Source organism: Pseudomonas edaphica (assembly GCF_965277385.1).
Lineage (GTDB): Bacteria > Pseudomonadota > Gammaproteobacteria > Pseudomonadales > Pseudomonadaceae > Aquipseudomonas > Aquipseudomonas edaphica.
Genome location: NZ_OZ255725.1, coordinates 4069440 through 4125100, shown reverse-complemented (window position 1 = coordinate 4125100; position 55661 = coordinate 4069440). Strand labels below are relative to the sequence as shown.

53 protein-coding genes (2 of these 53 cut by a window edge) are annotated in these 55661 nt (G+C 60.3%); 23 read left to right on the top strand and 30 right to left on the bottom strand.

The features are described from left to right. From ACQY47_RS18760 to ACQY47_RS18745, 4 genes are all read left to right on the top strand, one after another. Nucleotides 1-1004 carry the 3' portion of a DUF4105 domain-containing protein gene (locus tag ACQY47_RS18760; RefSeq protein ID WP_428550920.1) on the top strand. Its footprint begins 850 nt before the window's first position, so the window shows 1004 of its 1854 coding nt (coding positions 851-1854); its start codon lies beyond the left edge, outside the window; its stop codon occupies nucleotides 1002-1004. 288 nt (nucleotides 1005-1292) lie between these two features. Next, nucleotides 1293-1598 (top strand): chorismate mutase, encoded by a 306-nt coding sequence (locus ACQY47_RS18755; protein WP_017139296.1) that lies wholly within the window; start codon nucleotides 1293-1295, stop codon nucleotides 1596-1598. A gap of 248 nt (nucleotides 1599-1846) precedes the next feature. Further along, entirely contained in the window at nucleotides 1847-2200 is a 354-nt protein-coding gene (locus ACQY47_RS18750; RefSeq protein WP_428550917.1) for a hypothetical protein, read from the top strand. Between the two features lie 112 nt (nucleotides 2201-2312). Beyond that, nucleotides 2313-2801: a GreA/GreB family elongation factor gene (locus ACQY47_RS18745; RefSeq protein ID WP_017139298.1), complete on the top strand. Its 489-nt coding sequence runs from the start codon at nucleotides 2313-2315 to the stop codon at nucleotides 2799-2801. On the opposite strand, the gene gdhA is transcribed toward ACQY47_RS18745, so the two are convergent. Together gdhA and ettA are read right to left on the bottom strand one after the other, a co-directional pair. Then, nucleotides 2798-4135, bottom strand: a complete 1338-nt coding sequence (gene gdhA, locus ACQY47_RS18740; protein ID WP_428550913.1) for an NADP-specific glutamate dehydrogenase — start codon at nucleotides 4133-4135, stop codon at nucleotides 2798-2800. The genes ACQY47_RS18745 and gdhA overlap by 4 nt on opposite strands. Before the next feature lie 348 nt (nucleotides 4136-4483). Beyond that, nucleotides 4484-6148 (bottom strand): energy-dependent translational throttle protein EttA, encoded by a 1665-nt coding sequence (ettA, locus tag ACQY47_RS18735; RefSeq protein WP_056858231.1) that lies wholly within the window; start codon nucleotides 6146-6148, stop codon nucleotides 4484-4486. A 284-nt stretch (nucleotides 6149-6432) separates the two neighbouring features. On the opposite strand from ettA, the gene ACQY47_RS18730 reads away from it, so the two are divergent. Further along, the gene (locus ACQY47_RS18730) at nucleotides 6433-10284 is read left to right on the top strand and encodes a sensor domain-containing protein (RefSeq protein WP_428550909.1); all 3852 of its coding nucleotides are present in this window, start codon (nucleotides 6433-6435) and stop codon (nucleotides 10282-10284) included. 230 nt (nucleotides 10285-10514) lie between these two features. Further along, a complete protein-coding gene (gene glyA, locus ACQY47_RS18725; RefSeq protein WP_053137906.1) occupies nucleotides 10515-11768 on the top strand; it encodes a serine hydroxymethyltransferase in 1254 nt (417 codons plus the stop codon). A 185-nt stretch (nucleotides 11769-11953) separates the two neighbouring features. Here the strand turns inward: glyA and yjiA are convergent, their stop codons facing one another. From yjiA to ACQY47_RS18710, 3 genes are all read right to left on the bottom strand, one after another. Continuing rightward, on the bottom strand, nucleotides 11954-12961 hold the full coding sequence (gene yjiA, locus ACQY47_RS18720) for a GTPase (protein WP_017139302.1): 1008 nt from the start codon (nucleotides 12959-12961) through the stop codon (nucleotides 11954-11956). Between the two features lie 131 nt (nucleotides 12962-13092). Continuing rightward, complete coding sequence (locus ACQY47_RS18715; RefSeq protein ID WP_003194308.1) at nucleotides 13093-13290, bottom strand: YbdD/YjiX family protein; 198 nt, start codon at nucleotides 13288-13290, stop codon at nucleotides 13093-13095. 15 nt (nucleotides 13291-13305) lie between these two features. Then, on the bottom strand, nucleotides 13306-15372 hold the full coding sequence (locus ACQY47_RS18710) for a carbon starvation CstA family protein (protein ID WP_017139303.1): 2067 nt from the start codon (nucleotides 15370-15372) through the stop codon (nucleotides 13306-13308). A 173-nt stretch (nucleotides 15373-15545) separates the two neighbouring features. Between ACQY47_RS18710 and ACQY47_RS18705 the strand changes: the two genes are divergently transcribed. Further along, nucleotides 15546-15914, top strand: coding sequence for a PilZ domain-containing protein (locus ACQY47_RS18705; RefSeq protein WP_428550902.1), 369 nt, complete (start codon nucleotides 15546-15548; stop codon nucleotides 15912-15914). 126 nt (nucleotides 15915-16040) lie between these two features. Here the strand turns inward: ACQY47_RS18705 and radA are convergent, their stop codons facing one another. The 3 genes from radA to ACQY47_RS18690 are packed head-to-tail and all read right to left on the bottom strand — an operon-like array spanning nucleotide 16041 to nucleotide 19581. Next, nucleotides 16041-17408, bottom strand: a complete 1368-nt coding sequence (gene radA, locus ACQY47_RS18700) for a DNA repair protein RadA (protein WP_138451911.1) — start codon at nucleotides 17406-17408, stop codon at nucleotides 16041-16043. 35 nt (nucleotides 17409-17443) lie between these two features. Beyond that, nucleotides 17444-17983 (bottom strand): ankyrin repeat domain-containing protein, encoded by a 540-nt coding sequence (locus ACQY47_RS18695; protein ID WP_017139309.1) that lies wholly within the window; start codon nucleotides 17981-17983, stop codon nucleotides 17444-17446. Nucleotides 17984-18039: 56 nt separating this feature from the next. Further along, entirely contained in the window at nucleotides 18040-19581 is a 1542-nt protein-coding gene (locus tag ACQY47_RS18690; protein WP_428550897.1) for a catalase, read from the bottom strand. A 287-nt stretch (nucleotides 19582-19868) separates the two neighbouring features. Between ACQY47_RS18690 and mscL the strand changes: the two genes are divergently transcribed. Beyond that, entirely contained in the window at nucleotides 19869-20285 is a 417-nt protein-coding gene (gene mscL, locus ACQY47_RS18685; protein ID WP_017139311.1) for a large-conductance mechanosensitive channel protein MscL, read from the top strand. A gap of 45 nt (nucleotides 20286-20330) precedes the next feature. Here mscL and ACQY47_RS18680 read toward each other — a convergent pair whose 3' ends face one another. Next, entirely contained in the window at nucleotides 20331-21107 is a 777-nt protein-coding gene (locus ACQY47_RS18680; RefSeq protein ID WP_428550894.1) for a ferredoxin--NADP reductase, read from the bottom strand. Nucleotides 21108-21539: 432 nt separating this feature from the next. Between ACQY47_RS18680 and ACQY47_RS18675 the strand changes: the two genes are divergently transcribed. Both ACQY47_RS18675 and ACQY47_RS18670 read left to right on the top strand, forming a co-directional pair. Beyond that, entirely contained in the window at nucleotides 21540-22250 is a 711-nt protein-coding gene (locus tag ACQY47_RS18675) for a helix-turn-helix transcriptional regulator (protein ID WP_017139313.1), read from the top strand. 166 nt (nucleotides 22251-22416) lie between these two features. Further along, nucleotides 22417-23541 carry a methyltransferase gene (locus ACQY47_RS18670; protein ID WP_017139314.1) on the top strand — a complete coding sequence of 375 codons (1125 nt, stop codon included), beginning with the start codon at nucleotides 22417-22419 and terminating at the stop codon, nucleotides 23539-23541. Nucleotides 23542-23596: 55 nt separating this feature from the next. Here ACQY47_RS18670 and ACQY47_RS18665 read toward each other — a convergent pair whose 3' ends face one another. Genes ACQY47_RS18665 through ACQY47_RS18655 form a run of 3 tightly spaced genes read right to left on the bottom strand, consistent with a single transcriptional unit; the run spans nucleotide 23597 to nucleotide 26225 of the window. Further along, nucleotides 23597-23764: a DUF2474 domain-containing protein gene (locus ACQY47_RS18665; RefSeq protein ID WP_010206690.1), complete on the bottom strand. Its 168-nt coding sequence runs from the start codon at nucleotides 23762-23764 to the stop codon at nucleotides 23597-23599. 12 nt (nucleotides 23765-23776) lie between these two features. Further along, nucleotides 23777-24784 carry a cytochrome d ubiquinol oxidase subunit II gene (cydB, locus tag ACQY47_RS18660; protein ID WP_138453261.1) on the bottom strand — a complete coding sequence of 336 codons (1008 nt, stop codon included), beginning with the start codon at nucleotides 24782-24784 and terminating at the stop codon, nucleotides 23777-23779. Between the two features lies 1 nt (nucleotide 24785). Next, nucleotides 24786-26225 (bottom strand): cytochrome ubiquinol oxidase subunit I, encoded by a 1440-nt coding sequence (locus ACQY47_RS18655; protein ID WP_017139317.1) that lies wholly within the window; start codon nucleotides 26223-26225, stop codon nucleotides 24786-24788. 317 nt (nucleotides 26226-26542) lie between these two features. On the opposite strand from ACQY47_RS18655, the gene ACQY47_RS18650 reads away from it, so the two are divergent. Beyond that, a complete protein-coding gene (locus ACQY47_RS18650) occupies nucleotides 26543-27781 on the top strand; it encodes an MFS transporter (protein WP_017139318.1) in 1239 nt (412 codons plus the stop codon). A gap of 138 nt (nucleotides 27782-27919) precedes the next feature. Here the strand turns inward: ACQY47_RS18650 and ACQY47_RS18645 are convergent, their stop codons facing one another. The 4 genes from ACQY47_RS18645 to ACQY47_RS18630 form a co-directional block, all read right to left on the bottom strand. Next, nucleotides 27920-30103 carry a xanthine dehydrogenase family protein molybdopterin-binding subunit gene (locus tag ACQY47_RS18645; RefSeq protein WP_428550885.1) on the bottom strand — a complete coding sequence of 728 codons (2184 nt, stop codon included), beginning with the start codon at nucleotides 30101-30103 and terminating at the stop codon, nucleotides 27920-27922. Further along, entirely contained in the window at nucleotides 30100-31089 is a 990-nt protein-coding gene (locus ACQY47_RS18640; RefSeq protein ID WP_428550882.1) for an FAD binding domain-containing protein, read from the bottom strand. The genes ACQY47_RS18645 and ACQY47_RS18640 overlap by 4 nt, the downstream gene beginning before the upstream one ends. Continuing rightward, nucleotides 31086-31595 (bottom strand): (2Fe-2S)-binding protein, encoded by a 510-nt coding sequence (locus ACQY47_RS18635; RefSeq protein WP_017139321.1) that lies wholly within the window; start codon nucleotides 31593-31595, stop codon nucleotides 31086-31088. The genes ACQY47_RS18640 and ACQY47_RS18635 overlap by 4 nt, the downstream gene beginning before the upstream one ends. Before the next feature lie 96 nt (nucleotides 31596-31691). Further along, nucleotides 31692-32135, bottom strand: a complete 444-nt coding sequence (locus ACQY47_RS18630; RefSeq protein ID WP_017139322.1) for a DUF4879 domain-containing protein — start codon at nucleotides 32133-32135, stop codon at nucleotides 31692-31694. Between the two features lie 209 nt (nucleotides 32136-32344). On the opposite strand from ACQY47_RS18630, the gene ACQY47_RS18625 reads away from it, so the two are divergent. After that, the gene (locus tag ACQY47_RS18625; protein ID WP_017139323.1) at nucleotides 32345-33640 is read left to right on the top strand and encodes an NCS2 family permease; all 1296 of its coding nucleotides are present in this window, start codon (nucleotides 32345-32347) and stop codon (nucleotides 33638-33640) included. Beyond that, nucleotides 33637-34716, top strand: a complete 1080-nt coding sequence (gene trmA, locus ACQY47_RS18620) for a tRNA (uridine(54)-C5)-methyltransferase TrmA (protein WP_428550877.1) — start codon at nucleotides 33637-33639, stop codon at nucleotides 34714-34716. The genes ACQY47_RS18625 and trmA overlap by 4 nt, the downstream gene beginning before the upstream one ends. A 99-nt stretch (nucleotides 34717-34815) precedes the next feature. Here the strand turns inward: trmA and ACQY47_RS18615 are convergent, their stop codons facing one another. Next, nucleotides 34816-35280, bottom strand: coding sequence for a DUF2442 domain-containing protein (locus ACQY47_RS18615; RefSeq protein WP_428550874.1), 465 nt, complete (start codon nucleotides 35278-35280; stop codon nucleotides 34816-34818). After that, nucleotides 35277-35705: a DUF4160 domain-containing protein gene (locus ACQY47_RS18610; RefSeq protein ID WP_099547610.1), complete on the bottom strand. Its 429-nt coding sequence runs from the start codon at nucleotides 35703-35705 to the stop codon at nucleotides 35277-35279. Before ACQY47_RS18610 ends, ACQY47_RS18615 begins: the two co-directional genes overlap by 4 nt. A 418-nt stretch (nucleotides 35706-36123) precedes the next feature. Between ACQY47_RS18610 and aroQ the strand changes: the two genes are divergently transcribed. Beyond that, nucleotides 36124-36573 carry a type II 3-dehydroquinate dehydratase gene (gene aroQ, locus ACQY47_RS18605; protein ID WP_428550870.1) on the top strand — a complete coding sequence of 150 codons (450 nt, stop codon included), beginning with the start codon at nucleotides 36124-36126 and terminating at the stop codon, nucleotides 36571-36573. Continuing rightward, the gene (locus ACQY47_RS18600; protein ID WP_428550867.1) at nucleotides 36570-37418 is read left to right on the top strand and encodes a shikimate dehydrogenase; all 849 of its coding nucleotides are present in this window, start codon (nucleotides 36570-36572) and stop codon (nucleotides 37416-37418) included. The genes aroQ and ACQY47_RS18600 overlap by 4 nt, the downstream gene beginning before the upstream one ends. 183 nt (nucleotides 37419-37601) lie before the next feature. Here ACQY47_RS18600 and ACQY47_RS18595 read toward each other — a convergent pair whose 3' ends face one another. After that, nucleotides 37602-38267 carry a TetR/AcrR family transcriptional regulator gene (locus tag ACQY47_RS18595; protein WP_026013861.1) on the bottom strand — a complete coding sequence of 222 codons (666 nt, stop codon included), beginning with the start codon at nucleotides 38265-38267 and terminating at the stop codon, nucleotides 37602-37604. An 81-nt stretch (nucleotides 38268-38348) separates the two neighbouring features. Further along, nucleotides 38349-40250 carry a 3-dehydroshikimate dehydratase QuiC gene (gene quiC / locus ACQY47_RS18590; RefSeq protein ID WP_428550864.1) on the bottom strand — a complete coding sequence of 634 codons (1902 nt, stop codon included), beginning with the start codon at nucleotides 40248-40250 and terminating at the stop codon, nucleotides 38349-38351. A 210-nt stretch (nucleotides 40251-40460) separates the two neighbouring features. Here quiC and ACQY47_RS18585 point away from each other — a divergent pair, with 210 nt between their 5' ends. Beyond that, nucleotides 40461-41795, top strand: a complete 1335-nt coding sequence (locus tag ACQY47_RS18585; RefSeq protein ID WP_056862008.1) for an MFS transporter — start codon at nucleotides 40461-40463, stop codon at nucleotides 41793-41795. Between the two features lies 1 nt (nucleotide 41796). On the opposite strand, the gene ACQY47_RS18580 is transcribed toward ACQY47_RS18585, so the two are convergent. Then, entirely contained in the window at nucleotides 41797-42675 is an 879-nt protein-coding gene (locus ACQY47_RS18580; RefSeq protein WP_017139333.1) for a DMT family transporter, read from the bottom strand. Between the two features lie 185 nt (nucleotides 42676-42860). Here ACQY47_RS18580 and ACQY47_RS18575 point away from each other — a divergent pair, with 185 nt between their 5' ends. From ACQY47_RS18575 to ACQY47_RS18565, 3 genes are all read left to right on the top strand, one after another. Beyond that, nucleotides 42861-43277 (top strand): membrane lipoprotein lipid attachment site-containing protein, encoded by a 417-nt coding sequence (locus ACQY47_RS18575; RefSeq protein ID WP_056862006.1) that lies wholly within the window; start codon nucleotides 42861-42863, stop codon nucleotides 43275-43277. 171 nt (nucleotides 43278-43448) lie between these two features. Continuing rightward, the gene (ypfJ, locus tag ACQY47_RS18570) at nucleotides 43449-44336 is read left to right on the top strand and encodes a KPN_02809 family neutral zinc metallopeptidase (protein WP_236369548.1); all 888 of its coding nucleotides are present in this window, start codon (nucleotides 43449-43451) and stop codon (nucleotides 44334-44336) included. After that, on the top strand, nucleotides 44337-45323 hold the full coding sequence (locus tag ACQY47_RS18565; protein WP_186617095.1) for an alpha/beta fold hydrolase: 987 nt from the start codon (nucleotides 44337-44339) through the stop codon (nucleotides 45321-45323). Nucleotides 45324-45475: 152 nt separating this feature from the next. Here the strand turns inward: ACQY47_RS18565 and ACQY47_RS18560 are convergent, their stop codons facing one another. The 3 genes from ACQY47_RS18560 to ACQY47_RS18550 are packed head-to-tail and all read right to left on the bottom strand — an operon-like array spanning nucleotide 45476 to nucleotide 47537. Then, nucleotides 45476-46063, bottom strand: coding sequence for an HAD family hydrolase (locus tag ACQY47_RS18560; protein WP_017139337.1), 588 nt, complete (start codon nucleotides 46061-46063; stop codon nucleotides 45476-45478). Then, nucleotides 46060-46929, bottom strand: coding sequence for an acyl-CoA thioesterase II (tesB, locus tag ACQY47_RS18555; protein ID WP_017139338.1), 870 nt, complete (start codon nucleotides 46927-46929; stop codon nucleotides 46060-46062). The genes ACQY47_RS18560 and tesB overlap by 4 nt, the downstream gene beginning before the upstream one ends. Nucleotides 46930-46967: 38 nt before the next feature. After that, nucleotides 46968-47537 (bottom strand): GNAT family N-acetyltransferase, encoded by a 570-nt coding sequence (locus ACQY47_RS18550; protein WP_428550856.1) that lies wholly within the window; start codon nucleotides 47535-47537, stop codon nucleotides 46968-46970. 76 nt (nucleotides 47538-47613) lie between these two features. Between ACQY47_RS18550 and ACQY47_RS18545 the strand changes: the two genes are divergently transcribed. Continuing rightward, nucleotides 47614-48534: a histone deacetylase family protein gene (locus ACQY47_RS18545; RefSeq protein ID WP_428550853.1), complete on the top strand. Its 921-nt coding sequence runs from the start codon at nucleotides 47614-47616 to the stop codon at nucleotides 48532-48534. 171 nt (nucleotides 48535-48705) lie between these two features. Continuing rightward, nucleotides 48706-49932 (top strand): TIGR03862 family flavoprotein, encoded by a 1227-nt coding sequence (locus ACQY47_RS18540; protein WP_428550850.1) that lies wholly within the window; start codon nucleotides 48706-48708, stop codon nucleotides 49930-49932. Between the two features lie 100 nt (nucleotides 49933-50032). Here the strand turns inward: ACQY47_RS18540 and ACQY47_RS18535 are convergent, their stop codons facing one another. Both ACQY47_RS18535 and yedA read right to left on the bottom strand, forming a co-directional pair. Next, nucleotides 50033-51370 (bottom strand): DEAD/DEAH box helicase, encoded by a 1338-nt coding sequence (locus ACQY47_RS18535; protein ID WP_169987354.1) that lies wholly within the window; start codon nucleotides 51368-51370, stop codon nucleotides 50033-50035. Nucleotides 51371-51433: 63 nt separating this feature from the next. Beyond that, a complete protein-coding gene (yedA, locus tag ACQY47_RS18530; protein WP_236460096.1) occupies nucleotides 51434-52330 on the bottom strand; it encodes a drug/metabolite exporter YedA in 897 nt (298 codons plus the stop codon). A 160-nt stretch (nucleotides 52331-52490) separates the two neighbouring features. Here yedA and ACQY47_RS18525 point away from each other — a divergent pair, with 160 nt between their 5' ends. Further along, a complete protein-coding gene (locus ACQY47_RS18525) occupies nucleotides 52491-52952 on the top strand; it encodes an Lrp/AsnC family transcriptional regulator (protein WP_099487125.1) in 462 nt (153 codons plus the stop codon). A 104-nt stretch (nucleotides 52953-53056) separates the two neighbouring features. On the opposite strand, the gene ACQY47_RS18520 is transcribed toward ACQY47_RS18525, so the two are convergent. After that, complete coding sequence (locus ACQY47_RS18520) at nucleotides 53057-53305, bottom strand: hypothetical protein (protein WP_056861999.1); 249 nt, start codon at nucleotides 53303-53305, stop codon at nucleotides 53057-53059. Between the two features lie 496 nt (nucleotides 53306-53801). Between ACQY47_RS18520 and ACQY47_RS18515 the strand changes: the two genes are divergently transcribed. Further along, on the top strand, nucleotides 53802-54098 hold the full coding sequence (locus ACQY47_RS18515; RefSeq protein ID WP_058420174.1) for a DUF3077 domain-containing protein: 297 nt from the start codon (nucleotides 53802-53804) through the stop codon (nucleotides 54096-54098). A gap of 122 nt (nucleotides 54099-54220) precedes the next feature. On the opposite strand, the gene ACQY47_RS18510 is transcribed toward ACQY47_RS18515, so the two are convergent. The 3 genes from ACQY47_RS18510 to ACQY47_RS18500 form a co-directional block, all read right to left on the bottom strand. Further along, a complete protein-coding gene (locus ACQY47_RS18510; RefSeq protein ID WP_099547600.1) occupies nucleotides 54221-54832 on the bottom strand; it encodes a 3'-5' exonuclease in 612 nt (203 codons plus the stop codon). 42 nt (nucleotides 54833-54874) lie between these two features. Continuing rightward, nucleotides 54875-55351, bottom strand: a complete 477-nt coding sequence (locus ACQY47_RS18505; protein WP_017139349.1) for an NYN domain-containing protein — start codon at nucleotides 55349-55351, stop codon at nucleotides 54875-54877. Between the two features lie 118 nt (nucleotides 55352-55469). Beyond that, nucleotides 55470-55661, bottom strand: the final stretch of a protein-coding gene (locus ACQY47_RS18500) for a DUF2076 domain-containing protein (protein WP_169987358.1). Its footprint extends 579 nt past the window's final position; only the last 192 of its 771 coding nucleotides appear in the window; its start codon lies beyond the right edge, outside the window — the gene reads right to left on this strand; it ends in the stop codon at nucleotides 55470-55472.

Sequence of the window (55661 nt, the reverse complement as noted above, 5' to 3'; positions counted from 1 at the left end):
ACACCGTTAAAGCGGTAAAAGAAGCGGGTTTGGTGGAGAAAATCGACTACCGCCCGTCCCGCGAACGTGAACTGCTCGAACGCGCCAAACCGTTGGATGGCGACGAGCAGCAATGGGTGCTGAAAATCAGCGACGACCAGAAGCAGTTGCAGGAACCGGCCTTCAAGGCCCTGCCCCGCGAGCGTCAGGCGTTGATTATCGACGCCGCCTATCGCCTCGGCCGCTACCGCGCCAATGGCCTGGAGCGCGACACCGAACGCTCGCAACGCAGCTTCGAACTGCTGCGCGCGATCAACCAGAACCCGGCGCCCGACCTTAAAATCGAACGCCCCGGCCAGCCCGAAGACGGCCACGAGTCGCGGACCTGGCAAGCCGGCATCGGCACCCGCGGCAGCAAAACCTTCGGCGAATACGGCCTGCGCATGGCCTACCACGACCTCAACGACAACGCCGAAGGCTTCCCGCTGGGCGCGCAGATTGAAATTTTGCAGATGAAACTGCGCCAATACGAAGGCAACCACTGGCAACTGCAACAGCTGGACCTGGCCACCATCCGCTCCCTGACCCCGCGTAATGCGCTGTTGCAGCCGTGGTCATGGCAAGTGACCGGCGGCCTGGAGCGCGTGCCGGGCAAGCACGACGACGAAACCCTCGTCGCCCACGTCAACGGCGGCGCCGGCGGTACCTGGCAACTCACCGACGACATGCTGGGTTTTGCCCTCGGCACCGTGCGTGTGGAACATAACAACGACTTCAGCGAAGCCATCTCACCGGCTGCCGGGTTCAACACCGGCGTGCTGTGGAAAAACCCGCTGGGGAATCTGAGCCTTGAGGCCAAGGGTGATTTCTTCACCAATGGCGAAGTACGGCGCAGCATCAGCCTGAACCAGCAGTGGGAATTGTCGCGCAACCTGGGCCTGCGGTTGAGTGCCCAGCGTGAGTACAGCCATTTATCGACGCCAGTGAATGAAGTGATGCTTGAAGTGAAGTGGTATCACTACTAACCACCCCGGATCGCTCCCACGCAGAGCGTGGGAACGATCAATGGCGGAGTGTCAGTTGTTGATTTTTAGCTGACATACCGCCATCGCAGGCAAGCCAGCTCCCACACTTTTTTGCGCCTGACTTGAGCTCTGCGCCGTTCACAGTTCAAAGGTGGGAGCCGGGCTTGCCCGCGATGGCGGTCGTCCAGGTAATGATGCATTGACTGACCCACCGCTTTCGCGAGCAAGCCCGCTCCCACATTTGGTCCGTGCATATCCCGACACATCGCAATCAGGAGTTCCATCAACATGGCTGTTAACTGCACCTCCCTTGAACAAGTCCGCGAAAACATCGACCGCCTCGACCAACAAATCGTCACCCTGCTGGCCGAGCGCGGCCACTACGTTTCCCAGGCTGCGCGCTTTAAGAAAGACGCCGATGGCGTCAAGGCGCCACAACGGGTTGAACAGGTGATCGCCAAAGTGCGGGGTTTATCCGAGGCGGTGGGCGCCAACCCTGAGGTTACTGAGCAGGTGTATCGCGCAATGATTGCGGCGTTTATTCAGCAAGAGCTGGCTGAACATGCCGCACTGACGACCGACCAGACGACATAACCCCCTTTGTGGCGAGCAGGCTTGCCCTGCGTTGGGCTGCGCAGCAGCCCCGATCTTTTGGGGCCGCTCCGCGCCCCAGCGGGAGCAAGCTCCCTCGCCACAGGACAGCGCCTGTCTTTAGATCGTTCCCGCGCAGAGCGTGGCCTGGCCCTTTAACTCAACACTTTTCTCACCGCCCTTTCACGCCTCCCCGACAAATCCCTGACTAGACTTCCCCTATCAGCCGTAAAGCGGCCAGGGAGTACGCCATGTGGCGGTCTGCGGTAATGCTGTGTGCGCTAGTGTGGTTGTCGGGTTGCCAGTCCACCCATCAGGATTTGATCGCCAAGGGTTATCCTCCGGCCTTTGCCGATGGCTTTGACGACGGTTGCAGCAGTGGTCGCCAGGCCGCTGGGGTCATCAGTGGGGAGTTTCGCAAGAATGTGCCGCGCTATATCAAAGACCGTGAATACGCCGAAGGCTGGGAAGATGGCTTTCGCCAGTGCAAGGCCATGCGCGAGAACGAGGAGTTGCGCGACTACAAGGACAACCACTGGGATGACCGTGAACGCGCCTGGCAACAGGAGAAGGATCGCGACGCTGCCCGCGCCTATCGCCAGTAGTAGGTGGTTTTTCTGAAAAGCGGACGCAGAGCGTCCAGGGCTGCATGCCCACGCAGAGCGTGGGAACGATCACGCGGCGACCATGGCCCAACCTTCATAGAAGGAGAACGTCATGAGCCGAGCTTTTGTAAATGAGGACAACGCCGCTGCCCAGGCCGACCAGCCGGTGGAGCGCCTGGTGAGTGAACAGCCCAATCGTCTCACCGCGCAAGGGTTAGCGCAGTTGCAGGCCAAGGTTGCGCAGTTGCAGCAGGAATACAGCCTCGAATCCGCCCGGGACAATAAGCAGCGGCTGGCGGACCTTGAGCGCGATTTGCGCTACTTCAACCAGCGTGTGCAAAGCGCCCAGGTGATGCCACCAGCGACGTCTACCGACAAGGTGCAAATCGGCAGCTGGGTCACCTTCGCCAACGAGCAGGACGAGCAGCAGCGCATTCAACTGGTCGGCGAAGACCAGGCCGACGCCCACGCCCATCTGATCAACTGGGGCTCACCGCTGGGCCGCGCATTGCTGGGCGCCCAGGTCGGCGACGAAGTACTGTGGAAGCGCCCCGTCGGCGATCAGTTGATCGAAGTGCTGCGGGTCGAACCCGAGGCCTAGACGATGCCTTGGGCCAGCATCGCATCAGCGACTTTCACAAAGCCCGCGATGTTCGCGCCCTTCACGTAATTGACCCGGCCGTTTTCTTCGCCGTAATGCACGCAGGCATGGTGGATCGACTGCATGATGTTGTGCAATTTGCTGTCGACTTCGCCCGCGGTCCACAGCAGGCGCATGGCGTTCTGCGACATTTCCAGGCCACTCACGGCCACGCCACCAGCGTTGGAGGCTTTGCCCGGTGCGAACAGAATGCCCGCCTCGATAAAGATATCCACAGCCTCCAAGGTGGTCGGCATGTTGGCGCCTTCGGCCACGCAGAGACAGCCGTTGCGCAGCAGCGTGCGGGCGGCGTCGGCGTCGAGTTCGTTCTGGGTCGCGCAGGGCAGCGCGATGTCGCAGGCCAACTCCCAAGGCGTTTTGCCTTGGCGGAACTCCAGGCCGAAACGCCCGGCCAGTTCGCTGATGCGGCCGCGCTGCACGTTTTTCAGCTCCAGCAGCGCCGACCATTGCTCCTCGGTCAAACCGCTTTCGGCGTACAAGGTGCCTTCGGAATCAGACAGGGAAACCACCTTGCCGCCCAGGTCCATGACTTTGCGCGCTGCGTATTGCGCGACGTTGCCGGAACCGGAGACGGCCACGCGCTTGCCCTCAACCCGCAGGCCGTTGCGCTTGAGCATTTCTTCAGCGAAGTACACGCAACCAAAGCCGGTGGCTTCAGGGCGGATCAGGCTGCCACCGTAGGCCATGCCTTTGCCGGTCAGCACTGAGGTGAACTGGTTGCTCAGGCGTTTGTACTGGCCAAACAGGAAGCCGATTTCACGCGCGCCCACGCCAATATCGCCGGCCGGCACGTCCACGTCGGCGCCGATGTGGCGGTACAGTTCACTCATGAATGCCTGGCAGAAGCGCATCACTTCGGCGTCGCTCTTGCCCTTGGGATCGAAGTCCGAGCCGCCTTTGCCGCCGCCCATGGGCAGCGAGGTCAGGGAGTTTTTGAAGGTCTGTTCGAAGGCGAGGAATTTCAGCACGCCCAGGTTCACCGACGGGTGAAAGCGCAGGCCGCCTTTGTAGGGGCCGATGGCGCTGTTCATCTGGATGCGAAACCCGCGATTGACCTGCACCTTGCCGTGATCATCCACCCACGATACCCGGAAGGTAATCGCGCGTTCCGGCTCGCAGATGCGCTCCAGAATGCCCGAGGTCAGGTAGTGGGGGTTGGCTTCAAGAAACGGCCACAGGCTGCGCAGGACTTCTTCTACGGCCTGGTGAAATTCCGGCTGGTCGGGGTCGCGTTTCTTGAGGCGGGAAAGGAAGGATTCGACAGATTCGATCATGGAGAAGTCTCGGCAAATTGATTGTTTTTAAATGAGATTGAGCCGGACCTTAGCAATTCATGTTGCACCTGAAAAGCGCAAAATGTCGCCTTTGTGAATTTAAATGGTGCTTTATATATAAATTACTGTGATTTTTTGCACCATTACGGGGATTTAAAATCAGCAAATGCACCAACAGGTAAACCGCTATCGCAGGCAAGCCAGCTCCCACATTTGATCGGGTTGCCAATGTGAAATGCGGCCGAAGGTGGGAGCTGGCTTGCCTGCGATAAATCCACCGCGGTCCTCCTGAATCACACGCAAAAAAAAGCGGAGCCCGAAGGCTCCGCTTTTTCAAACCAACCCAACTCAGGCCAGTTTTTTGTGCCGTACACGGTGCGGCTGGGCAGCTGCATCGCCCAAACGCTTCTTACGGTCCGCTTCGTACTCGGTGTAGTTACCTTCGAAGAACACCGCTTGGGAGTCATCTTCGTACGCCAGGATGTGCGTCGCGACGCGGTCCAGGAACCACCGATCGTGAGAGATCACAATGGCGGCGCCCGGGAAGTCCAGCAGGGCCTCTTCCAGGGAACGCAGGGTTTCAACGTCGAGGTCGTTGGACGGTTCGTCGAGCAGCAACACATTGCCGCCTTCTTTCAGGGTCAGTGCCAGGTGCAAGCGACCGCGCTCACCACCGGACAGGTCCTTGACGAACTTCTGTTGATCGCCGCCCTTGAAGTTGAAACGGCCGACGTAAGTGCGCGACGGAATCTCATAGTTGCCGATGCGGATCTGGTCGGAACCTTCGGAGACTTGCTGGAATACCGTTTTGCTGCCGTCCAGGTCTTCGCGGCTTTGATCCACGCAGGCCAGTTGCACGGTTTCACCGATTTCGATGCTGCCCGAATCCGGGGTTTCCTTGCCCATCAGCATGCGGAACAGTGTGGATTTACCCGCACCGTTACCACCGATAACGCCGACGATCGCGCCTTTTGGCATGGAGAACGACAGGTTGTCGATCAACACGCGGTCGCCATAGCCTTTGCAGACGTTCTTGAATTCGATGACCTTGTCACCCAGGCGCGGGCCGGCCGGGATGTAGATCTCGTTGGTTTCGCTGCGTTTCTGGAATTCCTGCGACTGCATTTCTTCAAAGCGTTGCAGACGTGCCTTGGATTTGGACTGGCGGGCCTTGGCGCCTTTGCGCACCCACTCCAGTTCTTCCTTCATGGCTTTTTCGTGGGCCGATTGCTGCTTGGATTCGGCGGCCAGACGGTCGGACTTGGCTTCCAGCCAACCGGAGTAGTTGCCCTCGTAAGGGATACCGGCGCCACGGTCGAGCTCGAGGATCCAGCCGGCGACGTTGTCCAGGAAGTAGCGGTCGTGCGTGATCGCTACCACGGTGCCCGGGAAGTCGTGCAGGAAGTGCTCCAGCCAGGCGACGGAATCGGCGTCCAAGTGGTTGGTCGGTTCGTCGAGCAGCAGCATGTCGGGAGCCGACAGCAGCAGGCGGCACAGGGCCACACGGCGTTTTTCACCGCCGGAGAGGAATTCGACCTTGGCATCCCACGCTGGCAAACGCAGCGCGTCGGCGGCGACTTCCAGCTGGCGCTCCAGGTTGTGGCCGTCGCCAGCCTGCAGGATGGCTTCGAGCTTGGCCTGTTCAGCGGCCAGCTTGTCGAAGTCGGCATCTTCTTCGGCGTAGGCGGCGTAGACCTCGTCCAGGCGGGCCTGGGCGTTCTTGATCACGGCAACCGCTTCCTCGACCACTTCACGCACGGTCTTGGTCGGGTCCAGGATCGGCTCTTGCGGCAGGTAGCCGATGTTCAGTTCGGGCATCGGGCGCGCTTCGCCTTCGAACTCGGTGTCGACGCCGGCCATGATTTTCAGCAGCGTGGACTTACCCGAACCGTTGAGGCCGAGCACGCCGATCTTGGCGCCGGGGAAGAAGGACAGCGAAATGTTTTTCAGGATTTCCCGCTTCGGCGGAACAACTTTTCCCAGCCGATGCATGGTGAAGACGTATTGAGCCATGGTGAACCTAGCGTCAGTGACTGATGAATTAAGCGGGCGAAGCCCGTGCAGGCCATGCGCCGCGCGGGCCGTTGACTATCATCAATGCCTGCGAGCGGAAAAAGCCTGAATGTCTGGGGCTGGAACGCCCCCGCGTAACCGGCAAAGCTACCTGAATGCGCTTGGGCAGTCCAGCCAAGCGGGGCTGGCACTTTGCCACAAGGCAAGGCATGCTAGCCGCCCTCCGGGCGTCCGGCTTATAGTGCACGTCGCGCGCCAGTCCAGCCAAACCGCAGGATCACAGCTTGTCCAAAGTCACGCCGCCCACGCCCTTGCGCGCCGCTCATATAGCGCCGGGCGCGCCCCTGCACGGCACTTTAAAAGGCGCACTGGCGATGCTGGTGCTGGTGCTGCTGGCGTTATTGTTCTGGCAGCTGTTGGACCAACTGCAGCAAAACCAGAAAAACCAACAGCAATACACCATCGATTACAGCGCCGACCTGGCTGAACAGATCAGCCTGAACATGGCCCTGAGCGCGAAAATCGCCTTGAACCTGCTGCCGATGGTCGAGCCGCCGCGCAACGACGAGCAACAACAGGCGCTGATGCGCACCTTGCAACGCTCGTTGCCGGAGCTGCGCAGTTTCGCCCTGCTCGCCCCCAGCGGCGCGCTGATCAGCGACAGCGCCAAAGGCAGCCAGGACCGCGCCTGGCTTGAAGAGCTGGTGCAGCGCAGCCACTCACAACCTTATTACTTGAGCAACAGCCCCGACGGCACCCTGATCTATCTGTTGCTTCAGCAGCCCAGCGGCGGCTCGAAAATGTACTGGGCCTTGCGCCTGGCGCCCAGCTACCTGAGCAACCTCACCCGCCAGGACGGCCAGGGCCAGCGCCCGATGTGGGCCATCGAGAACCGCCTGAACCACCGCGTGGTCAGCCGCGACAGTGGCATGCCTGCGCAATGGGCCGCGGCGCTGACGCCGGATGAATTGAACAAAAGCGTGCTGGTTACGCCCCTGAGTAAAAGCGATTGGCAATTGCGCGGCCTGTTTGACCGCAGCGCGGTGCTGGAGCAACTGCTGCCGGCGTTTATCGGCAAATGCCTGCTGGGCCTGGCGTTCTCGCTGATCCCGCTGATCGTGCTGCTGAACATGCGCCGCCGCCAGCGCCAGGTGCATGAAGGCCGCCGGCGTTATCAGGATATTTTCGAAGGCACCGGCGTGGCCCTGTGCGTGTTGGATCTGTCGGGGCTCAAGGCGTTTTTTGACAAGACCCACGTGCAGACCCGTGAGCAATTGCAGGTCTGGTTGCTCAACAACACCGCCGGGCGCCAGCAACTGCTCAAGGAACTGCGCATTACCGAGGTCAACCAGGTGGCCGTGCGCCTGCTGAATGTCGGCTCATGCGAGCAAGCCTGGGAACGCCTGATCGATGATTGCCCAAGCAATGCCACCGCCATCGGCTATCAAGTGCTCGAAGCCGTTCTGACCCAGCAAAAACAGCTGGAGCTGGAAATCCAGCTCAATGACGAGGCCGGCAATGACCAATATCTGTGGCTGGTGATGCGCCTGCCGGAGCAGCAGGACGACTTCAAGGCCGTGATTCTCAGCATCAGCGATATCACCAGCCGCAAGCTGATCGAACTGTCGCTGGTGGAGCGTGAGAGTTTCTGGTCGGACGTGGTGCGCACCGTGCCTGATCACCTGTATGTGCAGGACGTGATCAGCCAGCGCATGATTTTCAGCAACCACCATTTGGGCCATACCCTCGGCTACAACAAGGCCGAACTGCAGCAAATGGGCGAGTACTTCTGGGAAATCCTGCTGCACCCCGAGGATGCCGAGTATTACCACGACTTGCGCCTGCAACAGCGCGAGGTCGGCTACACCACCCAACTGCAATGCCAACTGCGCTTTCGCCATCGCAATAACCAGTGGCGGCGCTTTGATATCCGTGAGCAAGCGCTGGCGCGGGATAAAACCGCGGTGGTCACGCGGATCATCGGCGTGGCCAAGGACATCACCGACCAGATCGAAGCCAGTGAATCCCTGCGTGACAGCGAGCAGCGCTACCGCATGCTGGCCGAAAGCATCAGCGACGTGATCTGCTCCACCGACAGCCAGCTTGCCCTCAATTACATCAGCCCATCAGTCAACGCCGTGCTGGGTTATGACGTGGACTGGGTGTTCAAGAACGGCTGGCAGTCGATCATCGCCAACCCGCAGCAACTGACCGGCATCTACAGTTTGGTGGAACAGGTCAGCCGTGCGCTCGGCGACCCCGAGGCGCTGAACAGACTGCGTGATGATATCCACACCCAACTGTTCCTGTTCGACTGCCTGCGCGCCGACGGCCGCAAGGTGCCGATCGAGTTGCGCCTGGTGCTGGTTTGGGACGAACACGGCGCGTTTGAAGGCATCCTGGGTGTGGGCCGCGATATCAGCCAGCAACGCCGCGCCGAAAAAGACCTGCGCATGGCGGCCACGGTATTCGAGCACTCAACCTCGGCGATCCTGATCACCGACCCGGCCGGTTATATCGTGCAGGCCAACGAGGCGTTCAGCCGGGTCAGCGGCTATGCAGTAGCAGATGTGCTGGATCAATTGCCGAACATGCTCACGGTGGATGAACAGCAGGAGGCGCACCTGCGTTACGTGCTCAAGCAGCTGCATCAGCACAGCACCTGGGAAGGTGAAGTGTGGCTCAAGCGGCGCAATGGCGAGCATTACCCGGCCTGGGTCGGCATTACTGCCGTGTTCGACGATGAAGGCGACCTGGCCAGCTACGTGTGTTTCTTCAGTGATATCAGCGAGCGCAAGGCCAGCGAACAGCGCATCCACCGCCTGGCGTATTACGACGCCTTGACTCACCTGCCCAACCGCACGCTGTTCCAGGACCGCCTGCACACCGCGTTGCAGTCGGCCGAACGGCAAAAGTCGTGGGTGGTACTGATGTTCCTCGACCTCGACCGTTTCAAACCGATCAACGACTCCCTGGGCCACGCCGCCGGCGACCGCATGCTCAAGGAAATGGCCACCCGCCTGCTGGGCTGCGTGGCCGAAGACGACACCGTGGCACGTATGGGCGGCGACGAGTTCACCTTGCTGCTGCAACCGCGGGTCAGCCGCGAGATGGCGCTGAACCGCGCAATTACCGTGGCCGAGCAGATCCTGGCGAGCCTGGTGAAGCCATTTGTACTGGAGGGCCGCGAGTTCTTTGTGACCGCCAGTATCGGCATCGCCTTAAGCCCGCAGGACGGCAACGAACTGAGCCAACTGATGAAAAACGCCGACACGGCGATGTACCACGCCAAAGAGCGCGGCAAGAACAACTTCCAGTTCTACCAGGCGGACATGAATGCCAGCGCCCTGGAGCGCCTGGAGCTGGAGAGCGACCTGCGCCACGCCTTGGACCAGAACGAATTCGTGCTGTATTACCAACCGCAGTTCAGCGGCGACGGCAAGCGCCTGACCGGCGCCGAAGCCCTGCTGCGCTGGCGTCACCCACGCCGAGGGCTGGTGCCGCCGGGGGATTTCATCCCGGTACTGGAGGAATTGGGGCTGGTGGTAGACGTGGGCGACTGGGTGATCGCGGAAGCCTGCCGCCAGCTCAAGACCTGGCACCAGAACAAGGTGCGCGTGCCGAAAGTCTCGGTGAACATCTCGGCGCGTCAATTCTCCGATGGGCAGTTGGGCGAACGCATCGCCACTATTCTCAAGGACACCGGCCTGCCGCCGGCGTGCCTGGAGCTGGAGCTGACCGAAAGTATCCTGATGCGCGAAGTCAACGAGGCCATGCAGATCCTCGCCAGCCTGAAAAACCTGGGCCTGAGCATTGCGGTGGACGACTTCGGCACCGGTTATTCGTCGCTCAACTACCTCAAGCAATTCCCCATCGATGTGTTGAAGATCGACCGAACTTTCGTCGACGGCCTGCCGTCCGGCGAGCAGGACGCGCAAATTGCCCGCGCGATTATCGCCATGGCCCACAGCCTCAACCTGGCGGTGATCGCCGAGGGCGTGGAAACCCATGAGCAGCTGGATTTCCTGCGTGAACATGGCTGTGATGAGGTGCAGGGTTATCTGTTTGGGCGGCCAATGCCGGCAAATCGGTTTGAGGCGCAGTTCAGCAATGATGCGCTGTTCATGTTCGACTGAAGCCTTGTGGTGGGGCTGATGGCCCTATCGCAGGCAAGCCAGCTCCCACATTTTGAATTGTGAATACCTTCAGGTGTGGGAGCTGGCTTGCCTGCGATAGGGCCAGTACAGGCACCGCCCATCCCTGGATGAGCCCCACTTGTCCGCGACATGATGTCCTTTCATATGCCATCTAAAACCCATTGGGTTAGAATGCCTTCCTTTTCTGCCCCCGATCCTTGAGGACCGCCATGTTCAGCCGTGATTTGACTATTGCCAAGTACGACGCCGATCTCTTCGCCGCCATGGAGCAAGAAGCCGTGCGCCAGGAAGAGCACATTGAGCTGATCGCTTCGGAAAACTACACCAGCCCTGCGGTGATGGAGGCTCAAGGTTCGGTTCTGACCAACAAATACGCCGAAGGCTACCCAGGCAAGCGCTACTACGGTGGTTGCGAGTACGTCGACGTGGTTGAGCAACTGGCAATCGACCGTGCCAAGGAACTGTTCGGCGCCGATTACGCCAACGTTCAGCCACACGCCGGTTCCCAAGCCAACAGCGCCGTGTACCTGGCCCTGCTGCAAGGCGGCGACACCATCCTGGGCATGAGCCTGGCCCACGGCGGTCACCTGACCCACGGCGCCAGCGTTTCCTCCTCCGGCAAGCTGTACAACGCCGTTCAATACGGTATCGATGCCAACGGCCTGATCGACTACGACGAAGTCGAGCGCCTGGCCGTTGAGCACAAGCCAAAAATGATCGTGGCCGGTTTCTCTGCCTACTCGCAGATCCTGGATTTCCCACGTTTCCGCGCTATCGCTGACAAAGTCGGCGCATATCTCTTCGTTGATATGGCTCACGTAGCCGGTCTGGTCGCCGCTGGCGTCTACCCGAACCCGGTGCCTTTCGCTGACGTCGTGACCACCACCACGCACAAGACCCTGCGCGGTCCACGTGGCGGCCTGATCCTGGCTCGCGCCAACGCCGAGATCGAGAAGAAGCTGAACTCTGCCGTATTCCCAGGCGCCCAAGGTGGCCCGCTGGAGCACGTGATCGCCGCTAAAGCGATCTGCTTCAAAGAAGCCCTGCAGCCTGAGTTCAAGACTTACCAGCAGCAAGTGGTGAAGAACGCCCAGACCATGGCCAGCGTGTTTATCGAGCGCGGCTTTGACGTGGTGTCCGGCGGTACTGAAAACCACCTGTTCCTGCTGTCGCTGATCAAGCAGGACATCTCCGGTAAAGATGCTGACGCCGCACTGGGCAAAGCCTTCATCACCGTGAACAAAAACTCCGTGCCGAACGACCCACGTTCGCCATTCGTCACCTCCGGCCTGCGCTTCGGCACCCCGGCTGTGACCACTCGTGGCTTTAAAGAAGCAGAGTGCAAGGAACTGGCCGGCTGGATCTGCGACATCCTGGCTGACCTGAACAACGAAGCCGTGATTGACGCGGTCCGTGAGAAGGTCAAGGCCATCTGCAAAAAACTGCCGGTGTACGGCGCTTGATTGCAGTTGCTTGAATAAAAAGCCCGGCTCTTGAGCCGGGCTTTTTTATGGCCGTTCTCAAATTGAAATACGGTTCAATGTGGGAGCTGGCTTGCCTGCGATAGCGGCCTGTCAGTTGGCACATCATTAGCTGACCCACCGCCATCGCAGGCAAGCCAGCTCCCACATTTTGAATGCATTTCGAGTCAGGGTTGGTAGACCCGGGCAAAGCCCTCGCGAATCTTGGCTTCCGGCAACTCATCAGCAATAAACACAATCACACTTTCGCGCGCCTCACCCTCGGCCCATTCGGTGTCCCAATCGAAACCGTAAAGCTTGAGCACGCCCTGGAACACCATGCGCCGGTCTTCCCCGGCAATATTCAGTACGCCTTTGTAGCGCAGCAGTTGTTTGCCATGGTCCTCCAGCAGTTCGTTCATAAACTCGCTGAGCCGGTCGATATCCAGCGGCTGGTCGGTGCGCAGCACCAGGCTGGAAATACGGTCGATGGACGGCGCGGCACTGACCGGGCGCAGGGTCATGCCCGCGTTGAGATTAAAGCCGCGCACGTCGAGCAGTTCGGCCAGGTCGATTTTGCCGTGGTCGACCACCCGAATCGGCGCACGGCGGTTGATGCGGGTCAAGCGCTGGCTGAGGGCGTCGAAGGATGCCTCATCCACCAGGTCGCGCTTGCTCACCAGCAGGCGGTCGGCAAAACCGATCTGAGCCTGGGCGATGGTCTGGGTCAGGTGGTGCTCAGCATGGGCCGCGTCCACCAAGGTGATGATGCCGTCGAGGATGTAGCGCTCGCGCAGCTCCTCGTCGATGAAAAAGGTCTGGGCCACAGGCGCAGGGTCGGCCAGGCCGGTGCACTCGATCACCAGGCGGTCGAAGGCGATCTCGCCGCTGTCCAGGCGCTCGAGCAGCAGGTACAGGGCTTTGGTCAGGTCGGTGTGGATAGTGCAGCACACGCAACCGTTGGACAGGGTCATGACTTGCACCGGTTCGGCGCCCAACAGTTGGGTGTCGATACCGGCATCACTGAATTCGTTTTCGATCACGGCGATTTTGAGGCCGTGCTCAGCCTTGAGCAGGTGGCGCAGCAAGGTGGTTTTGCCGGCGCCGAGGAAGCCGCTGAGGATGGTGACGGGGATGGGAGAGGACAAAAAATTCTCCTTGAAGGAACACAGAAACAAATGTGGGAGCAGACCCATGTGGGAGCTGGCTTGCCTGCGATGCAAGCAACTCGGTCTATCAGGCAGACCGAGGTGATGCTATCGCAGGCAAGCCAGCTCCCACATAAAGCCTTGCTCCCACAGGGAGAAGCGCTAACCCGAATACCGGGTCAGCAGCACTTAGGCCCACCCTTGCCACCGTAACGGGCTTCCTGGCGTTCGCGGAAGAACGCCTTGTAGTCCATCACCGGTTTGTCCGGGTGCTTGGTTTGCATATGCTCGACGTAGGTGTCGTAGTCCGGCATGCCGACCATCAGGCGCGCGGCCTGACCGAGGTATTTACCGAGGCGACTGATGTCATTGAACATGGTTGCAATCCTCGTTTACGCGTCCGGTACAGCCTGGAACGGGGCTTCTTTATCCGTGCGCTCTTTGTTGCCCCAGGCGGCGACGCCGACCTTGAGCGCATAGAACAGGATGCTGAAGACCACGAACAGGAACAGCGCCGTCAGCGTTGCGTTGGTGTAAGCGTTCCAGATCACGTGCTGCATCTGGTCGATGTTCTTGGCCGGTGCGAGGATCTGGCCGTTGGCCAGGGCATCGCTGTACTTCTTGGCCAGCGACAGGAAGCCAATCGCCGGGTTAGCGTCGAACAGCTTGATGAAGCCTGCGGTGGTGGTGCAGATCAGCAGCCAGACTGCCGGCAGCATGGTCACCCAAATGTAGCGCTGGCGCTTCATTTTGATCAGCACAACGGTGGCGAGCATCAGCGCGATACCGGCGAGCATCTGGTTGGAGATACCGAACAGCGGCCACAAGGTATTGATGCCGCCCAGCGGGTCGATCACGCCTTGGTACAGCAGGTAACCCCACATCGCCACGCAACCTGCCGTAGCAATCAAGTTAGCGGTCCAGGACTCGGTACGCTTGAGCGACGGTACGAAGGAGCCGAGCAAATCCTGGAGCATGAAGCGCCCCGCACGGGTGCCGGCGTCGACTGCGGTCAGGATGAACAATGCTTCGAACAGGATCGCAAAGTGGTACCAGAACGCCATGGTGTTTTCACCCGGCAGCACACTGTGCAGGATCTGCGCGATACCGACCGCCAGGGTCGGCGCACCGCCGGCACGCGCCAGGATGGTGGTTTCGCCGATGTCATGGGCCACGGCCGTCAAGGCTTCCGGGGTAATTGCAAAGCCCCAGCTGCTGACGGTTTGCGCCACAGTCACCACATCACCACCGACCACGGCGGCCGGGCTGTTCATGGCGAAATACACGCCGGGCTCGATCACCGAGGCGGCAACCATGGCCATGATGGCCACGAACGACTCCATCAGCATCGCGCCGTAACCGATGTAGCGCGAGTTGACTTCGTTATCCAGCAGCTTGGGCGTGGTGCCCGAGGAAATCAGTGCGTGGAAACCCGAGACCGCGCCACAGGCAATGGTAATAAACAGGAACGGGAACAGGCCGCCCTTCCAAACCGGACCGGTGCCATCGATGAATTGGGTGAGGGCCGGCATTTTCAGCTCTGGCATGGTGACCAGAATGCCGATCGCCAGGGCGATGATGGTGCCGATTTTGAGGAAGGTGGAGAGGTAGTCACGCGGTGCCAAAATCAGCCACACCGGCAATACCGCCGCCACGAAACCGTAGCCGATCAGCATCCAGGTGATCTGGATACCGGTGAACGAGAAAGCCTTGGCCCACACCGGGTCAGCGGCAATCTGCCCGCCCAGCCAGATCGAACCCAGCAGCAACAGCACGCCGATGACCGAAATTTCGCCAATGCGGCCCGGACGGATGTAGCGCATGTACACGCCCATGAACATCGCGATCGGGATGGTCGCCATCACCGTGAAGATGCCCCACGGGCTCTCGGCCAGGGCCTTGACCACGATCAGCGCCAGCACCGCGAGGATGATGATCATGATCAGGAAGCAGCCGAACAACGCGATGGTCCCCGGAATGCGGCCCATCTCTTCGCGAACCATGTCCCCCAGGGAACGGCCGTTGCGACGAGTGGACAGGAACAGCACCATGAAGTCCTGCACCGCACCGGCCAGCACCACACCGGCAATCAGCCAAAGCGTGCCGGGCAGGTAGCCCATTTGCGCCGCCAATACTGGGCCGACCAGCGGACCTGCGCCGGCAATCGCCGCAAAGTGGTGCCCAAAGAGGATGTGTTTGTTGGTCGGCACATAGTCCAGGCCGTCATTGTTGAGCACTGCGGGGGTGGCCCGCCGTGGATCGAGCTGCATCACATTGTTAGCGATGAACAGACTGTAGTAACGGTACGCAACCAGGTAGATGGCGACAGCAGCAACCACAATCCACAAGGCGTTGATCGCCTCGCCGCGGCGCAAGGCCACTACGCCCAGGGCGCACGCTCCTACGATTGCCAGCACCAGCCAGGGTAGGTGGCGTAGCAGGCTATTATTATTTTTCATTTTTATATTCCAGCCAGGGTGGACAGAAAGACAGCCAGCCCGAGTTTAGCGCTGTTGGCCTTAAAGGCCACCCCCCTACGTTGGTCTAGAGCCTTGCAACCGTAAAAAAAGCAGAAATAAAGGCCCGATGATGGCGCAGGGCTACAATCCCCTTATCTCCAGAGGGTTTGACCATGAGCGAGCAACCGTCAGATCGGCGCCGTTTTCGGCGTATTGCCTTTGATGCCCGAACGACCATTGCGCAAGACCGCTGGAATTGGCCGGTGCGATTGGTGGATTTGTCGCTCAAAGGTTTGTTGGTGCTGCGCCCTGATGATTGGCAGGGCAATCGCGCACAGCCGTTTGATGTGGATATCCGTCTGGATCCGCAAGCGCATATAAAGATGCAGGTAAGGCTGGCCCACGATGATCATGGGCAGTTGGGGTTTGTGTGTGAGCACATAGACCTGGAGTCGATCAGCCATTTGCGGCGGTTGATTGAGCTGAACCTCGGGGATGAGGAAGAGCTGCACCGTGAGTTAGCGGCGCTGCTGGAAATCTAACAGCCAACACTGACGAAATGTGGGAGCTGGCTTGCCTGCGATAGATTCACCTCGGTCTTCCTGAAAGACCGCGGTGCCTGCATCGCAGGCAAGCCAGCTCCCACATTGGTTTTGCAGTGGTACTGATTACTCGAACAAGGCATCCAGCGCCTGTTCAAGGCGCGTGACGCCAATGACCTTCAACCCTGCCGGCATTTCCTTCGGCGCATTGCCCTTGGGCACGATCGCGCGTTTGAAACCGTGCTTGGCCGCTTCTTTCAGGCGCTCCTGGCCACTCGGCACCGGGCGTACCTCGCCCGACAGGCCGACTTCGCCGAATACCAGCAAGTCATGGGGCAGCGGGCGATTGCGCAGGCTCGACATCACCGCCGCCATCAACGCCAGGTCGGAGGCGGTTTCCAGCACCTTGACCCCGCCGACCACGTTGAGGAATACGTCCTGGTCATGGGTGGGAATACCGCCGTGACGGTGCAGCACAGCGAGCAACATCGCCAGGCGGTTCTGATCCAGGCCGAGGGTGACCCGGCGCGGGTTGGCCAAGTGGCTGTCATCCACCAGCGCCTGCACTTCCACCAACATTGGCCGGGTACCTTCCCACGTCGCCATCACCACACTGCCAGGCACTTCTTCCTGGGCACGGGTAAGAAAAATTGCCGAGGGGTTGGAGACTTCTTTCAAGCCTCGGTCAGTCATGGCGAACACGCCCAATTCGTTGACCGCGCCGAAACGGTTCTTCACCGCCCGCAGCAAACGCAGGCGGCCATCGGATTCGCCTTCGAAATACAGCACGGTGTCGACCATATGCTCAAGCACTCGCGGCCCGGCCAAGGCGCCCTCTTTGGTCACGTGGCCCACCAGAAAAATCGCCGTACCGCTCTGCTTGGCATACCGCACCAGCAGCGCCGCACTTTCGCGCACCTGGGACACGCCGCCGGGTGCCGATTGCAGCTGCTCGGTGAAAATCGTCTGGATCGAGTCGATCACCATGACCTTGGGTTTTTCGATACGGGCCGTGGCGATGATGCTTTCGATGCAGGTTTCGGTCATGACCCGCAGTTGATCCTGGGGCAAGCCCAGGCGACGGGCGCGCATGGCCACTTGCTGCTGGGACTCCTCACCCGTGACGTACAGCGCCGGCATGCGGCTGGCAATGCTGCACAGGGTTTGCAGCAGGATGGTCGATTTGCCGATGCCGGGGTCGCCGCCGATCAGCACCACCGAACCGTCCACCAGCCCGCCGCCGAGCACGCGGTCCAGCTCGCCGGACGCCGTGGAGAAACGTGGGATTTCCTCGACGCTGACTTCAGCCAACGTCTTGATCTGCGCCTGTTGCCCGGTCCAGCCGGCACGGCCGGTGGGGGCTGCGGCGCCGCCGCTTTCGATCATGGTTTCCGTCAGGGTGTTCCATGCACCGCACTCGGTGCACTGGCCGGCCCACTTGGGAAAGGTCGCGCCGCACTCGGTGCAGCCGTACATGCGCTTGGCCTTTGCCATTTGAGAACCTCCAACCGAAAAACCGCGATGATAGCTCAGCGCGGCGCCGGGGTCCGGATTTCACCACTGGCCAAACGTGAAGCGCTGTTGCCGATCGGGTCTTCGGCGTTAAGGTCGGCGCCTTTGGCCTTTAACTCATCCAGTAACTCAACACGCTTGAACAGCCCGGCGTACATGGCGGCGGTCTGCCCGGCGCCGTTGCGCTGGTCGGGGTTGCAGTCGGTGGCGAGCAGTCGCTGGGCGATTTTCAGCTCGCCTTTGAAGATCGCACCCATTAATGCGGTGTTACCGCGCTTGTCCTGCACACAGGCGTCGGCGCCGGCGTTGAGCAGGCGTTCCACGAATGGAGCCTGGCCGTGGTAGGCGGCAAGGATCAGCGCGGTGTAACCCTTGTCGTCCTGGGTGTTGAGGCTGTAGCCGGACTCTATGAACGTGTTGAGCATCTCGATATCACCACGACGGGCAGCATCGAAATAGTAGTCCTGCAACTGAGCCTTGAGCGCGACCGGGTCGGGTGACTCGGCATGGGCGACAAAGGCCAGCATGGCCATCAGTAAACCGATAGAAATTCGCATGGGTTTTCTCCAGCTTGGGGTCGACGCCCATCAGCGGGCGCCGACCGTAACCAACGTCAGTCAGTCAGTTTTTCTGCCAGCGCCTTGACGCGCGCCAGGTCGCCTTTGGCAACCCTGGTCACGCCAGTGCCGTACTCAGGGTCAGCCTTATAGAGGAACGACAGGATGATGTGCTTGCTCTCGTCATCGGTGGTGGCCAGGGAGCCGCCGAAGTTTTCGATCAAGTCCTGACGCTCTTTCTGGCTATAGGAGCGGTACAAGTCACCGGCCTGCTTGAAGTTCTGCTCGCGCTGGATCTTCGCCTGCTGGGTGCTGCCCGACAGCGCCGACTGGCTGTAACGCGCGGCTTGCGGTTCTTCTCGTGGCAGCAGGCGGCTTGGCTGGTAGTTCACGCCCGTGGTGGTCTTGCCGGCGTTCATTGCGCCATCCTGGTTACCGTTGTTGACGGTGACACGCGGTGCGTTGATTGGCAGTTGCAGGGCGTTCGGCCCCAGGCGGTACATCTGCGTGTCGGCGTAGGAGAACACCCGGCCTTGCAGCAGGCGGTCTTCCGACGGCTCGATGCCCGGCACCAGGTTGGCCGGGGCCATGGCCACTTGCTCGGTTTCCTGGAAGACGTTGGCTGGGTTGCGGTTCAGCACCATTTGCCCGACTTTGCGTTCCGGTACATTCGGCCAGATCTTGGTGGCGTCCAGCGGGTCGAAATCAAACTTGGCCAAATCCTCAGGTTTCAGCACTTGCACGTAAAGGTCCCACTTGGGGAAATCGCCCTTGTTGATGTGAGTGACCAAGTCGTTAGTCATATGACTGTAGTCACGCCCCTGCACGTCGGTAACTTGCTTGGGGTCAAGGTTCTTGATGCCCTGCAGGCTCTTCCAGTGGAACTTGACGTAATGCACTTCGCCCTTGGCGTTGATCAACTTGTAGGCATGTACGCCGTTACCGTCCATTTCGCGATAACTGGCTGGCGTGCCGGAGTCGGAATACAACTCGGTGAGCGTGCGGGTGGACTCTGGAACATGGGAGAAGAAGTCAAAACGACGCGAGTCGTCGTCAAGGTTAGTACGCGGGTCAGGTTTGAACGCATGGACCATGTCCGGAAACTTGATGGCGTCGCGGATAAAGAACGTCGGGAAGTTATTGCCCACCAGGTCCCAGTTACCTTCGCTGGTGTAGAACTTGGTGGCGAAACCGCGTGGGTCACGCAGGGTTTCCGGGGAATGGTTGCCGTGCACCACGGCAGAGAAACGCACGAATACAGGGGTGGCTTCACCGGCTGCGAAGACTTTGGCTTTGGTCAGGTCGCTGAGGTTATCGGTGACGGTAAAGGTGCCATGAGCGCCGGTGCCACGGGCGTGAACCACGCGCTCCGGGATGCGTTCACGGTCAAAGCGCTGCAGTTTTTGAATGAGCTGCACGTCTTGCAGCAGCACCGGGCCATTGGCCCCGGCGGTTTGTGAATTCTGATTGTCCCCCACGGCGGCGCCGTTATCGCGGGTCAGGTTGGCGGCTTGTACGGAAAGGGACAGCAGACTGGCAGTGACCAATCCCAGCGCATATCGCGCGGAAACAGGCCTGCGGCTCATTGACGTGTTCATCGGGGTTTCCTCTGGCTTTTTTAGTGCACATTCAGTTGTGCTTGCCAGAGGCTAGTGACCTGCGAGTCAGAAGATAAATAGAAAAACACCACCGGGCTGATTAAGAAAAAAGTGTGGCAAGCCCCTGAAGTAGCGCGTATTTCGCGCGCGATTGGTGGCACTTTGCAAACTATTTGCGATTTAATGGGTCGATAAAAATTGACAGTGTTAACGGTTGTGTCGAGCAAGCGGGCTACGACTGACTTACACTGACCTCCACCCTCCTCAACTGTAACAAGGAATAACCTATGGGCGTGATCAGTGAGTTCAAGGCCTTCGCGGTCAAAGGTAATGTGGTCGATATGGCCGTCGGTATCATCATCGGCGCCGCCTTCGGTAAAATCGTTTCCTCGTTTGTAGGCGACGTGGTGATGCCACCTATTGGTCTGTTGATCGGTGGTGTGGACTTCGCTGACCTGGCGATAACCCTCAAGGCCGCGCAGGGTGATGTGCCCGCTGTGGTCCTGGCCTATGGCAAGTTCATCCAGAGCATCATCGACTTCGTGATCGTCGCCTTCGCCATCTTTATGGGCGTGAAAGCCATCAACCGCCTGAAGCGCGAAGAAGCTGTGGCCCCAAGCCTGCCGCCGACGCCGACCAAGGAAGAGCTGCTGCTGGGTGAGATCCGTGATCTGCTCAAAGCACAAAACGACAAACCGCTTTAACCCGAGTTTGCCTGGAAAAGGCGCCTGTTTCAGGCGCCTTTTTTATTACCAGTAATTTTCCACCGCCACTTGCCCTGGGCGCCGGCTCAGGCTCAGTTGCAGGTCGCGCTGCTTGAGCAATTGGCGCGTGTCATCGACCATCTGCGGGTTGCCGCAAATCAGCACGCGGGAGTGCTCCGGGGTCAGTTCTACACCAGCAGCGCGCTCCAACTCGCCATTCTCGATCAGCGTGGTGATGCGCCCGTTCAGTGCCCCAGGGTGCTGCTCACGGGTGACGATGGGAATGTAGGTGAGTTTATGCGCGTACTCGGCCAGGTACTCACGCTCGCCGAGCGTGTTAATCAGCGACTGATACGCCAGCTCCTTGGCCTCTCGGGCGCTGTACACCAGTACGATGCGCTCGAATTTTTCCCAGACCTCGAAGTCCTGCAGGATCGACAGAAACGGTGCCACCCCCGTGCCGGTGCCCAGCAGCCACAGATCACGCCCGTCCACAAAACGATTCAAGGTCAGATAGCCTGTGGCCTGACGCTCAACCATCAAGGTATCGCCCACCTGCAGACGGCTTAATTCACTGGTGAACTCGCCCCCCGGAACGACGATAGAGAAGAAGTCCAAGTGTTCATCAAATGGCGAGGACACAATGGAATAGGCGCGCCACACCGTGCTGCCGTCCGCCTTGGTCACGCCCAAGCGCACAAACTGGCCGGCGGTAAACCGAAAGCCCGAGTCACGGCTGGTGCGCAGGGTAAACAGGCTGGGCGTCAGCGATTGCACTTCGAGCAGGGTCTGGCGGGTAAATTTCTCAGCGCTGGCCGTCATGGGGGGCTCCGTTGAACAGGTGCCCTAGTGTCTCTCAAAGTCGCGCAGGGAAACACCAGTGGTTTGTACTGGCATTGCCAGTGCGAGCAACAGCTATGCTGTTACAGCGCAAGCGCTCGGATCGGAGCTATCCAGTCCCAACTAATTATTTAGCTATTTCTCCCCTTCTAACAGGCCATTAGATGTCGCAGTGCAACTAAACAAATGCCAATTTAATATCACCACCAACCCATTGAACTTATAGGAATAACCCGAACATAAAGCACTATATGTACAAACGACCACTCATTGTATAAGTAATAAACAAACAAAATACGGGCATTCAGTAAAATTTTTTCACATTACGATGTGTAGGCTTTGTCCTACACTGATTTCCGTACCTCGCTGGGATCCGGGACGTGCCCAGGCAACAACACCCATGGAGAGTTACAAATGGTCAACTGGCGCAATACACGACTCCCCAAACTGGAAGGTGAGAACAAGATCACCACTATTTATGAGATGGTCGTCAATCACACCTATGAGCTAGGATTCGAATACTGCTCATTTACGATGAGTTCGCAACAACAAGCTACCCAAACCAAACCGATTCACTTTAATAACTACCCCAATGAATGGAATGCCGTTTACAAACAAGCGCATTTTTTTGACATCGATCCGGTAGTCGCCCACTGCAAACGTAGCGTGCTGCCTATCGTGTGGGATGAAAAAACCTTCAGCGCCGCACCCCACCTCTGGTCGTTGGCCCAATCGTTTGGTGTGCATTTTGGATGGACCCAAGCCGTGCACGATTTCCAGGGCGTGTTCAGCATGCTGACCCTGGGCAGAAGCAACGGCGAAGTCAGCCCACAGGAGCTTTACGAGAAAGCCGGCCAGGTGCTCTGGCTTTGTCATGTGATGCATGCTGCGGTGGCACAAAATTATGCCGAAAAGCCGAGCGTCACAGCGCCTTGCAAATTGACCCCACGAGAAACGGAAATCCTCAGGTGGTCGGCCCTGGGCAAGACGGCTTCGGACATTGCCACGATCCTGTGCCTGTCGGAGCGCACCGTGGGCTTTCATATCAGCAGTTGCTTGAGAAAACTGGGGGTCAATAACAAGATTGCCGCCGTACTGTGTGCTTCCAAAGCAGGGTTGTTTTAACCGCTGAAGAAACACCGCATGTAATCCCATCGAAAAAAAAGTAACATTTACGGCCAATTCTGAGTGTTGATACGGCGCATTGATGCCGCTTCGTTGTTCACTCAGATGGTTGCGCCGGTTGCCCATGCCCGCTGCCGCCCCATCGATGACCCAGAGCTTCCCCGCCATGCCCCTGCTTGACAGCCCCTTCGCCCAGCTCGACCTGATTCGCCAGCCTGAGCAACACAATGACCCGTTGCAGGCCTTTGATGCTGCCGATGAGTACCTGCTCAGCTATCTGGCCGAGCAGCAGCCCGGCGCTGCTACCCGCGTGCTGGTGCTCAACGACAGCTTCGGCGCTTTGGCGGCCAGCCTCGAAGGCCGAGTGCACGTGACGTCCAGCGGTGACTCGTTTCTGGCAGCCCAGGGTCTGGAGAAAAACCTGGTGCGCAATGGCAAAGCTTTTGATGCCGTAGCATTCGTCCCCGCCAGCCAGGTCCCGACCGGGCCGTTCGACCGCGTGCTGATCCGCGTGCCAAAGACCCTGGCCCTTTTGGAGGAGCAGTTGATCCGCCTGCAAGGGCAACTGGCGCCAGGCGCCCAGGTGATTGCCGGCGCGATGGTCAAGCACCTGCCACGGGCGGCGGGCGAGTTGCTGGAGCGCTATATCGGCCCGATGCACGCGTCCCTTGCCCTGAAAAAAGCCCGTTTGCTGATCGCCACGGTGGACGCCCGCCCGGCCGCTGTCTCGCCCTACCCTACCCGCTACACCCTGGACGCACCGGCCATCGAGCTGTTGAACCACGCCAACGTGTTCTGCCGCGAAGGCCTGGACATCGGCACCCGTGCCTTCCTCCCGCACCTGCCAAACAATCTCGGCAGCGCCCGCGTGGCGGACCTGGGCTGCGGAAACGGCGTGTTGGCAATCGCCAGTGCCCTGCAAAACCCCGACGCGCAGTACACCCTGGTGGATGAGTCCTACATGGCCGTGCAGTCGGCGGCCGAAAACTGGCAGGCTGCCTTCGGTACGCGCGATGTAAGCGTACGCGCCGCCGATGGCCTCGCCGGCCAGGAAGCCCAGTCACTGGACGTGGTGCTGTGCAACCCGCCGTTCCACCAGCAACAGGTGGTCGGCGACTTCCTGGCCTGGCGCATGTTCCAGCAGGCGCGCGAAGCCCTGGTAGTGGGCGGTGCCCTTTATATCGTCGGCAACCGCCACCTGGGTTATCACAGCAAATTGGCGCGTTTGTTCCGTGGCGTTGAACAAGTAGCCGCCACGCCGAAGTTCGTCATTCTCAAAGCCCGCAAATAAAAAAGCCCTCGTAGCGAGGGCTGTAAAACCGGGCCGCAAAGCCCGGATCGGGATATCAGTGAGTGGTCAGGCCGGCCGCATTCATGAACATGCGCATCAGGCTGGCCACGACGAACAGGGCCAGCACGCTGCCGGTCCAGATCATCGCCAGCCACCCCAGGCGCCGCCATAACGGCTGTTTCTCGGCCTGTTCAATCTCGTGTAACGAAGGTTTGCCGGACATACAACGACCCTCCTAGTGGTAGCCGTCTTCGTGGGTGACCTTGCCGCGGAACACGTAGTAGCTCCAGAAGGTGTAGCCCAGGATAAACGGGATGATGAACAACGTGCCCACCAGCATGAAGCCCTGGCTCTGCGGTGGAGCAGCGGCGTCCCAGATCGACACGGAAGGCGGAATGATGTTCGGCCACAGGCTGATGCCCAAGCCGCTGTAGCCGAGGAAGATCAGCACCAGCGTCAGCAGGAACGGCGTGTAGTGCGCATTACGTGCCACCGCGCGGATCAAGCCGTACATGGTCACCAGCACCAGAATCGGCACCGGCAGGAACCAGAACAGGTTCGGCAGGGTGAACCAGCGTGAAGCGATTTCCGGATGCGCCAGCGGCGTCCACACACTGACGATACCGATCACTGCCAGCACCACAAACGCCAATGGCCGCGCCAGGTTGTGCATCTGCTCCTGCAACTTGCCTTCGGTTTTCATGATCAGCCAGGTGCAGCCGAGCAAGGCATAGGCGACCACCAGTGCAACGCCACAGAACAGGGTGAATGGCGTAAGCCAATCCAGCGAGCCGCCGGCAAACTGGCGATTCACCACCGGAATGCCATCGATAAACGCCCCCAGTGCCACCCCCTGGAAGAACGTCGCGGCGATGGAGCCACCGATAAACGCCTTGTCCCAGAGGTGACGCTTGTCGTCCTTGGCCTTGAAGCGGAACTCGAAGGCCACGCCCCGGAAGATCAGCCCGATCAGCATCAGGATCAGCGGCAGGTACAACGCCGACAACACCACCGAATAGGCCAGCGGGAACGCGCCGAACAGCGCCGCGCCGCCGAGTACCAGCCAGGTTTCGTTGCCGTCCCATACCGGCGCGACGGTGTTCATCATCACATCGCGGTCGACTTTGCCGGGGATAAACGGAAAGAGGATGCCGATGCCCAGGTCGAAACCGTCCATCACCACGTACATCATGATGCCGAAGATGATGATCACGGCCCAGATCAGCGGAAGATCAATACCCATCTCAATTCCCCTTGTGCTGGATGTGGGTGTGGTCGTCGTCGCTGCCATCATCGGCGGCGGACAACGGACGGGCCGGTGTACGTTTCTGGCCAGGGCCACCATGGGTTGGCTCGCTGCCCTCGTGGGTCTGCGGGCCTTTGCGCACCAGGCGCATCATGTAGCCCAACCCGGCGCCGAACAGCGCGAAGTACACCACCACAAACAGCACCAGCGTAATGGTCATCTGCGCCAGGCTATGCCCGGAGGAAGCATCCGCCGTGCGCATCAACCCGTAGACCACCCACGGCTGGCGGCCGATTTCGGTGGTGAACCAACCGGCAAGAATCGCGATCAGGCCGGACGGGCCCATCCACAACGCCAGGTACAGGAACGGCTTGGACGTGTACATCTTGTCCCCCCGGCGCAGCCACAGGCTGAACAGACCGGTGAAGATCATCAGGAAGCCCAGGCCGACCATGACCCGGAACGACCAGAACACAATGGTCGAATTGGGGCGATCCTCAGGCGGGAACTCCTTGAGCGCCGGCACCTGCTTGTCCAGGGAGTGGGTCAGGATCAGGCTGCCGAGGTACGGAATTTCGACCGCGTATTTGGTTTTCTCGGCCTTCATGTCGGGCCAGCCGAACAGGATCAGCGGCGTCGGCTCATTGCCGATATTTTCCCAGTGGCCTTCAATCGCGGCAATTTTCGCCGGTTGGTGCTTCAAGGTGTTGAGGCCATGGAAGTCACCGATCACCGCCTGGATAGGCGCCACGATCAGGGCCATCCACATCGCCATCGACAGCATGGTGCGGATCGCCGGGTTGTCCTTGCCGCGCAACAAGTGCCAGGCCGCCGAAGAGCCGACGAAGAACGCCGTGGCCACAAAGGCTGCCGTGGCCATGTGCATCAGGCGATAGGGGAACGACGGGTTGAAGATCACCGCCAGCCAGTCGGTAGGAATCACCCGGCCATCGATAATTTCAAAGCCTTGCGGCGTCTGCATCCAGCTGTTGGAAGCCAGAATCCAGAAGGTCGAAATCAGCGTACCGACGGCCACCATCACCGTGGCAAAGAAGTGCAGCTTGCGCCCCACCTTGTTCCAGCCGAACAGCATCACCCCGAGGAAACCCGCCTCCAGGAAGAAGGCCGTGAGCACTTCGTAGGTAAGTAGCGGTCCGGTAACGGCGCCGGCAAAGTCCGAGAAACGGCTCCAGTTGGTACCGAACTGGTAAGCCATGACCAAGCCCGAAACCACCCCCATGCCGAAGTTGACGGCAAAGATCTTCGACCAGAAATGGTAGAGGTCACGGTAGGTGTCGTTGTGAGTCTTGAGCCACAAGCCTTCCAGCACCGCAAGATAACTGGCCAGGCCGATGGTGATCGCCGGGAACAGGATGTGAAACGAGATGGTGAACGCGAATTGAATTCGGGCGAGATCTAGCGCCTCCAAACCGAACATAAGTCTTCCTCTGTCAGGTAATACCGGCTGCTGGCGGGAGCCTGCACCCACTGCCCCCACGGATATGGAGTGTGGCGAATTTCAATTCGTTTCTTTTTTTACCCATCACGTAGGGATCCTGGCCTTGCGGCCGCCAGATCAATCCCGGGGCCGGTTTTGATCTGGATCAAGCATTGCTCAAAGAGTAGTCCCATTTTCGGACGAAAGCCGTGTGGTTCATTGACGCGTGACAGGTTGTCTCAGCTCAGTTCTTGCAACTATTTGTTACAGCTTGATGCTAATCTGCCTGCACCCTCTGCTCCAGACCTGACTTCCCGATGCCCAGTGAACCCGCATTGCTGTTGCGCCACCACCGCCCTTTCATCGCGTTCTGGCTGGCCCGGATCTTTACCGCCAGCGGTTTCCAGATGCTTACCGTGGCCATCGGCTGGAACCTCTATCAACTGACTGGCAATGTGCTGGACCTGGGCCTGGTAGGCCTGGTGGAGTTCATTCCGCGCGTTCTGTTCATGTTGCACACAGGCCACGTGGCCGATCGCTATGAGCGGCGCAAAGTCGCCGCCATCTGCCAGACCGTGCAGGCATTGATTGCCTTGTCCCTGGCCATCGGCGGCCTGACCGGCAACGTGACCCGCGAGATGATCTTTATCCTCGCGTTCCTGCTCGGCGCCGCACGCTCGTTTGAGATGCCCACCACCCAGGCGCTGCTGCCGAGCATCGTGCCGAGCGCGCTGTTCCCGCGTGCCGTGGCCTCGTCGCAATCGGCGCAGCAACTGGCCACCATCGTCGCGCCAGCGTTGGGCGGCTTGCTCTATGCGTTTGGCAGCGTGTGGGTGTATGGCCCAACCGTGGTGCTGTACCTGATCGCCTGCGGGCTGACCCTCAACCTGCCCGCGCGCCAGACACCGCTCAATAAAGCCAAGGCCACGATGGATTCGCTGCTGGCCGGGATCCGCTTTATTCGCAGCCGCCCGGACATTCTCGGCGCCATTTCGCTGGACCTGTTTGCCGTATTGCTGGGCGGCGCCACAGCGTTGCTGCCGGTGTTCGCCAAGGACATCCTGCTGACCGGCGCCTGGGGCCTGGGTCTGTTGCGTTCGGCGCCAGCGGTGGGCGCGTTGTTGATGTCGCTGTGGCTGGCGAGGTTCTCGGTAGACCGGCATGTCGGGCGCGTGATGTTTACCGCCGTCGGTGTGTTTGGCGTGGCAACCATTGCGTTCGGCCTGTCGACGTCGTTCTGGTTCTCCTTGGCGGTGCTGGTGGTGCTGGGCGCGGCGGACATGATCAGCATGGTGATCCGCGCGTCGTTCGTGCAGTTGGAGACCCCGGATGAAATGCGCGGGCGGGTCAGTGCGGTCAACGGTCTGTTTATTGGCGCATCCAATCAACTGGGCGAATTTGAATCGGGGATTACCGCCCATTGGTTCGGCACCGTGCCCGCCGTGGTCATGGGCGGGATTGGTACGCTGTTGGTGACGGGGGTGTGGATAAAGCTGTTTCCGACCCTGGCCAACCGCGATCGGATGCATGTGCCGGTGGAGGAAGCCAAGCTATAAGCCGGTTGAAAAACAGGCAATGTGGGAGCTGGCTTGCCTGCGATGGCGGAGTGTCAGTCACTGATTTTTAGCTGACATACCGCAATCGCAGGCAAGCCAGCTCCCACAATTGGATCTGCGGAGGTTTGAAGACCTGCGCTACAGCACCTTATCCAGCGTGACAGGAAACTCCCGCACCCGCTTGCCGGTGGCATGGTAGATCGCATTCGCCACCGCCGCCGCCACCCCGACAATACCGATTTCGCCCACACCCTTGGAGCCCAGGGCGTTGACGATTTCGTCGTGTTCTTCGACAAATACCACGTCAATCTCGCCGATGTCGGCATTCACCGGGATGTGGTACTCGGCCAGGCTGTGGTTCATGTAGCGCCCCAGTTGATGGTCGACCTGGGTTTCTTCATGCAGGGCCATACCGATGCCCCAGACCACGCCGCCGAGGATCTGGCTGCGGGCCATCTTCGGGTTGACCACGCGCCCGGCGGCAATGGCGCTGACCACTCGACGCACCTTGATCGTGCCCAGGTCTTCATCGACCTGAACTTCGACAAACACCGCCGAATGGGTCGCCGTCGAATAGCCTTCGCGCTTTTTGTCCGGTTGGCTGTCAACCTGAACGGCCAACACCTCTTCGCCACTGTCCTTGACCAGTTGTGCCAAGGACACACTCACGTCCCCCGTGTGCAATTGGCCTTCTTCAAAGCGCACCGCTTCTGCCGCTTTGAACACCGGGTAAGTCTGCCGGGCAACCGCCAACAGCTTGGCGTTCAGCGCTTCGCAGGCCTGCTGCACGGCAGTGCCGACAGACGACACGGTAAACGAGCCGCCCTGCAACGGCGCCGTGGGTAACGACGAATCGCCGAGCAGAAAACGCACATCGGCCATCGCCACACCGCTGGTTTGCGCGGCAATCTGCGTCATTACCGTATACGTGCCCGTGCCGATATCGGTGGTGGCGCTGCTGACGGTCAATTGGCCTAGGGCATCCAACTGCGCCTTGGCGCTGGCCTTCATCTGCAGGGCCTCCCATACACCACCGGCCATACCCCAGCCGATCAACTGGTTGCCATCACGCATGCTGCGCGGCTCGGGGTTGCGCTGGCTCCAGCCGAAGCGCTCGGCACCTTCGCGGTAACACTCGCGCAGGGCTTTGCTCGACCAGGGTTTGTCTTCGTTCTGGTTGCGCTCGGCGTAGTTGATCAGGCGCAGTTGCACAGGGTCCATCCCCAGGGCGCAGGCCAGTTCATCCATCGCACATTCCAGGCCTATCACGCCCAACGCGGCGCCCGGCGCGCGCATGTCCATCGGCGTGGACACGTCCAGGGGCACCAGTTTGTAGGTCAGTTGCACGTTGTCGCAGTGGTAGAGCATCCCGCTCCACTCCACCACATGTTCGCTGAAGTCTTCGAAGCGCGAAGTCTGGCCAATCGCAGTATGGCCCAACGCCAACAGGCGACCATTGGCAGCAGCGCCCAGTTGCAAACGCTGCAGGGTGCGCGGGCGGTAGCCGAACGTGAACATCTGTTGCCGGGTCAGGGTGACGCGCACCGAACGCTTGAGCGCCAGCGCTGCCATCACCGACAGAGGCAGTTGATACTGCGGGCGCAGGCCCGAGCCAAAGGCACCGCCGACGAACGCAGCGAAGATCCTTACCTGGCTTTTATCCAGGCCGAAGACTTTTTGCACATACGCCTGGCAGTTCTGCGGGCCTTGGGTCTTGTCGTGGATATGCAGGGTGCCGTCCGGCTGATACAGCACGGTGCTGGCGTGGGGTTCCATCGGGTTGTGGTGCTCGATGGGCGTGCTGTAGTGCATATCCAGGCTGACAGCGGCAGCAGCCCACTCGGCCTGGAAGTTACCGCGTGGCTTGGGCGGCGTTTGCGGCGATGGGTGCGCCTGTTCCTGCTGGGCCGCGAGGTCGGTGGCAAAAGCCTCGCTCGCGTATTCGATCTCGACCAGCGAAGCAGCGTGTCGCGACAGCTCAAGGTTGTCGGCGATCACCAGGGCCAGGGGTTGGCCGTTATAAAGCACGCGGTCGTTATACAGCGGGCGAAACGGCGAGCCGTCGGCTGCATCGGCATCGGCGAAAGCCTCATCGTAGCTGGCGAGTTTGGGCCGGTTCAGATGATCAAGCACCCTGACCACGCCCGGCAGCGCCAGGGCTTTGGACGCGTCGATCCTGATTACCCGGCCCTTGGCAATCGTGCTTGAGACGACACTGCCATGCAGCAGGTCGTTGCCTGGAAACTCACCGGCATAACGCGCCTGCCCGGTGACCTTGAGCAGACCGTCAACGCGGTCCAGGGGTTTGCCGACGGCGGTCATGGGCGTTCTCCTGCGACAGCGGCGTCGCTCAGGGCACGGATGATTGCGCGGCGTGCCAGCTTGATTTTGAAGCTGTTGTGTTCCAAGGGTTCAGCGTCTTGCAGCAAGGCGTCAGCGGCCTGGCTGAAGGTTTCGCGGCTGACCGCTTGCCCGATCAGCGCGGCTTCCACGGCGCGATCGCGCCAGGGTTTGTGGGCCACACCGCCAAGGGCCAGGCGCGCATCGACGATGGTGTCGCCCGCAAGCTCCAGCGCGGCGGCAACGGAGACCAGCGCGAAGGCGTAGGACGCACGGTCACGAATCTTCAGGTAGTGGCTATGGCTGGCGAGATGATCAGGCGGCAGTTCGATGGCGGTGATCAGCTCATCGTCGGCCAGCAGGTTGTCGCGCTCAGGCGTATCGCCGGGCAAGCGATGAAAGTCGGCAAACTCGATCACCCGCGCGCCGCCACGCCCTTCTACATGCACCCGCGCCTGCAGCGCTGCGAGGGCGACGCACATATCCGAGGGATGGGTAGCCACACAATGTTCGCTGGCACCGAGGATCGCATGAATGCGGTTCAACCCGGTGCGCGCCGGGCAGCCGCTGCCAGGTTCACGCTTGTTGCATGGCACGCTGGCATCGTAGAAATAGTAGCAACGGGTACGTTGCAACAAGTTACCGCCGGTACTGGCCATATTGCGCAGTTGCGGCGAGGCGCCCGCCAGAATGGCCTGGGACAGCAATGGGTAGCGTGTCTCGATCAGCGGGTGCCAGGCCAGGTCGGCATTGCTGACCAACGCGCCGATCATCACCCCGCCGTCGGCAGTCGCTTCCACGCCATGCAGCGCCAAGCCGGTGATGTCGATCAGGTGTTCGGGGCGGCTGATGTTTTCTTTCATCAGGTCCAACAGGTTGGTGCCGCCGGCGATAAACCGCGACGTCGCGCTGATCAGGTGCACGGCTTCCTGCACATCGGCCGGCTTGCTGTACTGGAAGGGGTTCATTGGTCACCTCCCAGCACAACGTCTTCAATGGCATCGCGAATATTGCTGTAGGCCCCGCAGCGGCACAGGTTGCCGCTCATCAGTTCCTGAATTTGCGCGGTGTTGTGGGCGCGGCCTTCATTGGCCAGGCCGACGGCGGAGCAAATCTGCCCCGGCGTGCAGTAGCCGCACTGGAACGCGTCACGCTGGATAAAAGCCTGCTGCATCGGGTGCAACTGGTCGCCGTCGGCCAGGCCTTCGATGGTGGTCACCTCGGCACCGTCGCACATCACCGCCAGGGTCAGGCAGGCGTTGATGCGTTTGCCATCGCGCAACACCGTGCAGGCGCCGCACTGGCCGTGGTCGCAGCCTTTTTTGCTACCCACCAGATCCAGCTGTTCGCGCAGCAGGTCCAGCAAGGTGGTCCAGGGCAACACCTGCAGCTGGCGGTCTTGGCCATTCAGGGTCAGGCGTATCGGGTGGCTGACGAACGGTTTGGTCGTCGCGCCATTAGGGGTCGCGCTCATAAACACCTCACGGGTTGGTGCACATCCGCGGCGTTCAGGAAAGTCGCCGTCTAAGGGCTACGACTTCCCGAGGTAGTGAGCGTTCAAGGGGATTGATCAGAGGATGTTGAACAAGAGCTTCAACGTGTTTTGCGGGCCATTGATCGAGATATTGCTGAATTCAAACCAGCCTTGGGCCTGGACATTCAAGTCAAATACATAGATGTAGCCCATCACAGTGCCTGCGCCGTTACAGACTTCGCTGATGTTGCCCACCTGACAGACCGGCGTGCGTTGCCCATTCAATTCGGCACCATTGAAGCGCCCCATCGGGCTTTTGCCCAGGCCGACCTCCATCACCGAGACCTTGGTCGGCCCACGATGAGTACACATCTGGGTGGTCGTCACATCTGTGGGGATGGTTTCCGTGCAACGCGCCGACTCGACCTTGAACACCCGCACCTCGCTCAACGGCGGTGCAGCCGCGCCCCACACCGGTGCCACAAGCCCCAGGCCGATTGCGGCGAACAGAGCTAGACTGCTGGCGTTGGCTTTTTTCATGCTGAGAACGACCCTGTATTTAACGTCGGCGCAGTATGCCTCAAGGCCAGATTCGAGAATACGCAGCCTATCCGCCACATCGCGTCGGCTGCTGGTATCATGCGCCGCTTTTTCCGATCCTCTCTGAAACCACAGGCGCTTGGCGCAGTTTGTGCTTTGACTTAGAGGTCAACAAATAACGACGCAAAATAGCGTCACAGGGAGCCGGCATGCTGGAAAAGCTGTTTCAACTCAAAGCACACAACACCAACGTGCGCACCGAAATTCTCGCGGGTATCACGACCTTTCTGGCCATGGCCTACATTCTGTTCGTGAACCCGAGCATCCTCGGCGAGACCGGCATGGACAAGGGCGCGGTGTTTGTCGCCACCTGCCTGGCCGCCGCCATCGGTTCGACCGTGATGGGCCTGATCGCCAACTACCCGATCGCGCTGGCACCGGGCATGGGCCTCAACGCCTTCTTCACCTACACCGTGGTCCTGCACATGGGCCACACCTGGCAAGTCGCGTTGGGCGCGGTATTCATTTCGGCGGTGTTGTTCTTCCTGCTGTCGATCTTCCGCATCCGTGAGTGGATCATCAACAGCATCCCGCTGCCGCTGCGCTCGGCGATTGCCGCCGGTATCGGCCTGTTCCTGGCACTGATCGCCCTGCACAACGCCGGCATCGTGGTCAGCAACCCGGCCACCATGGTCGGCCTGGGCGACCTGAAACAACCGGCGCCGATCCTCGCTACCTTGGGTTTCGCGCTGATCGTGGCGCTGGAAGCCCTGGCGGTGCGCGGTGCGGTGCTGATCGGCATCCTGGCGGTGACCATCGTGTCTATCGCGATGGGGTTCACCCCGTTCGGCGGCGTAACCTCGATGCCACCGTCCCTGGCCCCGACCTTCCTGCAACTGGATATCAAAGGTGCGCTGGATATCGGCCTGGTCAGCGTGATCTTCGCCTTCCTGTTCGTTGACCTGTTCGACAACTCCGGCACCCTGATCGGCGTGGCCAAGCGCGCCGGCCTGATGGGCAAGGACGGCCACATGCCGAAAATGGGCCGTGCACTGATCGCCGACAGTACCGCCGCCATGGCCGGTTCGCTGCTGGGTACGTCAACCACCACCAGCTACATCGAGTCGGCTGCGGGTGTGAGTGCCGGGGGCCGTACCGGTTTGACCGCCATCGTGGTCGCCATCCTGTTCCTGCTGGCGCTGTTCTTCTCGCCACTGGCCGCCAGTGTTCCAGCGTTTGCCACCGCGCCGGCGCTGCTGTTCGTGGCCGTGCTGATGACCCAGGGCCTGGCCGAAATCGACTGGGATGACATTACCGTTGCAGCGCCCGTGGTGGTCACCGCCCTGGCGATGCCTTTCACTTACTCCATTGCCAACGGCATCGCCTTCGGTTTCATCGCCTGGACCGCCATCAAGCTGCTTTCGGGCCGCTACCGTGAGCTGAACCCGGCACTGGTGATCCTGTCGATTCTGTTTGTGATCAAGCTGGGCTGGTTCAACGCATGACTTTTGACGCCGCAAGCTACACCGTTCAACTGCAAGACAAGGTCACGCGCCTGCGTGACCTGTTGGCACCGTTCGACGCCCCCGAACCGCAGGTCTTCGATTCGCCGCTGCAGAACTTCCGCCTGCGCGCGGAGTTCCGCCTGTGGCGCGAGGGCGGGGAGCGCCACTACGCAATGTTCTCCCAGGACGACAAGCGCACGCCGATCCTGATCGAAGAGTTCCCCATCGCAAGCCAGCGCATCAACCAGCTGATGCCGCAACTCAAAGCCGCCTGGCAAGCCAGCGCGGCCCTCAGCCACAAGCTGTTCCAGGTGGAGTTCCTGACCACACTGGCCGGCGACGCGATGATTACCCTGTGCTATCACCGCCCGCTGGACGAACATTGGCACACGGCTGCGAACAAGCTGGCGGCGGACTTGAATGTCAGCATCATCGGCCGCTCCAAGGGCAAGCGCGATGTGATCGGCCGCGACTACGTGGTGGAAAAACTCGACGTCGGCGGGCGCACCTTCAGCTACCGTCAACCCGAGGGCGCGTTCACCCAGCCCAACGGCACCGTGAACCAGAAGATGCTCAACTGGGCCTATGAAGCCCTGGGCGATCGCCCGGATGATTTACTGGAGTTGTACTGCGGCAACGGCAACTTCACCCTGCCACTGGCGACCCGCGTGCGTAAGGTACTGGCCACCGAAATCAGCAAGACCTCGGTGAATGCTGCCTTAAGCAACCTCGATGAAAATACAGTGGATAACGTCACGCTGGTGCGCCTGTCTGCCGAAGAGCTCACCGAGGCGCTCAACGAGGTTCGACCGTTTCGCCGTCTGCACGGCATCGACCTGAAGAGCTACGAATTCGGTAGCGTCTTCGTCGACCCACCGCGCGCCGGCATGGACCCGGACACCTGCGAACTGACCCGTCGCTTCGACAACATCCTGTACATCTCCTGCAACCCGGAGACGTTGGCGGCGAACATTGCGCAACTGCATGACACGCACCGGATTACCCAGTGTGCAATGTTTGACCAGTTCCCATGGACGCACCATATGGAATCCGGGGTGTTATTGACCCGGCGGTAAACTGTGGGAGCTGGCTTGCCTGCGATGGCGGTAGGCCTGCCCTGCATCGGTCAACTGATACACCGCTATCGCAGGCAAGCCAGCTCCCACACTGGGTTTTCATGCATCTGTTGAATCACCGTTATCCAACGGCTCCTTGCGTGGCCGACCGCCCTTCTTGCCATTGGCTCGGGCGGCGGCGGTTTTGGCGGCGCTGCTCTTGCGACCGTTGCGCGACGCTACCAGGCTTGTCGCCAGGTCCATCAAGGGCTGGCTGGTGGCGATGAGCCCGGTGATCGAAACGTCCAGATCCTGCGCCTCACAGCACAGCGCCTTGCCGCCAAAGCCGACCTCCAGTTGCTGAAAGTCCTCCAGGGAAAACCCTTCGAACTCCGGCAACCCGGCTACAGGCAACATGACGCGGCTGCCGTCGCTGAAACCGATGGAAATGCACTCTTGTTCATAGCGCACATTGCTGGCATTGGCGTACAGACGTTTGAGCTTGCGCCCACGGGCGATGGCCTTGTCGACATCGGCGTCAGTGAGCGGCTTATAGGGTACGACTTTGGCTTTTACGATTTTCATAAATTAATCCCCACGCAATCTGGCGCTCTGACCAGATTCAAAATTGTTCTTTGCTCTACGACATCGTGCCGGGCGCTTGCGATGACATAGACACCACGTCGAATAACCAACCCTTGAACCAATTCACCAGCGTCCCAATCCCAGGAATGGTTCTCCAGGCAAACCGTTTGCAGTTTCTCCCACCAGATCCGGCGTGCACGCGCCAGGTAGTGCCGCTGCATGATCGCCTCGCGTAATTCCTTCAGGAGCGCAGTAGGCGGCCGCCTGCGATCCGGCTCTACATCCCACAACTCCACATCCCCATCCAGGAAGCTGAAACGAAAACGCGCATCCCATGCCTTGCCCCTGACATGAACGTGGGGCGGGCAGTGTTCATCCCGCAGAAGCACTGAAATCACATATCCCTTGTAAGCACCTACTTTCATCGTAACCCATCCGTTAGGTTATTTTCCGTCAGGTAACAATTTTTCCGTGGCACCCGACAACCGGCTCCATCCTTGCGAAGCTGTTTCACAGATTAGTAACGACGAACAACCCCGCGAATGCGGGGTTGTAACCACTCATGCCGAGGGTTGGGAATACCCTGCCAACGCCCGCAAGTCCTGCTCGCTCAGCAACCCCGCGTAATACTTCAACTGAATCCGCGCCAGCAAATACGCATGCCGTGCGCTCGCCCAGTCCGGCGTCGAGGTTGATTTTCAATTGATATCTAATCTGATGCTGTGCCGGTATGCCTCAGAATAAGCGTTCGATAATCGAACACATCAGCCGCCTTCAATTGACCAAATTAACCATCCAGTACATTTTATCCGCACAACCAATAATAAGTGTGGAGAGACCTTTATGCCGCCCATCGTGCTGGTGCTCAACGGCCCCAACCTCAACCTGCTCGGCACCCGCGAGCCTGCTACCTACGGGCATGAAACCCTGGCCGACATCGCCGCACTGTGCGGTCGCAGCGCGGAAAAACTCGGGCTGAGAATCGAATTCCGCCAGACCAACCACGAAGGCGAATTGCTCGACTGGATCCACGGCGCCCGCGCGCGTTGCGCCGGTATCGTGATCAACCCGGCGGCCTGGACCCACACCTCCGTAGCGATTCGCGACGCACTGGTGGCCAGTGAAGTGCCGGTGATCGAAGTGCATTTATCCAACGTGCATGCGCGCGAGGCGTTCAGGCATCACTCGTTTGTGTCGCCCATTGCCAAGGCGGTGCTCGCAGGCTTCGGCAGCCATGGGTATCACCTGGCGCTGGAACACTTCAGCCACAGCCTCAAAGGATCCGCCCGATGAAACCGCGCATCCTCGCCGGCCTGATCGGCGCCGGCATCCAAGCCTCCCGCACGCCCGCCCTGCATGAACAGGAAGGCGACGCCCAAGGCTTGCGCTACCTGTATCAGTTGATCGATCTGGACGCGCTGCAACTGAACATCAACGCCTTGCCCGACCTGCTGGACGCCGCTGAATTGATGCGTTTTACCGGCTTGAACATTACCTACCCATGCAAGCAGGCAGTGCTGGCGTTGCTCGATGAATTGTCTGACGAGGCGCGAGGCATTGGCGCCGTCAACACCGTGGTGTTCAAGGATGGCAAGCGCATTGGCCACAACACGGATTGCCTGGGGTTTGCCGAAGGTTTCCGGCGCAACTTGCATGACGTCGCGCGAGAACGGGTGGTACAGATGGGCGCCGGCGGTGCGGGCGCAGCTGTGGCCCATGCCTTGTTGGCCGAAGGCGTGCAGCACTTGAGTATTTTTGACGTGGACATGGCCCGCGCCCGCGACCTGGTGGATAACCTTGCGCAGCGTTTTGGTGCCGGTCGTGCCCAGGTCGGCACCCACCTGGAAAACGCTATGGCCGAAGCGAATGGCTTGGTGAACACCACGCCCATGGGCATGGCCAAGCTGCCCGGCACGCCGGTACCGCCTGCGCTGTTGCGAGCCGAATTGTGGGTCGCGGAAATCGTGTATTTCCCGCTGGAAACCGAACTGCTGCGCAACGCCCGCGCCCTGGGTTGCCGCACGCTGGACGGCGGCAATATGGCGGTGTTTCAGGCGGTGAAGGCGTTTGAGTTGTTCAGCGGCCAAACGCCGGATGCGCAGCGAATGCTGGCGCACTTTCAGAATATGAATAGCTGACTGCCGAAACTGAATCAAAAAATGTGGGAGCTGGCTTGTTGTGGCGAGCAAGCTTGCTTGCGCTGGGGTGCGAAGCGCCCCAAAAAAGCCGGAGACTGCTGCGCAGTCAGCGGGAGCAAGCTCCCTCGCCACAACAAGCCAGCTCCCACACTGGTTGCATTCCAGATTGGGAATCGGGTGAATTCAAGCCTGCAAGTACCGCATCACCGACTCACAAATCATCTCCCGATGCCGCTGTTTAATCGCTTCATCGGACAGCTCGATCTGAAAAATCTCACTGAACGTATGGCGGTTGGACACCCGGTAAAAGCTGAATGAGTTGATCAGCAGGTGCACATCCAGAGGCTCCAGCCCTTCGCGAAACACCCCCATCTCGGCACCCCGCCGCAATGTGGCGCCCAGTGCTTCGAGGATGTTGCTGTTCATCGCCTTGATTGAATCCGAGCGCTTCACGTATTCCGCGTTGTGGATATTTTCGATGCTGACGATGCGCACGAAATCCACATTCTGGTCGTGGTGATCAAAGGTGAATTCCACCAGCCGACGGATCGCCTCACGCGGTTCCAGAGCGGTGAGGTTCATGCGCGTTTCGGTGTTGCGGATATCGCCGTAGAGTTTTTCCAGCACCTCGACGTACAACTGCTCCTTGCTGCCGAAGTAGTAATAGATCATGCGTTTGGAGGTGTGGATACGCTCGGCGATCGCATCCACGCGCGCGCCGGACAGGCCCTGCTGAACAAACTCGACGATGGCTTCCTGCAGGATGTTTTCGCGGGTCTTTTCCGGGTTGTTCTTGCGACTCTTGCGCGGTGTGTCTGGCACGGCGGAGAGGTCGGGGGTCAGGGTCATGGTGTGCTCACGGCCATTTTTGTTGTGCAGGCGGCGATTATGGGCCGAGGCGCTTCCCGAAGGAAGCACCTGGCCCGGCCGTTATAAACGCGCCTGACGTGCCGCACCGCTGCGCGATTTGGCCATCGCCGCCAGGCGCACCGCCACGTTGGCCGCGCCATAACCGGCATAGCCGTTTTTGCGCTGGATGATCTCGAAGAAAAACCGCCCTTCAAACGCCTCGGTGTACACATGAAACAACTCACCGCCCTGGGCGTCACGGTCGTACAAGACGTTGTAGTACGCCAGTTCGCTGAGGAACTCATCGTCGAAATCAAACCGTGCGGCCAGGTCGTCGTAGTAGTTGAGCGGGATATCCAGTAACGGCACGCCGGCCGCTTTGGCGCGGCTGACCTCGGCGAAAATATCCGCGCAGTCAAAAGCAATGTGGTGCACGCCCGAACCACGATAGCTCGACAGCGCGTGGGAAATTGCCGTGTTGCGGTTCTCGGAAATATTCAGCGGCAAGCGGATCGAGCTGCAACGGCTGCGCAACGCTCGGCTTTTCACCAAGCCATAAGGGTCGGGCAGCACCACTTCGTCATCGGCTTCGAAATCCAGCAGGCTCTTGTAGAACAGCACCCAACTGTCGAGGCTGTCGGCCGGCAAGGCCATGGCCATATGGTCGATGCGCAGCAGGCCGCCGCTGGACGCCGTTGCCGGTTGCAAGTTGAAGTCGGTGTCGTACAGCGCGCCCTCGGCAGGGTCGACCAGATAAATCAGGCTGCCATCTGGCGCACGCACCGCCGCCAGCTCCAGCTCGTTAGGCCCGACCAGCCCGCGATACGGCTGGCCTTTGTAGGCCACTGCCCGCTCCAGCGCCTTGGCGCTGTCCTTGACCCGAATCGCCGTGGCGCACAACGACGGGCCGTGGGCTTCGAAAAAGTTGTGGGCAAACGAATAGGGTTCACAGTTGAGGATCAGGTTGATATCACCCTGACGCAGCAGGCTCACGCTCTTGGAACGGTGCTGGCCAGCCTTGACGAACCCCAGGCGCTCCAGCCAGTGGGTCAGCTTGGCGCCGAGGCTTTCATCCACGGCAAACTCGAGGAACTCGATGCCGTTGTATTCGCTGGCCGCCGGGGTATCAAACAGAATCTCGACGGGCTGGGCCGGCGCCTCTTGCTTAAGGCGTTCACGGGTTTTCTCTTCCAGGTACAGCAGCGAACGCAAGCCATCCGCCGCATTCGCGCGGGTCGGCGCGGCGCGGAAACCGTCGTTGAAAATCTCCAGGGACAACGGCCCGGTGTAGCCACTTTTGATGATCGGCGCGAGAAAGCCTGCCAGATCAAATTCGCCCTGCCCCGGGAAACAGCGGAAATGCCGGCTCCACTCCAGCACATCCATGGCCAGAACCGGCGCGTCGGCCATTTGCACAAAGAAGATTTTGTCGCCGGGAATGTCGGCAATGCCGCTCGGGTCGCCCTTGAGCGACAAGGTATGGAAGCTGTCGAGCAACACGCCCAGGCTTGGATGATCGACCTGGCGCACCAGGTTCCACACCTGCTGCCAGGTTTTCACATGTTTGCCCCAGGCCAGCGCTTCATAGCCGATACGCAAGCCACGGCGACCGGCGTGCTCGGCCAGCAAGCTGAGGTCATCGAGCAAAATGCGCTCATCGCCCACGCAATCCGCCGAAGCATTGCTGCACACCAGCACCAGGTCGGTGCCCAGCTCCTGCATCAAATCGAACTTGCGTTCGGCACGTTCCAGGTTGCGCGCCAGGCGGTCGCGGCGGCATCCTTCAAAGTCGCGGAACGGCTGGAACAAGGTGATGGCAATGCCCAGGTCGGCGCACATCTGCCTAACTTCCCGCGGGCTGCCGTCGTAATACAACAGGTCGTTCTCGAAGATCTCCACCCCGTCGAACCCGGCAGCGGCGATGGCTTCGAGCTTTTCCGGCAGGGTGCCGCTCAAGGAAACAGTGGCAATGGAACGTTGCATGGGCGACTCCCGGCAGTTTTTATTTGCAGCAAATTATTGGCCCCTAGCCTACACCCAGCAATTAAAATGTACGAACCGGTTAGTTTTTCGTGCGATTACCGAACACTATGCCCTGTTGGCGAATTGACGACTTTTTAACCACTGCGCACCATCGAACCTGCACCAAGACCCAGAACACACCATAAAAATTTCAAAAACGGGTACGACCTCATGCCTTCGCAAAACTCCGCTCTGGCCGCGCGCCCGGGCAACCCGCACGCCGGCATCGGCGACAAGATCCGTGGCGCCATGGCCGTGGGTAAAACGCGCTGGGGCATGCTGGCCCTGGTGTTCTTCGCCACCACCCTGAACTACATCGACCGCGCCGCCCTGGGCGTGATGCAACCGATCCTGGCCAAAGAGATGAGCTGGACGGCGATGGACTACGCCAACATCAACTTCTGGTTCCAGGTCGGTTATGCCATCGGTTTTGTGCTGCAAGGCCGGCTGATTGACCGTGTGGGCGTGAAGCGCGTGTTCTTCTGCGCCGTGCTGCTGTGGAGCCTGGCCACCGGCGCCCACGGCCTGGCCACCTCGGCGGTGGGCTTTATGGTCTGCCGCTTTATCCTCGGCCTGACCGAAGCCGCCAACTACCCGGCGTGCGTCAAGACCACGCGTTTGTGGTTCCCGGCCGGTGAGCGCGCAGTGGCCACCGGCATCTTCAACGCCGGCACCAACGTCGGCGCGATGATGACCCCAATGCTGCTGCCGCTGATCCTGCACGTGTGGGGCTGGCAGGCGGCGTTCCTGTGCATGTCGGCACTCGGCGCGATCTGGCTGGTGTTCTGGGGGTTGAAGTACTACAACCCGGAAGACCACCCGACCGCCAAACAATCCGAATTGGACTACGTGCAACAGGAAGCCGAACCGGAGCAGCCAAGCGTTCCGTTCAGCCGCATCCTGCGCATGCGTGGCACCTGGGCCTTCGCCCTCGCCTACGCAATGACCGCGCCGGTGTTCTGGTTTTACCTGTATTGGCTGCCGCCGTTCCTGAACCAGCAATACAACCTGGGCATCAACGTGACCCAGATGGGCATCCCGCTGATCATCATTTACCTCACCGCCGACTTCGGCAGTGTGGGTGGCGGGATCCTGTCGTCATTCCTGATCGGCCGCGGGATGAATGCGATCAAGGCGCGGCTGTTGTCGATGCTGCTGTTTGCCTGCTGCATCGTTGGCGTGATCATGGCTGCCGGTTCCAGCCAGCTGTGGGTTGCAGTGTTCGCCATTTCCCTGGCGATCGGCGCGCATCAGGCCTGGACTGCCAATATCTGGAGCCTGGTGATGGACTACACGCCCAAGCACATGATGAGCACGGTGTTCGGTTTCGGCGGCATGTGCGCGGCCATCGGCGGCATGTTCATGACCCAGATCGTCGGGCACATCCTTACCGTGACCAACAACAACTACACCGTGTTGTTCACCCTGATCCCGGCGATGTATTTCATTGCGCTGACCTGGATGTACTTCATGGCGCCGCGCAAGATTCCCACAGTCGACGTGTAACTCACCGCCGCCGCTGCTGCCAGGCAGCGGCCAGCCCGCTCATGCAGATCACCCCGATGCCGACCACCGTGGTCACGTCGGGGGTATGGCTGAACACCAACCAACCCAACAATCCCGCAAACACGATCTGGCAATAGCCAAACGGTGCCAGCAAGGCTGGCGCCGCGAAGCGGAACGCCTGGGTCAGCATCAAGTGCGCGGTCATGCCGCAAGTGCCCAGCGCCAGCATCAAACAGGCATGCCACAGCGTCGGGACCTGCCAGAAGAACGGCACCAGCGCGCTCATCACCAAGGTATTGCACAGCCCGGCGAAGAAGTTGCTGGTGGTCGGTGTGTCGTATTGGCTGAGGATGCGCGTGAGCAATTGGTAGAAACAGAAGAACATCGCCGAACACAGCGGCAGCAACACCGCAGGCGTGAACAACTCGCCACCGGGGTGGATGATGATCAGCACACCGACAAACCCGCAGATCACCGCCAGCCATTGGCCACGCGTGACGTGCTCGCCGAGCAAGGGCACCGACAGCGCCGTCACCAGGATCGGCGCCAGGAAGTTCACCGCCGTGGCTTCCGCCAACGGGATGTAATGCAGCGCCGCGGTAAAAAACAGACTCGTGCCCAGCAGGCACAACGCCCTCACCACCTGCATGCCCGGCCGCTTGCTGCGCAGCACCCGCAAGCCGGATTGCGGCAGGAATATCCCGGCCATCAGCAAGGTGTGCACCAGGTAACGCGCCCACACCACCATCACAATCGGGTAGAACCCGGCCAGGTATTTGGACAAGGCGTCGTGGCTGGAGAACAGAAACGTCGCCAGCACAATCAGCAGGATGCCTTTGAAAGGATGGTTGACGCCGGAAAGCGGTGTGCTGACAGTCATTGAATTCTCTTGCATGGCGGGCTGAACGCATTTGCACTTAACCCGGTAATCTAGCAGCCGGGCTTGCGTCTGCCCCAAGAGCATAACCAAACACCGTGCGAACAGCGCACTAAATCACGGGTTTCGAGTCCAACGCTGCACGTTCACCGTCGTGTTGCACATTTTTCAACCAAGGCCATGTCGCTATGAAAAAAACACTCTTTGTTCTTTCTGCCCTTGCCCTGCTCACCGCGTGCAACAAGGAACCCAAGGAAGCCCCAAAACCCGCCCCCGCTTCCGTGCAAGCCACGCTGGTGCCGGCAACCCCACCGACCGATAAATGGGTCGGCAAATGGATCGGCGTCGAAGGCCTGAACCTGACCATCGCCAAGGACGACAGCATCGGCCGTGGCCACTACCTGCTCACCATGAAATACGGCCTTGATGCCGACGACTCCGGCACCTTCAAAGGCGAAGCCAATGAAGACGGCATCAGTTTCACCCGCCCGGACGGCCCGCAACAGTTGAGCGCCGGCGACGGTGAAGCCACGGGCCTTAAATGGCTGGCAGATAAAAAAGACTGCCTGATCGTCGACACCGGCGAAGGCTACTGCCGCGACTGAGGCGGCAAACCTGACATAACTTTCATCTGGCGCCCCTGCCGACACGGCCTGACAGCAGCGATACTAGGCAGCTCTCGTTGCTTGTCAGACAGCCGGGCTGGCGCCATGCCCCTGCACCAACAACACTGCTCTTAAAATAAAGAGCGCAGGTTTAACGAGAGGACTGCACCCATGCTATGGAAAAAAGGCCGACGCAGCGACAACGTGGTGGACGCCCGCGATGACAGCGGCGGCGGCGGTGGCGGCATGCGCTTTGGCGGCGGCAAAGGCCTGAGCCTCACGGCGATTGTGCTGATCGTCGGCATCGGCTGGCTGACCGGCCAGGACCCGATGCAGATCCTCGGCCAGCTAAGCGGCCAAATGGAGCAAGCGCCCCCGGCGAGTACGCAGGCGCGCCAGGCGCCGCCGGCCAATGATCAACAGGCCGATTTCGTGCGCGCCGTGCTGGGCGACACGGAAGACACCTGGGGCCAGGTGTTCAAGGAAAACGGGTTGGCCTACAAGAACCCGAAACTGATTCTGTTCCGTGGCCGGGTCAACTCCGCCTGCGGTGGCGCCACCTCGGCCAGCGGCCCGTTCTACTGCCCGGCCGACCAGCAAGTGTATCTGGACCTGGATTTCTTCCGGGAGATGTCGCAACGCTTCAAGGCTTCGGGCGAGTTCGCCCAGGCGTATGTGATCGCCCACGAAGTCGGGCACCACGTGCAAACGCTGCTGGGCATCTCGGCCAAGATCCAGGCCGCACGCCAGCAAGGCCGGCAGATGGAAGGTGACGGCGGTTTACTGGTACGCCAGGAACTGCAAGCCGACTGTTTCGCCGGCGTGTGGGCCAACCGCGCGCAAAAACGCCTGAACTGGCTGGAGCCCGGCGATATTGAAGCCGCACTGAATGCGGCCAACGCCATCGGCGATGACCGTTTGCAGCAACAGGGTCAAGGGCGCGTAGTGCCGGACTCGTTTACCCACGGCACCTCGGCACAGCGGGTTCGCTGGTTCAAGACCGGCTTCGCAGAGGGCCAGATCTCTCAATGCGACACCTTTACAGCCAAGAGTCTTTAAATGAATAAACGATTGGGATTGCTGCTTAGCGCATTAGCGATGTGTTCCACCACCACCTGGGCCGCCGAGAAAGAACATGGCGTCAAGGTGGTCAGCCCCGATCGTTTCCAACTGGAAGCCGGCGCCTTGAGCCTGGGCTTGAGCCAGGACTGGCGCCAGCCGCTGCCCAACGTCACTCGCGCATTGATCATCGTGCACGGTCGCCTGCGCAATGCGCAGACCTACCTGCAAAGCGGCGAAGATGCCGCCCAACACGCAGGCCTTGCCGCCAATACCCTGGTGATCGCGCCGCAGTTTTTGAATGAGTTGGATACCCAGCGCAACCACCTCGACAATCAGGTGCTGCGCTGGAACCACAACGACTGGATGGCCGGCGACCCGTCGACCGGCCCAGGCCAGGTCAGCTCCTACGGCGCCCTCGACCAGATCATCAAACACCTGGGCAACCGCAAGCTGTTCCCGGCCTTGAAAGAAATCGTGGTCGCCGGCCATTCCGGCGGCGGCCAGGTGGTGCAGCGCTTCGCCCTCACCGGCCACGACCACCCGATGCTGCAAACCGAAGGCATCAGCCTGCGTTACGTGGTGGCTAACCCGTCGTCCTACGCCTACTTCAGCCCGCAACGCCCGGTGAAGTTTGATGTGGCCAGTTGCCCAGGCTTCAACGACTGGAAGTACGGCATGCAGAACCTGCCGGATTACGCCAAAGGCCAGAGCGCGCAGCAGTTGGAGCAGGTTTACGTGTCACGCAACATCACCTACCTGCTGGGCCAGCAAGACACCGACCCCAACCACCCGGCGCTGGATAAAAGCTGCGAAGCCGAAACCCAGGGCGCGTATCGCCTGATTCGCGGGCACAACTATTTCGACTACCTCAAGCAGCGCCATCCGCAACTGACGCAGAAGCTGGTGGAAGTGCCAGGGGTTGGGCACGACGGCGATAAGATGTTTACGTCGCCTGAGGGTGAGCAGGTGCTGTTCGGGAAATAGGATCAAAAATGTGGGAGCTGGCTTGTGTGGGAGCTGGCTTGCCTGCGATGCAGACACCTCGGTCTAACAGGCATAGCGAGGTGATGCTATCGCAGGCAAGCCAGCTCCCACAAAAGCTCAACTGCCACACAAGCCCGACCAAGGTGCCTGGGTTAGAGCATTCGGCGCAACGCCGCGCAATCCTCAGCATGCCAATCCGCCAGTTCCGGCCACGGGTTCTCGGGCAGATTAACCAATACCGTCCTGGTCCCCGCCGCCCGGCCACAAACCAGGTCAAAGCGGTAATCCCCAACCATCACCATCGCGCTCGGCGCTACCTTCCAGGCAGTCGCCAGTTTCAGCAACCCACCCGGATCCGGCTTGGGCGGCGCATCATCACGCCCCAGCACATCCTCGACGGCAAAGCAGTCCGCCAGGCCAATCGCTTCAAGGGTGATATGCGCCAACTCGCGCGCATTGCGCGTCAGGATGCCCAGGCGATAACCCCGCCCGGCCAGCTCGCGCACCAGCTGCACCGCGCCAACAGCAGCAACCGACCCCACAGCCAGCTCGCGCTCGTGCTCAAGCAACCAGGCATGCTTGGCCGCCGCCACATCCGCAGGCAATGCTGCCAGGTGCGTGAGAATGTCGTCTTCAGGTGGGATATCGAGCGCTACGCGAATCGCCACAAAATCATGCACGGCCACCGTGAGGGTGCCGTCCATGTCAAACACCCAATGCTTAACGTCCGATAGGCTCATGCCCAATCCTTGCGATGGCGAATCAAGCCTTCCTGGGTCACCGAAGCCACCAGTTGCCCGGCGCGGTTGTACACGCTGCCACGGGAGAAACCCCGTGAGTTACCGGCCCACGGGCTGTCCATCGCATACAAAAGCCAGTCATCGGCGCGCAGGTCGGCGTGGAACCACAGCGCATGGTCAAGGCTGGCGACCTGCATGTCTTTCTGCCAAACCGTCTTGCCGTGGGGCAGCAGCGAGGTCGTCAGCAAGCCGAAATCCGAGGCATAGGCCAGCAGGTATTTATGCAGCGCCGGCGAATCGGCCAATGCGCCGTCAGCACGAAACCACACGTACTTGACCGGGTCGGACGGCTGCGGGTTGAACGGGTCTTTTTCGGTCACCGGGCGCACTTCGATCGGTTTGGGGCACAGCAGCTTGTCGCGCATGTGTTCGGGGATCAGGTGCGCGCGTTGCTTGGTCAGTTCCAGCTCCGACGGCAGGTTTTCCGGGCCGACGACCACGGGCATGGTGGTCTGGTGCTCGAAGCCTTCTTCGTCATACTGGAACGAGGTGGTGCAGGTGAAAATCGGGTTGCCCTTCTGGATCGCCGTGACGCGGCGCGTGCTGAAACTGCCGCCATCGCGCACGCGGTCCACCGAATACACCACTGGCAGTGCAGCATCGCCAGGGCGCAGGAAATAGCCATGCAGGGAATGCACGTGCCGCGCTTCTTCTACGGTCTGGCTGGCGGCCGACAGCGACTGGCCCAGCACTTGGCCGCCGAACAGTTGGCGAAAGCCCAGGTCCTGGCTGCGGCCGCGAAAGAGGTTTTCCTCGATCGGTTCCAGCGTCAGCAAGTCCACCAGATCTTCCAATACTTGGCTCATAGAGCAACTCCTACAATCAATAGGGCATTCCGGGCTGCTTATCCGTGCAGCGTGTCCAACCATTGGGCGCGGGTGATGCGGTACAACACATGATGGCGCAGCGGGTCATCGGCTGCGACCTTGGGGTGTTCAAAATCTGCCTGCGGATCGTAATGCATACCGATGGCCTGCATGACTTTTTGTGATGGCAGATTGGATTGGGTGGTGAAGGCGAGGATTTCGTCCAGCTGCAGCCGGTCGAAACCACAGCGCAGCGCGGTCCACGCCGCTTCACTGGCATAACCCAGGCCCCAATGCTCGTGGGCCAGGCGCCAGCCAATTTCTACCGCTGGGGTAAAGTTGGCCTCGAAGTTGACGTTTAGCAGCCCGGTCAGGCCGATAAATTCGCCGGTATCCTTACGCTGCAAGGCCCAAAGGCCAAAGCCATATTCGGCAAAATGCCCGCGAATACGGCCGATCAGCGCGGCGCTTTCCAGGTGGCTCAGCTTGGCCGGGAAATAGCGCATTACCTGCGGGTCGGCGCACATGCGTGCAAATTCCGTCAGGTCGCTGTCACGCCATTGGCGCAGCACCAGCCGTGCGCTTTCCAATTCCAGTATCGGCTCCATGGGTCCCCCTCCCTTGCCATGTGCGTGAGTGTACAGCGCTGGTAAGATCCGTCGCAGGTTCCCGTCAGAAAATCCCATGCCTTTGCCATTGATCTACCACGATGACTACAGCCCTGAGTTCCCGGCGGACCACCGGTTCCCCATGGACAAGTTCCGCCTGTTGCGTGACCACCTGGTGAGCAGCGGCCTGACCCAGGACAGCCACTTGCTGCGACCCGAGGTCTGCCCCGCCGAGATTCTGGCCCTGGCCCATGAACCTGGGTATATCGAGCGCTACATGAGCGGCGAGTTATCGCGCGAAGACCAGCGACGCCTCGGCCTGCCCTGGAACGAAGCGCTGGCGCGGCGCACCGTGCGTGCAGTTGGCGGCTCAATTCTCGCAGCAGAAAAAGCCCTGGAACACGGCCTGGCCTGCCACCTGGCGGGCGGCACGCACCACGCCCATTACGACTATCCGGCGGGCTTTTGCATCTTCAATGACCTGGCGGTGATCAGCCATTACCTGCTGGCCAGCGGGCGGGTCAACCGCGTGCTGATCTTCGACTGCGACGTGCATCAGGGCGACGGCACTGCGCGCATCCTCCATGACACACCGGACGCCATCACCGTGTCGCTGCACTGCGAAAAGAACTTCCCGGCGCGCAAGGCCCAGAGCGACTGGGACATCCCGCTGCCCATGGGCATGGGCGATGCCGACTACCTCAAGGTGGTCGACGACGCGCTCAACTACCTGTTGCCGCTGTACCAGCCCGACCTGGTGCTGTACGACGCCGGGGTGGATGTGCACAAGGACGACGCCCTCGGTTACCTCAAACTGACAGACGCAGGCGTGGCCGCCCGCGATGAAAGCGTGATGCGCCACTGCCTGCGCCGCGACATTCCAGTGATGGGCGTGATCGGCGGCGGCTACAGCAAAGACCGCCCTGCCCTGGCCCGCCGCCACGGCATCCTGCACCACAGCGCACAACGGGTGTGGGCGTCATCAGGTTGTCATTGAGTTGTGGGCGTTACCCACAATGCCTGTGGAACGGCCTGTGGATAACTTGAGCGTAAGGGTCTGAAAGCCAGCAGCCGTATGGCGTGTAGGAAAGTGTACGTTTTTTGATCAGGCAGCTACGCCGTCGTCGGGTAGAATGCTCGGCCTATTCAAGCGACCGTAGCCCTGCCCATGCCCCAGACCCCTTCCCAACACGTCACTATTATCGGCGGCGGCCCTGCCGGGTTGATGGCCGCGGAAGTCTTGAGCCAGGCGGGCGTGCGGGTAGACGTGTACGACGGCATGCCTTCAGTGGGGCGCAAGTTCCTGCTGGCCGGCGTGGGCGGCATGAACATCACCCACTCCGAGGCGTACCCGGCGTTCCTGTCGCGTTACGCCGAACGCGCGCCGCAGATGGCGCCGTTGTTGCGCGCGTTTGGCGCAGAGGCTTTGTGCGAGTGGATTCATGGCCTGGGCATCGAGACCTTTGTCGGCACCTCCGGCCGTGTATTCCCCACCGACATGAAAGCCGCCCCACTGCTGCGCGCCTGGCTCAAGCGCCTGCGCGACCAGGGCGTGGTTATCCACACCCGGCATCGCTGGCTGGGCTGGACCGACGACGGCGGTTTACTTATCCACAGCCCGGACGGCGATAAAACTGTCCACAGCGATGCGGTGTTGCTGGCCTTGGGCGGCGGCAGCTGGTCGCGTTTGGGCTCCGACGGTGCCTGGCTCAAGTTGCTGGAAGATAAAGGCGTGCCCTACGCCGCGCTGCAACCGAGCAATTGCGGCTTCGAAGTGTCGGGCTGGAGCGAGTTGATGGTCAGCAAATTCGCGGGCGCGCCGCTGAAGAACGTCGCCATCGGCCTTGGGGAGGACAAGCCTCGATTGGGCGAATGCGTCGTCACCGCCATGGGCATCGAGGGCAGTTTGATCTACGCGCTGTCGGCGCCGATTCGCGAAGCGATCAACCGTGACGGCTCAGCCACTGTGCATATTGACCTGTTGCCGAGCAAGCCGCTGGACAAGGTGCAAGCCGCCTTGGCCAAGCCGCGTGGCTCGCGGTCGATGAGCAAGCATTTGCACAGTCAGTTGGGGCTTGATGGCGTGAAGGCGGCGCTGTTGCGTGAACTGGCGCCAGCTGAGCACTTCCATGATCCGGCGCAATTGGCGGTGGATATCAAGGCGTTGCCACTGACACTGGTAAAGACACGGCCGATGGATGAGGCGATCAGCACGGCGGGCGGCGTGCCGTTTGAAGCGCTGGATGAGCGGCTGATGCTCAAGCAATTGCCAGGCGTGTTCTGTGCGGGGGAGATGCTGGATTGGGAAGCGCCGACCGGCGGGTATTTGCTGACGGGGTGTTTTGCCAGTGGGCGAGCGGCTGGGCGTGGTGTGCTGGAGTGGCTTAAGCGCTGAGTTCAAGTCCGCTATCGCAGGCAAGCCAGCTCCCACATTTTGAGCGGTGAACACCGTCAAATGTGGGAGCTGGCTTGCCTGCGATGAGGCCCTGGCAGGCTTACTTCTTCTTACGCGGCCCCGTATTAAACACCGGCACCTTACGCACCGGCTTGATCGAAGGCTCAGCCGGCGCCACATCACCACTGTCCACCCACTTACCCAAATTGCGCTTGCCGCCACCGCCGCCCGAAGTCTTAGGCTTCTTCGGCTTTTTCGGCTTCTTCACCACCTGCCCGCTGGCATCGGTGTCCGGCACACGGTGCTCCGGTTCGAAATCCGGCTCCATCTTGCGGGTCAGGGTCTGACGCGTGAGCATCTCGATGGCCGACAGCATGTTCACTTCATCGGCACACACCAGCGAAATCGCCTCACCGGTGTTGCCCGCCCGGCCGGTACGGCCGATACGATGGATGTAGTCTTCAGCCACGATCGGCAGGTCAAAGTTGACCACCAGCGGCAGGTCTTCAATGTCCAGGCCACGGGCTGCCACGTCGGTGGCTACCAGAATTTGCACATCGCTGGACTTGAACCGGTCCAGCGCGCGTTGGCGGGTGGCTTGGGGTTTGTCGCCATGGATGCCGTCGGCATTGATGCCCAGGCCCTGCAACTTGTCCACCAGCGCATCCACGCCGTTACGAGTCTTGGCAAACACCAGCACCTGCTTCCAGCGGCCTTTGCGCATCAGGTGCACAAACAGCTCCGGCTTGCGCTTCTTGTCCACCGGCACCACCCACTGCTTCACGGTGCTGGCGGCGACGTTGCGCGGGCTCACTTCAATGCTCAGCGGGTCATTGAGCATCTGCCCGGCCAGCAGGCGGATCTCATCGGAGAAGGTCGCGGAGAACAGCAACGTCTGGCGCTTTTTCGGCAGCATGCGATAAATGTTCGCCAGTTCTTCGGAGAAGCCCAGGTCGAGCATGCGATCGGCTTCGTCCAGCACCAGGGTTTGCAGCTGGTTGAGCTTCAGCGCGTTCTGGCGGAACAGGTCGATCAGGCGACCAGGCGTGGCCACCAGGATGTCGACGCCCTTGCGCAGTTTCATCATCTGCGGGTTGATGCTCACGCCGCCGTACACCGCGTAAGTGGTCAGCGGCAGGTGCTGCGCGTACTCGGCGACGCTGGCGTGAACCTGCTCGGCCAGCTCGCGGGTCGGGCACAGGATCAGCGCACGCGCCGAGTTGGCGGCGACTTTCGGCCCTTCCATGGTCAGCAATTGCAGGAGCGGCAGGGCGAAACCCGCGGTTTTGCCGGTGCCGGTCTGGGCCGCGGCCATCAGGTCGCGACCGGCCAACACCGCCGGAATGGCTTGCGCCTGCACCGGCGTCGGGGTCTGGTAGCCAAGCGTCTCAAGGGCGCGCAGCAAGGGTTCGATCAGGCCAAGTGTGGCGAAAGTCATGTGTTTACCGTAGGGAAAGTTCAGCGCCATAAGCGGGTAAAAAAAGCCGTAATGCGCCGCAGTTTACCTTATTTCCGGCTTGGGCTTGCGCCACTGGGGCAGGCTGATCAATAGCACCGCGCTGATGATCACCAGCATCGCCAGGGCTTCTTCCATGCCGATGGTCTCACCGACGAACACAATGCCCAACAACACCGCGACTGCCGGGTTCACATAGGCATAGCTGGTCGCCGCCGCCGGGCGCACGTGCTTGAGCAGGTACATATAGGCATTGAAGGCGATGATCGAGCCGAACACGGCCAAGTACGCCAACGCCAGCCAGCCTTCAATCGGCGGCACAGCCTGCAGCCGTTCGCCGCAGAGCGCACTGCCCACCAACAGCAAGGCACCGGCGACGATCATTTCCGCCGCACTGGCCATCGCGCCGGCAGGTAACGGCAAGTGCCTGCTCCACACCGAGCCAAAAGCCCAGGAGGCAGCGGCGAACAGCAACAACATCGCCCCGGTCGGGCTCGACTGCAGGTTGGAACCCATATTGAGCATGGCAATGCCGATAATCCCCAGCACCACCCCGGCCCATTCCAGGCGGGTATTACGCGCACCCCAGAAATAGCCGCACAGCAACGTGAACAATGGCACCGTCGCCACCGCCAATGCAGCCACACCTGAAGTAACTCCCGTGTGCTCAGCCACCGACACCGCGCCATTGCCGAACGTCAGCAGCAAAATGCCGATCTTGGCCGCAGCCTTCCACTGCACCCACGTCGGCGCAGGTGCCCCGCGCCAGCGCAAAAAGCCATACATCACCAAACCCGCCACCAAAAAGCGAATCCCGCCGAGCATCAGCGGCGGCCAGTATTCAACGCCGATTCGAATCACCAGGTAGGTAGAACCCCAAATCACATACAGCGCAAAAAAAGCGGCGATCAGCGGTAACGGAAAGCGACGTGGGCCAGGCATTGGGCGGCTCTATGGCAGGAGAGGGGAGGCTTATTCTAAAAAGGCAGCACGCTAAACATAAGTTACAAAACCTGTTTAAAGCGCCCATACACTTTTCAAAGCATGGTTGTGAAGGCTATAAACCGTGCTTTCGAAAGCCACGCGTTACTGGAGCCTTATCATGGACAAATACGACCGCATGCTCCTCAGCGCCCTGCTCGAAGACGGCCGCGCGTCCTACGCGCAATTGGCCCGCACAGTTAACCTCTCCGCGCCCGCCGTGGCCGAGCGCGTGGCCAAACTTGAGGCCAGCGGCGTGATCACCGGGTATCAGGCCAAGGTAGACCTATCCAAAATCGGCCTGCCGATCCAATGCACGATCGAACTGCGCTTGACCAACAACGGCAGCCAAAAGGTATACGACGCCCTCGCTGAAATCCCCGAGCTGACAGAGTGCCACCGCGTCACGGGCGACCCATGCGTGATCATGCAGGCGGCGGTGGGTTCGATGCCGGAGTTGGAGAATTTGATTAACCGAGTGGCGAAGTTCGGGTTCAGCAAGACCTCGATTATTTTGTCGAGTGCGATAGAACGGCGGGTGCCGTTGGGGCAGCTGGAGGGGAATGGGAAAAGTGGTGGCTGATACACCGCCATCGCAGGCAAGCCAGCTCCCACATTTGACCGAGTCGCCAGGGCTGGATGCGATCTACTGCGGGAGCTGGCTTGCCTGCGATGGCGTCAGTTGCTTCACCGAAGGCTTGAGCGCTGAACAATCAAATCGACAATCTGCTTAATGGTCGTGATGTGATCCCAGTCTTCCTGAGTCGCTTGCAGGTTGAACTGCCACTTAATCTGCATAACGAAGCAGGTCAGGTCGTCATCAATGATCTTGAAGTCATGGATGAAATCCGTTTGCTCGGTCACCTGGCTTCGGTCGATAAAGCCGATGATATCGACGAACAGCTGAATCACTTTTTCGCTGATCTCGGCGCTCATGAGTTCAAATTTCTCATTGCCAATAATGAGGCGGATCTTAATCGCTGGGTGGAAGTCGCCATTCAATGAAAGGGAAACCAGAAGGGTCTGACAGACCGAAAAGACACAACCTACTTACAGTTCCGAAAAATCGCAAAAGCCCCCTCCAATACCTAGTGTTTTGGTGGCCAGCAGGACCGATCCCTTTCATTTGCGGGACGTTTCCTAGAGAATTCCACGGCCTTGTTTCCGTCGGATCAGGTAGCTAGTCTCGCTCTGTCATCGAATGTTCGGTGGCCGGACGTGCAAGTCCGACGGCAAGTGAGATCCATCAATCAACCTACAGCTAAATGCCAGCTTCCAAGTTGGCGTTCGCCCTTATGGCGGCTGTGCGTGGGAGACCTTAGGGTCTGCTGGGTTTTGCTTTCTTGCCCCGGTCTTGCACACCTACGTACAGTTGCCACCCTCTTCGCGTGCAAGCGGACGGTGCCAACTTCTTCCAGCAAGGAGTCCCACCATGGCCAAAGTCACCCCCGATCCACCTAACTTCCTCAGCGAAGACGCCCTCCTCAACCGCCGAGCCATCGATTACTACCTCAAAGCATCCGCCCCGGACGCGCCCAATTTTGTGCTCAATGACAACCTGAGCTTCGAAGACGCCCTCGCCCATGCGGCCGACTTGCTGCATTGCGCGGTGGAGACGGTGAATGTGTCGGGTGAAACGCTCAGCACCCAGCAGCGGGCGGTGATGCATTTGGTGGGGATGGCCAAAGGTGTTGTGGATCGGGCGTTGGAGTGTGTGCAGCCTCGATGAGCACCGCATAACCCCTGTGGGAGCAGGCTTGCCTGCGATAGCGGTGGGTCAGTCACTGAATACCTGGCTGATATACCGCTATCGCAGGCAAGCCAGCTCCCACATTTTGATCTGCGCTTGAGTTAGAACCCGCGGTGTTTTTTCAGGTGTTCGTTGATCTTCGCCGCCGGCACTTTCTGCAAGGTACACAGCAAATCGTGGGACAGTTCGCGCAAGCCGTGGGTGCCGCGCAGTTCCTGGGCCAGGTGCGCGGTGAGGTTGGCCGCCATCTCCGCATCCGCCATCGCTCGGTGAGCCTTGCCGGTGTGGGGCAGTTGGGCGAGCGCGTTCAGCGTGCCGAGCTTGTGGTTGGGTGCCGACGGCATCAGACGGCGGGCCAATAGCAGCGAGCAGGCGAATTTTTGCAGGCGGGTGCGGCGGATCAGGCCCAGTTCAAAGTCCCAGAACCTCTGGTCGAACGCGGCGTTGTGCGCCAGCAGTGGCGTGGTGCCGACAAATTCATTCACTTCATTCATCACCCGCTCAGCCGGTGGCGCGCTGCGCAGCATGGCGTTGCTGATGCCGGTGAGTTGCTCGATAAAGCCCGGCACGCGTACGCCGGCATTCATCAGGCTCTGGTAGCGGTCCACGATTTGGCCGCGCTCGAGGATAACCACCGCGATTTCCGTGGCCCGGCAGTGGCTGCTCGGGGTGATGCCGGTGGTTTCAAAGTCGATGACCGCTATACGTTCCAAACCTGTTCCAACTCCGTCTAACTATTGATTAAGCCTGAGCGCTTACTTAAGCAGCAGCGCGCCTTCGATGGGCACGTAGCGGCTGGCGGCGCGAATCAGCGAGTTGGCCGTCAGCCCCGGCACGCCGTAGGCCACGGCTTCAACGCCGTGCTTTTGGATGATGCGTTCGAGCAGCATGTCGAAATCACCGTCGCCGGATGCCAGTACCACTTCGTCGACATGGTCGGCGGCGTCCATGATGTCCAGGGTGATACCCACGTCCCAGTCGCCCTTGGCCGAGCCGTCGGCGCGCTGGATGTAGGGTTTGAGTTTTACCGTAAAGCCCAGGTTGCGCAGGATCTGCTGGAATTGCTGCTGCTTGCTGTCGCCACGGTCGATGGCATAGGCATACGCCTCGACGATCTGCCCGCGCGAGCTGATGTCCGCCCACAGCGCCGCATAGTTGAAGTGGCAGCCATACGCCTGGCGCACGGTGTAGTAGAGGTTTTGTACATCGGCGAACACTGCAATTTTTTTCACCGCACTTCCTCATGACAGCCAGGCGCCAAGGCCCGGAAAGGCTGCCAGTATGCCAGCCATGGGAAAGTTTCAGCGAAAAATCAGCCCGGGGCGACGAAGCGCCCCGGTTGAAGGTGGGTCAGACGAAGGAGTCGTCGTCACCGAAGGAGGAGGAATCGTCGGAATAGTCGCTGTCTGCGAAGCTGTCGGATGAGTTGTCATTGCCCCAGCTGTCGTTACCGGCAAACTTCTGGTCGTCATTGCCCCAGTTGCCGTTGTCGCTGGCCGGTGCCGGTTCTTCGCGGATGATTTCTTCCACCACCTGCGGCTG

Excerpts from the sequence above, each read along its gene's own strand:
- gdhA (WP_428550913.1), bottom strand. The coding sequence starts at position 4,135 with ATGATCGAATCTGTCGAATCCTTCCTTTCCCGCCTCAAGAAACGCGAC.
- ACQY47_RS18535 (WP_169987354.1), bottom strand. The coding sequence starts at position 51,370 with ATGACTTTCGCCACACTTGGCCTGATCGAACCCTTGCTGCGCGCCCTT.
- ACQY47_RS18565 (WP_186617095.1), top strand. The coding sequence starts at position 44,337 with ATGAATAAACGATTGGGATTGCTGCTTAGCGCATTAGCGATGTGTTCC.
- cydB (WP_138453261.1), bottom strand. The coding sequence starts at position 24,784 with ATGGGTATTGATCTTCCGCTGATCTGGGCCGTGATCATCATCTTCGGC.
- ACQY47_RS18625 (WP_017139323.1), top strand. The coding sequence starts at position 32,345 with ATGCTGGAAAAGCTGTTTCAACTCAAAGCACACAACACCAACGTGCGC.
- ACQY47_RS18715 (WP_003194308.1), bottom strand. The coding sequence starts at position 13,290 with ATGTTCAATGACATCAGTCGCCTCGGTAAATACCTCGGTCAGGCCGCG.
- ACQY47_RS18695 (WP_017139309.1), bottom strand. The coding sequence starts at position 17,983 with ATGCGAATTTCTATCGGTTTACTGATGGCCATGCTGGCCTTTGTCGCC.
- ACQY47_RS18550 (WP_428550856.1), bottom strand. The coding sequence starts at position 47,537 with ATGGAGCCGATACTGGAATTGGAAAGCGCACGGCTGGTGCTGCGCCAA.
- ACQY47_RS18630 (WP_017139322.1), bottom strand. The coding sequence starts at position 32,135 with ATGAAAAAAGCCAACGCCAGCAGTCTAGCTCTGTTCGCCGCAATCGGC.
- ACQY47_RS18690 (WP_428550897.1), bottom strand. The coding sequence starts at position 19,581 with ATGAACACGTCAATGAGCCGCAGGCCTGTTTCCGCGCGATATGCGCTG.
- trmA (WP_428550877.1), top strand. The coding sequence starts at position 33,637 with ATGACTTTTGACGCCGCAAGCTACACCGTTCAACTGCAAGACAAGGTC.
- glyA (WP_053137906.1), top strand. The coding sequence starts at position 10,515 with ATGTTCAGCCGTGATTTGACTATTGCCAAGTACGACGCCGATCTCTTC.
- radA (WP_138451911.1), bottom strand. The coding sequence starts at position 17,408 with ATGGCAAAGGCCAAGCGCATGTACGGCTGCACCGAGTGCGGCGCGACC.
- ACQY47_RS18680 (WP_428550894.1), bottom strand. The coding sequence starts at position 21,107 with ATGACGGCCAGCGCTGAGAAATTTACCCGCCAGACCCTGCTCGAAGTG.
- ACQY47_RS18665 (WP_010206690.1), bottom strand. The coding sequence starts at position 23,764 with ATGTCCGGCAAACCTTCGTTACACGAGATTGAACAGGCCGAGAAACAG.
- ACQY47_RS18585 (WP_056862008.1), top strand. The coding sequence starts at position 40,461 with ATGCCTTCGCAAAACTCCGCTCTGGCCGCGCGCCCGGGCAACCCGCAC.
- quiC (WP_428550864.1), bottom strand. The coding sequence starts at position 40,250 with ATGCAACGTTCCATTGCCACTGTTTCCTTGAGCGGCACCCTGCCGGAA.
- ACQY47_RS18610 (WP_099547610.1), bottom strand. The coding sequence starts at position 35,705 with ATGAAAGTAGGTGCTTACAAGGGATATGTGATTTCAGTGCTTCTGCGG.
- mscL (WP_017139311.1), top strand. The coding sequence starts at position 19,869 with ATGGGCGTGATCAGTGAGTTCAAGGCCTTCGCGGTCAAAGGTAATGTG.
- ypfJ (WP_236369548.1), top strand. The coding sequence starts at position 43,449 with ATGCTATGGAAAAAAGGCCGACGCAGCGACAACGTGGTGGACGCCCGC.
- ACQY47_RS18580 (WP_017139333.1), bottom strand. The coding sequence starts at position 42,675 with ATGACTGTCAGCACACCGCTTTCCGGCGTCAACCATCCTTTCAAAGGC.
- ACQY47_RS18750 (WP_428550917.1), top strand. The coding sequence starts at position 1,847 with ATGTGGCGGTCTGCGGTAATGCTGTGTGCGCTAGTGTGGTTGTCGGGT.
- ACQY47_RS18635 (WP_017139321.1), bottom strand. The coding sequence starts at position 31,595 with ATGAGCGCGACCCCTAATGGCGCGACGACCAAACCGTTCGTCAGCCAC.
- ACQY47_RS18670 (WP_017139314.1), top strand. The coding sequence starts at position 22,417 with ATGCCCCTGCTTGACAGCCCCTTCGCCCAGCTCGACCTGATTCGCCAG.
- ACQY47_RS18710 (WP_017139303.1), bottom strand. The coding sequence starts at position 15,372 with ATGAAAAATAATAATAGCCTGCTACGCCACCTACCCTGGCTGGTGCTG.
- ACQY47_RS18595 (WP_026013861.1), bottom strand. The coding sequence starts at position 38,267 with ATGACCCTGACCCCCGACCTCTCCGCCGTGCCAGACACACCGCGCAAG.
- ACQY47_RS18615 (WP_428550874.1), bottom strand. The coding sequence starts at position 35,280 with ATGAAAATCGTAAAAGCCAAAGTCGTACCCTATAAGCCGCTCACTGAC.
- yjiA (WP_017139302.1), bottom strand. The coding sequence starts at position 12,961 with ATGGGTCTGCTCCCACATTTGTTTCTGTGTTCCTTCAAGGAGAATTTT.
- ACQY47_RS18575 (WP_056862006.1), top strand. The coding sequence starts at position 42,861 with ATGAAAAAAACACTCTTTGTTCTTTCTGCCCTTGCCCTGCTCACCGCG.
- ACQY47_RS18600 (WP_428550867.1), top strand. The coding sequence starts at position 36,570 with ATGAAACCGCGCATCCTCGCCGGCCTGATCGGCGCCGGCATCCAAGCC.
- ACQY47_RS18650 (WP_017139318.1), top strand. The coding sequence starts at position 26,543 with ATGCCCAGTGAACCCGCATTGCTGTTGCGCCACCACCGCCCTTTCATC.
- ACQY47_RS18520 (WP_056861999.1), bottom strand. The coding sequence starts at position 53,305 with ATGAGCGCCGAGATCAGCGAAAAAGTGATTCAGCTGTTCGTCGATATC.
- ACQY47_RS18745 (WP_017139298.1), top strand. The coding sequence starts at position 2,313 with ATGAGCCGAGCTTTTGTAAATGAGGACAACGCCGCTGCCCAGGCCGAC.
- aroQ (WP_428550870.1), top strand. The coding sequence starts at position 36,124 with ATGCCGCCCATCGTGCTGGTGCTCAACGGCCCCAACCTCAACCTGCTC.
- ACQY47_RS18515 (WP_058420174.1), top strand. The coding sequence starts at position 53,802 with ATGGCCAAAGTCACCCCCGATCCACCTAACTTCCTCAGCGAAGACGCC.
- ACQY47_RS18755 (WP_017139296.1), top strand. The coding sequence starts at position 1,293 with ATGGCTGTTAACTGCACCTCCCTTGAACAAGTCCGCGAAAACATCGAC.
- ACQY47_RS18655 (WP_017139317.1), bottom strand. The coding sequence starts at position 26,225 with ATGTTCGGTTTGGAGGCGCTAGATCTCGCCCGAATTCAATTCGCGTTC.
- ACQY47_RS18525 (WP_099487125.1), top strand. The coding sequence starts at position 52,491 with ATGGACAAATACGACCGCATGCTCCTCAGCGCCCTGCTCGAAGACGGC.
- ettA (WP_056858231.1), bottom strand. The coding sequence starts at position 6,148 with ATGGCTCAATACGTCTTCACCATGCATCGGCTGGGAAAAGTTGTTCCG.
- ACQY47_RS18705 (WP_428550902.1), top strand. The coding sequence starts at position 15,546 with ATGAGCGAGCAACCGTCAGATCGGCGCCGTTTTCGGCGTATTGCCTTT.
- tesB (WP_017139338.1), bottom strand. The coding sequence starts at position 46,929 with ATGAGCCAAGTATTGGAAGATCTGGTGGACTTGCTGACGCTGGAACCG.
- ACQY47_RS18540 (WP_428550850.1), top strand. The coding sequence starts at position 48,706 with ATGCCCCAGACCCCTTCCCAACACGTCACTATTATCGGCGGCGGCCCT.
- ACQY47_RS18645 (WP_428550885.1), bottom strand. The coding sequence starts at position 30,103 with ATGACCGCCGTCGGCAAACCCCTGGACCGCGTTGACGGTCTGCTCAAG.
- ACQY47_RS18545 (WP_428550853.1), top strand. The coding sequence starts at position 47,614 with ATGCCTTTGCCATTGATCTACCACGATGACTACAGCCCTGAGTTCCCG.
- ACQY47_RS18675 (WP_017139313.1), top strand. The coding sequence starts at position 21,540 with ATGGTCAACTGGCGCAATACACGACTCCCCAAACTGGAAGGTGAGAAC.
- ACQY47_RS18560 (WP_017139337.1), bottom strand. The coding sequence starts at position 46,063 with ATGAGCCTATCGGACGTTAAGCATTGGGTGTTTGACATGGACGGCACC.
- yedA (WP_236460096.1), bottom strand. The coding sequence starts at position 52,330 with ATGCCTGGCCCACGTCGCTTTCCGTTACCGCTGATCGCCGCTTTTTTT.
- ACQY47_RS18640 (WP_428550882.1), bottom strand. The coding sequence starts at position 31,089 with ATGAACCCCTTCCAGTACAGCAAGCCGGCCGATGTGCAGGAAGCCGTG.